The organism is Sorangium sp. So ce834 (genome assembly GCF_051521425.1).
Classification (GTDB): Bacteria; Myxococcota_A; Polyangia; order Polyangiales; family Polyangiaceae; genus Sorangium; species Sorangium cellulosum_D.
In genome coordinates this window covers 6,096,241-6,153,012 of record NZ_CP150351.1, presented here as the reverse complement: position 1 = coordinate 6,153,012, position 56,772 = coordinate 6,096,241, and the positions used below count along the sequence as shown (strand labels likewise).

Genomic DNA, 56,772 nt, shown 5'->3' with positions numbered 1-56,772 from the left:
CGCGCACGACGGCGGCCGGCGCGAGGCGGGATCGGAGCGGGCGGATCCCGAGGCGCGAGCCTAGTGCCGCGCGGCGCCGCCGCGAAGCGGCAATCCGCGGGCGCGCCGGGAGCGCTGACGCGCGGCACAAGCGCGGCCTTCCCGGAGGCGAGCCGCCCAGCGACCGGCGGACGCCGCCTCGGCCGCGGCGGGCGCGCGTGCTTCGCGCGCTGGGCGGCGAGCGCGCACGCGCTATCCTCGCGAACGATGTCATCTCTGCGCCCGAAGCTTCGAGCTCTGGAGGTCGTCGTCATCCAGGATGAGCGCCACGGCCGCGCGCTGATGCTGCGCGACACCGAGGGCATCGCGCCGTCCGCCGTCGTCGTGCCCGCCGGGAGCTCCGCGGTGCTCGCGCGCTTCGACGGGCGGCGATCGATCGACGAGATCGCGCGCGACGCCTCCCGGTCGACCGGCCAGCGCGTGGACGCCGCCTACGTGGCGCAGCTGGCCGACGAGCTGGAGGACGCGTGGATGCTGGACAGCCCGCGGTTCCACGCGCGCCGGCGGACCGTCGTGCGGTCGTTCGACGCGGCGCCGATCCGGACGGCCGCCCACGCGGGCGGCGCGTACCACGGCGATCGGCTGAAGCTCGCCGAGTTCATCGAGCGCCAGTGCCTCGGGGTCGCGCGGCCGCAGGGCGGAGCGGCGCGCGCCGCGGCCCAGGGCGCGCCGGAGCGCATGGTCGGGCTCTGCGCGCCGCACATGGACCTCTGGCGCGCCGCGGCCGGCTACGGGCACGCCTACGCCGCGCTCGAGCAGGCGCTGGCCGCGCCGGGGCTGGAGAAGGTCGACACCTTCGTTCTGCTCGGGACGTCGCACGCGCCGATGCGTCGACCGTACGCGGTCTGCGAGAAGACGTTCGCGACGCCGCTCGGCCCGCTCGATCCGGATCGCGAGATGATCGCCGAGCTCGAGGCGGCGAGCCGCTTCGACGTGCACGAGGATCAGTACCTGCACAAGAACGAGCACTCGATCGAGTTCCAGGCCGTGTTCGTGCGGCACCTCCTCGGCGGCCGCGCGGCGTCGATCGTGCCCATCCTCTGCGGCCTCTCGGAGTGCCAGGCGCGGCGCCACGACCCCGCGCAGGACGACGGCGCCGAGTCGTTCCTGACGGCGCTCCGCGGCGCGCTGGCGAGGCGCCCCGGCCGCGTGCTCGTGATCGCTGGGGCGGACCTCGCCCACGTCGGGCCGCGCTTCGGCGACCCCGCGCCGCTCGACGAGCGCCAGCGGATGGCGCTGCGCGATCGCGATCTCGCGTCGATCGAGCGCGCGACGTCGGTCGATCCGCCGGGCTTCTTCGCCGATGTCGCCCAGGACCTCGGCACCCGCCGCGTCTGCGGCCTAGGCCCCATCTACACGCTGCTCCGCGCCCTCCCGCCGTCGTCGCGCGGAGAGCTGCTGAACTACGAGCAGTGCGTCGACCCCGAGGAGGGATCGATCGTCAGCCACACGTCGCTCGGATTCTACGGGTGAAGGTGCGCGCCTGCTCGGCGCGTCGCGCGTCATCACGGGCGAAGCGCGCTCGTCCGACGCGCGTCGTCGTGGGGCGCGCCGGGAGCCCCTTCCGGCGCTGTCGCGCCGCGAGGCTCCCTGGCGTACGGCGGTGGTCGGCTCAGCCGCGCGGAACCCTGCGGCGCGCGATGTCGAGGCCGAGCCGGTCGGCCTCGCGGTAGATCGCCTGCCGCGACATGCCGAGGGCCCGCGCCGCCGACGCGACGGAGCCGTTGGCGCGGGCGAGCGCGTCCTCGAGGCGGGCGCGCGCGAGCGACGGATCCGTCGCCGGCGGGAGGTTCGGCTTCACCCGCGGGCCGCGCGCGAGCGAGCCCGCGATCGGCGTGACGGAGAGCGGGCCGTCCGGCGAGGCCTGCGCCGCCGTCACGATGGCGTTCTCGAGCTGCGGCACGCCGCCCGGCCAGCCGGCGCGGACGAGCGCCTCCAGGAGCTGCGGGGTGAAGCGATCGAGGCCGATCGCGTTGCGCTCCGCGATGTCGCGCACGATGAGCGGCACGTCCTCGCGCCGCATCTCGAGCGTCGGGATCGTGATCCGCTTGCCGGAGAAGAGCGACGCGAACCACGGCGCCACGCGCCCGTCGCCGGCCGCCCGATCGAGAGGCTGCCCGGTCGTCGCGATGATGCTGACGCCGTTCGAGCGGCCGACCGAGTGCGCGATCTCCAGCTGCTGCGGCCGCGGCAGGCGATCGGCGTCGAGGACCAGCCAGGTCATCGGCCGCGCGCCCGGCGGGATGACCGGCTTCGTCTCGGCGCCGCCGTCGACGACCAGGGTCTCGCCCAGGCCCTCGCGCACCGCGGCGGCGAGGCGGGCGAGCGTGCGCTTGCCGACCCCGGGCGCGCCCTCGATGCAGACGCTGGAGCCCGACTGCACGAGCTTCATCACCGGATCGATCCAGTCCTTGCGCTGCTTCGAGCCGAACACGAGCGGCCCGAGGCGCGACGGCGCGCCGTCGTACAGCGCGAGGTGCCGCTCGACGAAGACGGCGAGCTGCTGGCCGAGCCGCACCACGTCGCCGTGCATCACGCCGATGCGGCGGGCGCGGACGCCGTTCACCCACGTCCCGTCGTGGGTGTCCATGTCCTCGATGTAACAACCGTCGGAGCGGACGCTGATCTTGGCGTGCTCCGGCGCGACCCCGCTCCCCTCGATGCGCCCGTCGCGCGCGGCGCTGCCGATCACGGCGCCGTCCATGAGGCTCACGATCCGCGGCGGACCATCGAGCCCGATCAGGACGAGCCCCCACCCGCCGTCGTCATCCTGTCGCTTGGCGTGGACTCCGGACCGGTACTCCTTCTGAAGGACCGGCGCCGCTGTCTCCGCAACGTCCACTCGCAAAGCAGTCTGTTCGTTCATGCTCCCCCCAAGTCCAAAGGACCTGCCTGGTCGACCCAGGCCAACCAAGAGCGCGCCGAGCGGCGGGCACCCTTATGATGTAAGAGCGCGCCACACGGTGCCGCTGTCGCGAACGCGAAGGCTTTTGTGAGCGGCACCTTGCGCGGTGCTGCTTGGCGAGCCCCCTCGCTCGCAATGGCCACACAATACTCGACCAGAGCGGCCGTGCAACCTGCCGGCGACGGAAGTTTTAAGGTTTTGTTCTTCAGAGCTTGACTCTGGTCACGCCGATTGGTACTCATCCGCCACGCATCGACGGAGGCGCCCTCCGGTGATGACCCGGCGCGAATCAGGAAATCTCTGACGAGCGCTTTCAGAGGTTCAGTCGGCTGTCCCGAGAATGAATTTCTGAATTGGATGATTGACATCTGCGGGAGTAACTCAGTGGTAGAGTGCAACCTTGCCAAGGTTGACGTCGCGGGTTCAAATCCCGTCTCCCGCTCCACGACATAGGCTCTGCAACAGCGAGCAGACCAGCGAGGCCGGTGCGACCCACCGGCCTCTGTGTTTTGTTCCATGGCCCGGCGCGCGGGCGCCGGCGGGGGAAGCACGGGGCGCGACGGGGCTCGAAGCGCTGACCGATGTGCGCGATCGATGCGCCGATCGATGCGCCGGGCGGCGGGCCTGTGATACGAGGAGTCGCCTCATGTCCGCTCCGCTCCACGAGCGCCTGCGCCTCCTTGCCCACAGCCTCGAGCGGCAGTTCCTGGGCAAGGACGAGATCATCCGCCTGCTCATGATCGCGGTCGTCGGGGGGGAGCATTGCGTGCTCCTCGGCCCGCCCGGGACCGCGAAGAGCGCGCTCATCCGCACGCTCGCCGAGCTGATGCAGGCCCAGTACTTCGAGTACCTGCTCACGCGCTTCACCGAGCCGAACGAGATCTTCGGCCCCGTCGACATCGGCGCTTTCCGCGAGGGCGTCTACCGCCGGAACACGTCGGGGATGCTCCCCGAGGCCGAGATCGTCTTCCTCGACGAGGTCTTCAAGTCGAACAGCGCGATCCTGAACGCGCTGCTCACGCTGCTGAACGAGCGCAAGTTCTCGAGCGGCGGCCAGGTGATCCGCTGCCCGCTCATCAGCGTGTTCGCGGCCTCGAACGAGGTGCCGGGCGACGAGACGCTGACGGCGATCTTCGACCGCTTCCTCCTGCGCGTGCAGTCCGACAACCTCGACGCCTACCACTTCAGCGAGCTGCTCCAGCGCGGCATCCAGCAGGAGATCCGGCACATGGCCGGCGAGCCGCTCCGCCCCCTCGTCGCCGCGCGCGAGCTCGCCGAGCTCGGCCGGGGGTTCGGCGCGCGGATGAACTTCGGCGACGCGTTCCTGTCGGCCTACAAGGGGCTGGTGTTCCAGATCCGCGCCGAGGGGATATCGCTCTCGGACCGCCGCGTCGTGAAGATGCTCAAGCTCTTCGCCGCGAGCGCCTACCTCGACGGCCGTCAGACCACGGACGCGAGCGATTTCTTCGTGCTCAAGCACATCTGGAACAACCAGGATCAGGCGGCGATCCTCGAGGGCATCGTGCAGCCGGTGCTGGAGGCGTTCTTCCGCGAGCACCCGGAACGCCGCCGCGTCGGCGCGCTCGGGGTCGGGGTGGAGGCGCTCGCCGCGGAGATCGACCGCATCCGGCAGATCCTCACGGGGGGCGCCGCGCTCGGCGATGTGCAGCTGTTCAGTCAGCTGAAGGCGCTCGGCGAGATCAAGCAGGCGCTCGCCGGCATCAACGACGCCCGCGCCCGCGAGCTCGAGGCGCGCGTGTCTCAGCTGCTCGAGGCGTCGTTTCGGAGCGGGCGTTTCGCGCAGATCTAGCGGGGCCAGCGCCGGGCGCCGGCGGCGAGCCGACCGTGGCCCTGGAGCGGGCCCTCGGCGCGGCCGGGCCCGCGCCGGGCGCCGGCGGCGAGCCGACGGTGGCCCTGGAGCGGGCCCTCGGCGCGGCCGGGCCGAAGCCGGGCGCGCTCGGGGCGTCGGCGGTGGCCCTGGAGCGGGCCCTGGGCGCAGCCGGGCCGAAGCCGGGCGCGCTCGGGGCGTCGGCGCCGGACCGCGCGCGAGCCCGCGGCGCCGCGGGCCCACGGCCGCGCGCGGACGGGCCGGCGGCCTCGGGCGCGACTCGAGGCGACGCCTTCGCGCTCGACCGGGCCAGGCCGGCGGCGCGGCGATGGTCGACCGGTCCAGACGACGCGCCCATCACCGCGCCACGGATGCGCTTGGGCACGCCGAACGCCTCTCGGATGTGAAGGAGCTCGTCGACCGTCAAGGCGCGCCACTCTCCCGGCCGGAGCCCTTCCGAGGTCACGCCCGCGAACGTCGTCCGGGCCAGGCGCATCACGGGCCAGCCGGTCGCCTCGCCCATGCGCCGGATCTGCTGGTTGCGGCCCTCGCGGAGCGTCACCTCGAGCCACGTCTTGTCGCCCTCGTGGCGGAGCAGCCGCGCCTCGGCCGGCAGCGTGACGCCGTCCTCCAGGCGGATCCCCTCGCGCCACGGCTTGAGGTCGTCGTCGCTCATGACGCCCTGGACCTTCAGCACGTACGTCTTCGGCACACCGCCGCGCGGATGGAGCAGCGCGTTGGCGAAGTCGCCGTCGTTCGTCATCAGCAGGATCCCGCTGGTCGCGAAGTCGAGCCGACCCACGGGGTAGAGGCGCGCGCCCGTGCCGCGCACGTAGTCGGCGACCGTCGGGCGCCCCTCGGGATCGCGCAAGGTCGAGACGACGTTCCGCGGCTTGTGCAGGGCCACGTAGACCGGCGCCTCGGAGACCAGGCGCTTGCCGTCCACCTCGATCCGGTCCTTCTGCCGGTCCGCCTTGAGGCCGAGCTCAGTGACGACGCGGCCGTTCACGCGCACCCGCCCGGCGAGGATGAGCTCCTCGGCCGACCTGCGCGACGCCACGCCGGCGCGCGCGATGATCTTCTGCAGACGTTCTTCCATGGTGTGCTCGAGACCTGCGCCGACGCTGCGATGCCGGCGGGCGGCTCTGATAAGCACGCCCCTCGCGCCGCGTCGACCAACGTTGGTTCCGCGCGCTCCTCACGCCCGAGCCCGGCGTCGACGCCGGCGCGCCCAGACGGCGCCGGCGGCGAGCGCCCGCGGCCCAGCTGCGCCGGGCGCGCGAGCCGCAGGCGAGGCCAGGCGGGCGGGATCGGCCTCCAGGCCGGCCGGAGGAGGCGCGCGCTATTTCTTGTCCTTGGCGGGCTCCGCGCTCCCGCTGCCGCCCGCGGCCTCGTCGGCCTTGTCCGCGGCGGATTGATCCTCCGCGGCCTTCTTCGCGGCCGCCGCGGCGGCCTCCTCTTCCTTCTTGCGCTCGTCTTCCTCGACGCGGCGCTTCACCTCGTTGTCGTGGTCCCACCGATCGACCCGCTCGTCGGCGTCGATGTCCACGCCCATCCGCTCGAGCCGGCCCATGCGGTAGATCTCCCACACGTCCGGCTTGCCGTCGCGGTTCGTGTCCCGCTTGATGCGCGCGAGCTTGCCGCCGCTGTAGTACTTCCACTCGTCGGGGTTGCCGTCGCGATCGGAGTCGACCCTCACCTCGGCCAGCCGCCCGTTGGCGAACGTGAGCCAGGTGTCGATCCGGCCGTCGTAGTTCGCGTCGGACTCCTCGTGCAGGCTCTCGCCCTTGTCGTTGTACCTGCGGACGACGTCCTTCACCCCGTCGAAGTTTGTGTCGATCTCGCGGCAGACGAGCGCCCGGTGGCGATCCTCGCCGGTGCCCACGATCTGATAAACGCGCCGCACGTTGGGCTGGATCGCGCCCGGCCCCGCGGTCTCGCTCACCTCGCGATCCGGTCTGCCCTTCCAGTCGCACATCGAGCGATCGTCGATGCTGCCGTCGGCCCTGCGAGCCGCCTCGACCTTCGGCGCCTTCGCGCCCTCGAACCCCGGATCCGACCCGCACGCCGCGCCGAGCAGGCCGAGCGCGGCGTGCGCGATGAGCGCTTGTCTCCTCATGTCACGGTCCCTTCTTGTCGGCCGGCTGGCTCGCTGCGTTGGCAGGAGGAGGCGCGGAGCCCGCGGGCGCGGCGCCAGCCGCCGGGGCCGCGCCCGCTGCGCCCGGAGCGCTCGCCGCCGGGGCCGCGCCGGCCGGGACCGCCGCGCCCGCCGGCGCACCGGCCGCCCCCGGCTGCCCCGGCGCGGCGCTCGCGTCGCCCGCGAGGGGCGCCGCGCTGCTCGGCGGAGGCGCGGCCGCCTTCGGCGCGCCGTATGACTCGGCGCAGAGGTCCACCACGCTGTTGGGATCCGGCTTGCCGTCGGCGTTCTGATCGCTCGCCACGACCGCGCACTTCGCGTCGTTCGGGTTGTTGAACTGCCACCACTGGTCGATGATTCCATCGCCATCGGAGTCGCGCTCGCGGCGCACGAGGCGCGGCCCCTCGTAGTAGTCCCAGGTGTCGAGCTTGTCGTCGAAGTTTGTCTCGCGCTCCTTCAGCACGACGACGCCGCGCTCGTAATGCGCGATCTCGTCGGCGCGCCCGTCGCGGTCGAAGTCCGATTCGCGCCGGCGCTCGAGCCCCTGGCCGTCGTAGTAGATGAAGGCGTCGATCGCGCCGTCCAGGTTCAGGTCGACGACCCGGCAGACCTCCCGGCCGTCCTTGCTCACGTGGATGATGTCGGGCGTCCCGTCGCCGTTCACATCGACCTTCTGCGCAGCGGCGGAGTCCTTCTCGCAGGGCTCGTGGACGATCGCCGTGTCCCGCTCGCCGTTCGCGCTCTTCGCGCTCTTTGGCTCCGGCGTCGAGGACGCGCAGGAGGCGACGGCAGCGGTCATCAGGGCCACGAGCAAGCACCTGGACGACGGCCAGGTGAGCGGGAATCGCGTCATCGAGAGATTCCTCCGGCGGGCCCGGGACCTTCGGGACAAAGCTCGACGCGCCGGGCGAGCCGTCCCGACGCGGACCAGCTTCGGCGGCAGTCTAGACCGCCGTCCGTGCGCACATCAAGAAGCCCACAGGAGGCGACCCGCCGGCCAGCGCGCGCGATCCCGAGCCCTCGCCGAGCGCCAGCGCCATTCCGATTGACATCATACGTACCGGCATCTAGGGTAACGTCTTGTCAGTCGTACCCATCGAGACTGGCGGGTTTACCCTCCCGGGCGTGACATGTCGCGGAAGAAAGTCTCGACGACCATCTACATCACGCCCGAGCAGGCCGAGCGGCTGAAGATCCTGCACGAACGCACCAAGGTCCCGATCGCCGTCTACATCCGCGAAGGGATCGACATGGTCCTCAAGCACTACGAGCACGTGCTGCCAGGGCAGATGTCCCTGGAGAGCACGCCGGTCCCCCCGCCGCCGATCCCCAAGAAATGACCCGGACCGGGGGCTGGCGCGCCCTCCCGGCCCGGAAGCCTGCCTCCTCGGCCTCGCAAGCCTGCCTCGCCGGCCTCGGAAGGGGCCGGAGGCGGCCGGGCAGGGCGGGCGCCCGGACGCAGCGTGCCGTCCGGGCGGATAGCTTCGCGGCGCGGGTCGCGCTAGGAGCAGGCGCGCCGTGGTCCACCATTTCCCTCGGCGCTCGCAGCGCGACGTGCTGCGGTTCGTTTCTCGGAGGCGCACGGACCTCGGGTCCGCTCCTCCGCATCCCGGTCGAGGCCGCGCGCCGCGGCCGCTAACGCTGGTCAGGTCGCCGCGCCCTGAAGCTCGCCATGCCCGTTGACGCCAAGCTCATCCGCAACTTCTCCATCATCGCCCACATCGACCACGGCAAGTCCACGCTCGCCGACCGCATCCTCGACGCGACCGGGGCGCTCACCGCCCGCGAGCAGAAGGAGCAGTTCCTCGACAAGATGGAACTCGAGCGCGAGCGGGGCATCACGATCAAGGCCCAGACCGTTCGGCTCGACTACACCGCGAAGGACGGGCAGACCTACCGGCTCCACCTCATCGATACGCCCGGGCACGTCGACTTCAACTACGAGGTCTCGCGTAGCCTCCAGGCGTGCGAGGGCGCGCTGCTCGTCGTCGACGCCAGCCAGGGCGTCGAGGCGCAGACCCTCGCGAACGTCTTCCTCGCGCTCGACAACAACCTCTCGATCATCCCGGTCCTCAACAAGATCGACCTCCCGTCCGCCGACACCGAGCGGACGACCCGCGAGATCGAGGACGTGATCGGCCTCGACTGCTCCGGCGCCATCCCCGCCAGCGCCAAGACGGGGATCGGCATCTCGGAGATCCTCGAGGCCGTGGTCGCGCGCGTCCCCGCGCCCAAGGGCGATCTTAGCGCGGCGCCCCGCGCCCTCATCTTCGACAGCTGGTACGACAGCTACCGCGGCGCGGTGGTCATGGTGCGCGTCGTCGACGGCGTCCTCCGCAAGGGGCAGAAGGTCCGCTTCATGGCGACCGGCCGCGACTACGAGGTCACCGAGATGGGCGTGTTTACGCCCCACGCGACCGCCATCACCGAGCTCGGGCCCGGGGAGGTCGGCTTCCTCGTCGGCAACATCAAGAGCGTGGTCGACACGAAGATCGGCGACACGGTGACCGACGCCGTCCACCCCGCGACGACGCCGCTGCCCGGCTTCAAGGAGGTCAAGCCGATGGTCTTCGCCGGGATCTTCCCGACCGACTCGGCCCAGTACGAGGACCTCCGCGACGCCCTGTCGAAGCTCCACATGAACGACGCGGCGTTCGTCTTCGAGCCCGACACGTCCGAGGCGCTCGGGTTCGGCTTCCGGTGCGGCTTCCTCGGCCTGCTCCACATGGAGATCATCCAGGAGCGGCTCGAGCGCGAGTACAACCTCGACCTCATCACGACCGCGCCGAGCGTCGTCTACCACTGCTTCCTGACCGACGGCTCGATGAAGTCGATCGAGAACCCGGCGAAGCTCCCGCCGCCGAACCTCATCGATCGCATCGAGGAGCCGATCTTCCGGATGACCGTCCACGTGCCGTCGGCGTACGTCGGCGCGGTCCTCGCCCTGTGCCAGGAGCGGCGCGGGGAGCAGAAGTCGATCCAGTACGCCTCGTCCGACCGCGTGATCATCACGTACGACATGCCCCTCAGCGAGGTGCTCTTCGACTTCCACGACAAGCTGAAGAGCGTGTCGCGCGGCTACGCGTCGATGGATTACGAGCTCGTCGGCTACCGCGCCGACGACCTCATCAAGCTGGACATGCTGGTGAACGGCGACCCGCTCGACGCCCTCAGCGTCATCGTGCACCGGGAAAAGGCCTACGCCCGCGGCCGGGACCTCGCCGTGAAGCTCAAGGACATCGTGCCGCGCCAGCAGTACGAGGTCGCCATCCAGGCGGCGATCGGGACGAAGGTCATCGCGCGGACGACCGTGAAGGCGATGCGCAAGGACGTGACCGCCAAGTGCTACGGCGGCGACATCAGCCGCAAGCGCAAGCTCCTCGAGAAGCAGAAAGAGGGCAAGAAGCGGATGAAGATGGTCGGGAGCGTCGAGATCCCGCAGGAGGCGTTCCTCGCCATCCTGAAGATCGACTGAGGCGCGGGGCGCCGCTCCGCCCACGTGCCGCGCCGGCGCGGCACGCGGGCGTGGCGGCGCGCGGCCCCCGCCCGTATAAGCCGCCCATGCAGCCCGCCCCCGCCCGCCCGCGCGCTCGCCGCGCGGCGCCCCCCGCCTTCGCCCTCGCCCTCGGCCTCGCCGTCCTCGCGTGCGACGAGCCGCGCGCCCCGGCGCCGGGGGCGTCCGCCTCCGCCCCCGCTGCTCCCGCGCCGGAGGCCGCGGCGAGCGCCGCGCCGGCGCCGAGCGCCGCGCCGGCCCCCGCGACGGCGCAGGCCGCGAAGCGGGAGATGCCGCCGCGGCCGGTCCCGATCGGCTCGAGCGGGCCGATCCAGCCGAGCGCGCCGGCCGAGCAGCAGATGATGGCGATCCAGTACACGCTCGCCATGGTGTCGCCGCAGCCGACCGATCCGCTCGTGGACAAGGCCTACCTCGAGGGTATCCTGCCGAAGCTCGCCGCCGCGGCGCGCACCGCGGACAAGGGCAAGACGCCGCCCGATCCGGTGAAGGCGACCAAGGGGAATCGGAAGATCGAGGTCGACATGGGCAAGGGGTGCACCGAGCGCACCCCGTCGAACCTGCTCGCGCAGCGGGCAGGCTCGTCTCTCCAGGCGGCGTACGACGCGGGGATCCTCGTCGTCTCCTGCCACGATTCGCTGTGGGAGTGCCACCAGTCGACGCGGGATCCGGACGACGTCCTGTGCCACGCAGCGCCGCGGCGCTGAGCGTGGTATGGGCTGCGTCTGCCATGCAGGAGACGCTTGCCTACTCGGTCCCCGGCGCCAACGCGCTCCCTCGACCGGATCCGCTCGCCGAGATGCTCGCCGAGCTGAACCAGAACCGGCCGCCGCTCGCCCGGCTGCGCCACGACGCCACCATCGCCTTCGGCCCCGCCATGCGCGTCGAGCGCTTCTTCCTCGGCAACGGGCTCAAGGTGCTCGTGCTCGTCGACGCCTCGGCGCCCGTGGTCTGCCTGCAGACCTGGTTCGGCGTCGGCTCGCGCCACGAGCGCGTGGGCAAGACCGGCATCGCCCACCTGTTCGAGCACCTCATGTTCGGCGAGACGGAGAGCGTCGCCCACGGCGCGTTCGACCGGATGCTCGAGGAGGCCGGCGCCGAGACGAACGCGGCGACGTTCCTCGACTGGACCTACTACCACACGAACCTGCCGAAGGACGCGCTCGAGCTCACCCTCCGCCTCGAGGCGGAGCGCATGGCGCGGCTCGTCCTCCGCGACCCCCAGGTGTCGAGCGAGAAGGAGGTCGTCGCCAACGAGCGGCGGCAGCGGGTCGACGACGACGTCGACGGCGCGGTGAGCGAGCTGCTCTACAAGGAGGCGTTCACCAAGCACGCCTACGGGTGGCCCACCATCGGCTGGATGGAGGACATCAAGGGCTTCACGACCGACGACTGCGTCGAGTTCTACCGGACGTACTACGCCCCCAACAACGCGGCGCTGGTGATCGTGGGCGACGTGGCGCTCGATCGGGCGCTCAGCGCGGTGCAGGACCACTACGGCGCGCAGGAGCCCTCGAAGCTCCCGGTGGAGGACGTGTGCCCCGAGCCGCCGCAGGTCGCCGAGCGCCGCGCCGAGGTGGCGAAGCCGACCGCGACGCACAAGGTCGCGATCGGCTACCGCTCGCCGGCGCTCGGCGATTTCGACCACGCGCCCCTCGTGCTGCTGAACGAGATCCTCTTCGCCGGGCGGTCGTCGCGCGTGCACCGCGCGCTCGTGCAGGAGCAGGAGATCGCGAGCGAGATCCGCGGCTGGGTCGGCTCGTTCCGCGACCCCGCGCTGTACGACATCTACCTCTCGGCCCGCGGCGCCCACACCGGCGACGAGCTGCTCGCGGCCCTCGACCCGATCCTCGAGGAGGCGCGCCGCACCCCGGTCGCCGAGGCGGAGCTCGACCGGGCGAAGGCGCGCATCGAGCTGTCGGTCCTGCAGGGGCTCGAGACCGTCGCCGGCAAGGCCGAGCAGATCGGCTTCTACGAGACGGTGCTCGGCGATCCCGCGGCCCTGTTCGAGCGGCTCGCGGCCTACCGGCGGGCGACGGTGGGGGATCTCCTGCGCGTGGCGCGGCGCTACCTCGTGACCTCGGCGCGGACCGTGATCCACGTGATCCCGGACGGGTCGGGCGACGAGGGCGACGAGGGCGACGCGGACGCGGAGAGCGAGGAGGCATCGTGACCCAGAGCGTGAAGGGCGCCGTCGCGTGGGGCGCCGAGGGGCAGGGCAGGGGAGCGCCGGGCGCACGCGTCGCGCCGCGCGACGGCGCGGTGCTCGTGGAGACGAGCCACGCGCTCCCCATCGTCAGCATCGTGGTCGCGTTCCGCTCCGGCTCGGCGCACGACCCGGTCGGGCGCGAGGGGCTCGCCCGGATCACGGCGCGCATGCTCCGCCGCGGGGCGGAGGGCTACAGCGCGAACGAGATCGAGGAGACGATCGACGCGCTCGGCGGGGAGTTCGGCGCGGACGTGGCGACGAGCGCGACGACGGTGCACTTCGAGGTGATCAAGCGCTCGCTCGACAAGTTCATCGAGCTCGGGGCCACGCTCCTCGCGCGCCCGACGTTCTCGCAGCCCGAGCTCGCGCGGCTCCTGCGCGAGGCCGAGGCCGAGCTCATCGAGGCGCGCGACAGCGATCGCGCGCTCTGCAGCCGCGCCTTCCGGCGGACCCTGTTCGCGGGGCACCCCTACGGCCGGCGCATCGCGGGCACCATCCCGACGCTGCGGGAGATCACGCGCGACGACGTCGCGGCCTTCTACGCGCGGCACTACACGCGGCGCAACGCGCTCGTGGCCATCTCGGGCGACATCGAGCCCGGCGAGGCGCACCGGGTCGCCGAGCGCCTCCTGTCCGGCCTGCCCGAGGGCGAGGCGATCCCCGACCCGGTGACGGACCCCCCGGCCAGGCCGGGGCGGTGCCTCGTGTTCGTCGACAAACCCGAGCGGACGCAGACGCAGATGGTCATCGGCGGGCTCGGCACCGACGCGCACGACCCGGATCACATGGCGCTCCTGGTCGCGAACACCGCCTTCGGGGGCACCTTCTCGTCGCGGCTGATGCAGGAGGTGCGGGCGAAGCGCGGCTGGTCCTACGGGGCCTCGTCGCGGGCGGGCTTCGACCGGCACCGCGACGCCTTCACCATGTGGACCGCGCCCGCGGCGCAGGACGCGGCCGCGTGCCTCTCCCTGGAGCTCGGCCTGCTCGAGGCGCTCCGGCGCGACGGGATCACCGAGGACGAGCTCACGTTCGTGAAGCGCTACCTCGTCCGCTCCCACGCGTTCGAGATCGACACCGCGAGGAAGCGCGTGCACCAGAAGCTCGAGGAGATCCTGTACGACCTGCCCGAGGGGTACCACGAGACCTACTTGAAGCGGGTCGAGGAGGTCACCCTCGAGGACGCGAACGCCGCCGTGCGGCGCCGGATCTCCGAGGACGATCTCGTGATCGGCGTCGTCGGGACCCACGGGGAGATCGGCGAGGCGATCGCCTCGGCCGTCCCGAAGCTGGCCGAGGTGAAGGTCGAGCCGTTCGACCTGGAGTAGCGGGGCGCCGGCGATCGCCGACGGGACCGCCCGCGCATCGGATCGGGGTGCGCCCGCTCGAGGCGCACCCCCGCGCGCCGGGCGCGCGCCCGTCGCGGACGCTCGGCCCGCGGCGGCGCCGCGCAGGCGACGCCGCGTGATCGGCCACGGCGAAGGCGGAACGAACGCGAGCGCGACCGGCGGGTGACCTCCGGCATCGAAGGCGCTGCTCCTTCGCGAGACAGGGCAGAGCTCGCCGCGCCTGAGGATTTCCGGCCCCCCAGGCCGCGCTCGTTCCGCGCGACGTGCGACGTGCGCCCCGGCGCTCCCTGGCGCCGGCTCGCGAGGGCGGACGACGGGAGCTCGCGATGAAGGCACGAACGATCAACGCGCTGGTCCTCGCGGCGGCGACCGCGCTCTCCGGGCCCGCCGCCGCGGCGGTCCCGATCACGATGACCCATCAGGGGCGCCTGTTCGACGCGGCAGGACGGCCCATCGACGACACGCTCGAGGTGGTGTTCGCGTTCTACGACGCGCTCGACGCCGCCGTGCCCATCTGGAGCGAGGTCCACACCGTCACGTTCGACCACGGGTACTTCTCGGTCGACCTCGGCGAGCTCACGCCCGTGGGCAAGCCGGTGTTCGAGGGCGCGGCGCGCTACCTGGGGATCCGGGTGGGGGAGGATCCCGAGATGATCCCGCGCGCCAGGATCGCGAGCGTCCCGTACGCGCTCCTGGCCAGCAACGTCGCCGGCGACATCACGCCGAGCTCCATCTCCGTCGGCGGCCGCCTCGTCATCGACAGCGGCGGCACGTGGGTCGGCGCCCCGGTCGGCCTGCAGGGCCCGCCCGGCCCTGCCGGTCCGAGCGGGCCCGCGGGGCCGCCGGGCGGGCCGGGCGAGCCGGGGCCGCCGGGGGAGCCGGGCGAGCCGGGGCCGCCGGGCGAGCCGGGCGAGCCGGGGCCGCCGGGTATACCAGGGCCGGCAGGGCCGCCGGGGCCCGCTGGCGTGGTCTCGAGCACCTCCGTTTCCGGCATGGGCGCCGACCCGCGGGCCACGCTGCAGTTCCTCGCTGCGCCTGCCACCGTGAGCGTGACCGACCCGGGGCAGCGCGTCTTCGTCGTGTCCAACAAGGCGCTCGGCGCCGCGGCGTCCCCTGCGGACCGGCTCTTTCTCTGGATCTGCTCCCAGCCGATCGAGCCGGTCGGCGACATCCATCCGACCGGGACCGGCGTGTACGCGCTCCGGGTCCCGGCGAACACGAGCGTCAGCATGGGGCTGAGCGCGGTGCTCTCGCTGCCGCCCGGCCAGTACAACGTGGGCCTCTGCGGGAGCTCCGAGAGCCCGTTCTGGACCAACAACGACTATTCCTACACCTCCGCCGTCGTCGCCCTGGAGTAAGGTCGGGCGGCGCGGCCAGCCCCGCGCCGCGCCGCCCGCGCGGCGCGTGGACGGCGATCTCCACCATGCAGAAGGAGCTCTTGACCCCCGCGGCGATCCTGGTCGGCAGCCTCGCCATCGCGACGGGTCTCTACCTGGGGCTCCAGCGCCCGGCGCCCTCCTCCGGGCCGCCGCCCGCGGGCGCGGAGGCCGCGGCCGCCTCCGTGAAGGCGCCGCCGGCGCCGGCGGACGCGCAGCCTCCGTCGCAACCTCTCCGGGCGCCGGCCGCGGCCCCGCCGGCGCGGCCGCGCGAGCTCTACGAGCGCGTCGAGGCGGACGCCGTGAAGGCGCTCGAAGCGCGGCGGGCGCTCTTCGTGAAGCAGTGCTGGGAGCCCTCGGTCAGGAAGAACCCAGCGCCGCCGCGCGCCAAGTACCTCTTCAACATGACCTTCGACGAGTCCGGGAGGGAGATCGCCCGCGGCATCAGCGAGGTGCGAGGGATGGAGCGCCCCGACGCCGCGCAGTGCCTCCGGATGATCCCGCTCGGGATCGGCGTGCCGCCGCCCGGGACGCGCGTCGCCGTCGAGATCGAGATGATCCTGCCGTGAGCGCGCCGCCTCCGCGGAGCGCTGGCCGCCGCGCCGCGCGGGCGCCGTTTGGTCCGCGGGGGGCCCTGGGCTAAGGTCACGCCGTGCCCTGGCTCGCCGAGCTCGCCCTGCACCTGAGCCGCGCACTGCACCTCGCGGTCCTCGCGATCGCGCCCACGTGGCTCTCGCCCGAGCCGCTGCCGCCGTCCGCGCTCGCGCTCTCCGGCGCGCTCTCGGCGGCCGCGCTCGCGGCGGCGCTCGGCCTGTCGGCGTGGTTCGCCGCGCGGCTGGACACGCGGCTCGCCAGGAACGGCGCGGCGCTCCTCTGGCTCGCGCTCGCGGCGGCGCTCGCGGCCCCGCTCTATTACCGCGGGCCTCGCGCGCCGCTCGCGCAGGGCGCCGTGCTCGTCGCCGTGCCGCTGTGGGTGGCGCTCGCGACGCTCGCCGCGGCCGCGGCGGAGCAGTGGCTCGGCTCGGCCTTCAAGCACCGGCGGATGGGCGCCGCCATCGTCGTGATCGGCCTCGGCGCCGTCCAGCTGGTCGGCGCGGCGCCCCTGCTCGGGTCGCGTGAGCGGATGTGGTGGGCGGCGCTGCGCCGCGACGGCGCGCACCTGCGCGCGGTCGACGAGCTCGCGAGGCCGCTCCTCGAGCGGCGCAAGCTCGACGAGCTCGACGCGGTCGCGGCGCGCTGCCTGAAGATGCACCCCGCCGCGGCCGCGCCCGCGGCGCCGGCCACGTGCGCCTGCCTCTCGCTCCGCGCCGAGGCGAGGCTGCATTCCAGGAACGCCGTCGCCGCGCTCCGCGACGCCGAGGCGGCGCGCGAGCGATGCCCGGAGCAGAAGAGCGCGCGCGCCGTCCTGGCCGAGGCGCTCGCCGTCGCCGGCCGCCCCGAGCGCGCGCGCGCCGAGGCGCAGGCCGCGCTGGAGGACGGCGGCGATCCGTCGCGGCTCCGCTACGCGCTCGCCCTCGCGCTCCAGCGCGAGGGGCGCCTCTCGGAGGCCAGGGCCGAGGTGGAGCGCGCGATCGAGGCCGGCGCCGGCCGGAAGGCGCAGCTGCTCGCGGGCGCGCTCGCGATCCTCGCCGGGGATCTCGACGGAGCCAGGGCGCGCCTCGCGCCGCTCGCCGAGCAGGATCCCTCGGACGCCGAGGCGCTCTACAACCTCGCGCTCGTCGCCGACAAGCGCGGCGACTACAACGGCGCGCGCCAGGGCTACCTCGCCGCCCTGAAGGCCGATCCGAGGAACGCCGACGCGCGCTACAACCTCGCGCTCCTGACGTTCCGCGCGGGCATCCTCGAGGAGTCGCGCCACCACGTGCGCAAGTTCATCGACGCGTTCCCGGACGATCCGCGGGGCCGACAGCTCGCGCAGACGACGGGCACGCCGCTCGACGCCGCGGGCGGGGGCAGCGCGCCGCCGGCCCGGTCCGGCGCGCGGCGGCCTCCGCAGGAGCCCGCGGCGAGCTCGGGCTCGCGCTAGGCTCGCGTTAAGCGCGCGCTATGACAGCGCGCTTCGTGACGCGCGGCACAAGCCGCGCCCGCGGCGACGTCGTCCAGATGCGGTTTTTCACGGCGCAAACGTGACCCTGGACGGCCATTTGTGATATCCGAGAAGGTCTGGGAGGCTCCGTGACACCCGCCGCGGGGAACACCGTTGCCGATCGCTTTCGCCTGGTGCGTCCGCTCAGGCAAGGCGGGATGGGCTCGGTGTGGCTCGCTCAGCACATCGGCCTCGACATCCCGTGCGCGATCAAGTTCATGCACGCGCAGGGGGTGTCGAAGGAGGTGCGGCTCCGCTTCGAGCGGGAGGCGAAGGTCGCAGCGCAGATCCGGAGCCCCCACGTGGTACAGATCCTGGACCACGGTGTGTGGCAAGGGGCGCCGTACATCGCCATGGAGTACCTCGAGGGCGAGGACCTCGACGCCCGCATCCAGCGGGTGGGGCGGCTCGACCCGTACGACACGATGGCGATCACGGCGCAGGTGGCGCGCGCGCTCACCCGGGCGCACGCGGCCGGCCTGGTCCACCGCGATCTCAAGCCGGCCAACATCTTCCTCGTCCGGGACGACGACCGCGAGATCGCCAAGGTGCTCGACTTCGGCATCGCGAAGGACAGCACGCCCCGGGTCACCTCCACGACGAAGACCGGCTCGCTGCTCGGGACCCCCGCGTACATGAGCCCGGAGCAGGCGCAGGGGACCAAGAGCATCGATCACCGCTCGGACCTCTGGTCGCTCGCCGTCGTCGTGTTCGAGTGCCTGACCGGCAAGCTCCCGTTCAACAGCGAGGCGTTCGGCGATCTGCTCCTCAAGATCATGGTGAAGCCGCTGCCCGTGCCGTCGCAGCTCGCCCCGGTGCCGCCCGGCTTCGACGCCTGGTGGGCCCGCGCCGCGTCGCGCGAGCCCGAGGCCCGCTTCCAGAGCGCGAAGGAGTTCTGCGACGCGCTCGCGGTCGCCCTCGACGTCGCGAGCGACAGCTTCGAGTCGAGGACGAGCCTCGTCGGCCCGTTCCGGCCGTCCGGCGAGCGCATCTCGGTGGAGCTCGGGTTCTCCCCGCGCTCGAAGGAGAGCGCCACGCTGGTCGACCCGGGGCCCGACAGCGCCGCGCCGTCGTTCGGCGACGCGGCCACGCTGGTCGCGTCGTCGGAGGCCGAGGCCCAGCGGATCTCGTCGAGCGCCGGCATGACGGTGGCCTCGCCGGGGGAGGCGGAGACGGCGGGCCGCCAGATGCGGTCGCACACCGCCAGCGCGCTGGTCTCGGTGGTGTCTCCCCCGATCCGGCGGCCCATCGTCGGGCGGGTGCTCGCCGCCTCGGGGGCCTGCGCGGTCGTGCTCGTCGCCGTCGGGTTCTTCGCCCTGCGCGGCGCGGGCCCCAGCGCCCCGGCCCAGCCGCTCGCGCAGCCGGCCCCGCCGTCGTCGACGCCGTCGGCGTCCGACGCGCCGCCGGGGCCCGACGCCGTGGCGTCGGCCGCCGCGCCGGCGAAGGAGCCCGAGCCGCCCGCCTCGGCGGCCGGCTCTGCCGCGCCGGCGCCGCCGGCGTCGACGAGGGCGGCGCCGCGCGGCCCGCGCGCGCCCGCGGCGCAGCCCGCTCCGGCGAGGCCGCGCGCCCCGGCGCCGGCGGGCAGCGCGCGCCGCAAGCCGAAGCCGACCGACTTCGGCATCTGAAGTTCACCGCAGCACCTCGCACAGACCTCGCTCGTATGGCTCGTCGACTAGGGATCGCTTCCTTGCTGCTCGCGCTGACCTGCGCGCCCGCCGCGCTGGCGCAGGTCTCGGACGCCGATCGCGCGACGGCGCGCTCGCTCGCCGTGGAAGGCCAGGAGGCCCTCGACCGGAAGGACTTCTCCGCCGCGCTCGATCGGTTCCGCCGCGCCGACGCCATCATCCACGCCCCGACGCTGCTGCTCGGCGTCGCGCGCGCCCAGGTGGGACTGGGCGCGTGGATCGCGGCCCAGGAGTCGTACAGCCGCATCGTCCGCGAGGGGGCGCCGGAGAAATCGCCCGAGCAGTTCTTCGAGGCGATCGCGGCGGCCCAGCGCGAGCTCGACGCGCTCGCGCCCCGGATCCCGCAGGTGCTCATCTCGGTGCGCGGGCCGGAGACCGCCGCCGTCACGATCGACGGTGAGCCCGTGCCGCGCGCCGCGCTCGGGGTCAAGCGGCCGGTCGATCCCGGCGATCGCACCGTGCGCGCCGAGGCGGCGGGGTTCGCGCCGGTCGAGGCGAAGGTGACCCTGGCGGAGGGCGCGAGCGAGACCGTCGCGCTCGAGCTCAAGCCGCTCGCGCCGCCGCCCCCGCCCGCGCCGCCCCGGCCGGTCGCGCCGGCGCCCGACGCGGGCCCTGGCGCTGCTTCGGGGGGCAGCGCCCGCACCGTGCTGGGGATCGCCGCGCTGGGGCTCGGCGGCGTCGGCCTCGCGGCCGGCGCGGTGGGCGGCGTGCTCGCGATCGGCAAGCACCGCGACCTCTCGGACCGCTGCCCTGCCGACCGGTGCGACCGGTCGCTCCAGGGCGACGTCGACAGCTACCATGCGATGGGCACCCTCTCGACGGTCGGGTTCGCGATCGGCGCCGCGGGCGTCGGCGTCGGGACGTTTCTTCTCCTCACGGCGCCGAGATCGCCGCAGCGCGCCGGGATATCGATCACGCCCGTGATCGGGCTCGGCTCCGCGGGAGCGAAGGGGAGTTTCTGATGCGCCACGCGTTCGGGGTCGGCTTGATGCTCACCGTTGCCGTCGCGACCGCTCCCGCGTGCACGAGCTTGCTCGGGGACTTCGCGGTGGGGGAGGGGGCCGGCGCGAGCTCGTCTGGCGGGTCCTCCGGCGGGTCCTCCGGCGGGTCCTCCGGGTGCGCGGCCGGCATGGCGGACTGCGACGGCGACGGCGAATGCGAGATGAGCGTGGACGCCGACCCCCTGAACTGCGGCGCCTGCGGCGCGGAGTGCCTGAACGGCGGGACGTGCCGCGACGGCAGCTGCAGCGGGGTCACGGAGATCGCGCGCGGGTACCCGACCCCGCAGAGCGCGAACGGGAAACACCTCTTCATCTACCGGGACGAGGTCTACTGGACGGCCGGCGAGAGCGCGAACGGCAGCGTGCAGAAGGTGCCGGTCAACGGCGGGCCGGTCACGCTCCTCGCCGATGGGCAGAATGCGCCGTACGGGATCGCCGTCAACGAGCACGGCGTCTTCTGGGCCAACCTCAACGCCAAGAACATCATGTGGGTGGATCGCGAGGGGAGCGAGGACCCGAAGGAGATCGTCGACTCGAACTACGCGACCCTCGGCGTGGCGGCGGACGATCGCGAGGTGTTCTGGACGCAGCGCGCGGCCGGCATCGGCATGCCCGGGAAGGGGAGCCTCATCGGTCAGATCGAGATGCCCGACGGCTGGCCGGACGACCGGTTCCACGGGGACGAGCGCGCGTCCCCGCACCTCATCGCGCTCGACGATGAGTTCGTGTACTGGGTCGATCGGAGCGCGCGCGGCACGGTGAACCGGACGCGTCGAGGCACCGGCCAGACGGACAAGCTGGCGGACAACCAGCCGTTCCCGTACGCCATCGCCGTCGACGACGCCTACGTCTACTGGACCAACAGCCCGCGCAGCGGCAACGGCGGCGACGCGGAAGCCGCCGTGATGCGGGCGCGGAAGGACCGCTCGGGGGCGCCGGAGGCGCTCTGGACGCCCGCCGACGACGACGTGGCGCACCCGTCCCCCGACTGCATCGCCGCCGACGATGAGCAGAACGGCTTCGTCTACTGGACCGATCAGGGGACCCCCCGCGTCCTACGCAAGCGCAAGGACGGCACGGGGCGGCAACAGGTGCTGCACGAGGGCGGCAGCCCGCGCGGGATCGCGCTCCACGGCGGGTTCGTGTTCTGGGTGGAGGAGAAGGGCTCCGGCGGGGTGCGCAAGCGGCCCCTCTGAGGAGGGGCGCGCCCGGCGCGGCCTCGCCCGGGCGCCGGGCGCGCGGGCTCAACCCGCCGCGTCGCGCAGCCGGTCGACGTCGACGCCCAGCCGGCCCGACGTGTCGTCGGCCGCCGAGACGACCCGCGCGCCCTGGAGGATGTCGCGCGCAATGAGCTGCGTGGAGAGGATCGCGCAGAACGCCATGTCGTCGGTGTTGCTCATCGACTTGCCGCCGGTCTTGCGGCACTTCGCGACGAGCGACGCGACCGGCTGCGGCTGCCAGATGCCCGCGTCCTTGATGGCGTCCGGCGACAGGCACGCCTCGACGTAATCCGGCGACCCGCCCCCGAAGAACGGCTGCACCACCGGCGCGCGGTACGGCTGCTTCTTCCGCGCGAGGACGCCGGGCGGCAAGAGGTCGCCCATCGCGCGCTTGAGCACGTGCTTCTCGTCGAGGGTGCGGAGCTTGAGCGCGTCGGGCAGCGCGTCCGCCACGTCCATCACGTTTGGATCGAGGAACGGGAAGCGACCCTCGACCGAGTTCGCCATCATCATGCGCTCGCCCTGCGAGGAGAGCAGGTAGCCGGAGAGCAGGGTGGCGATCTCCAGGTACTGCGCGCGCGCGAGCGGCGTCCAGCGCATGAAGTCCGCGGGCAGCTGCTCCCTCAGGCGATCGGCGGCCGCGGTCTGGGCGACGCCCTCGCGCATCGCGGGGTCGAGCATCAGCTTGATGCGGCTCGTGGCGTCCCACCGCGGGCGGTGGGAATAGAACGGGTCGTCCGTCTGCGCGAGGTTCCGCCCGAAGAACGCCTTCGCCATCTCGACCTGCGCGACCGGCGACCGCTGCAGGTAGGGGTAGAGCCGGAGGAGGAGCTGGGGCCGGAGCTTGCTGTCCGGGTGGCGCGCCCAGAAGCGGCGGACGCGGTCCTCGCGGAAGATGTCGTAGCCGGCGAAGAACTCGTCGGCGCCTTCGCCGGTCAGCACCACGCGGTAGCCGCTCTGCCGGACGAGGCGCGCCAGGATGAACAGCGGCGCCGGGGCGGTGCGCAGGAGCGGGGCCTCGGCGTGGTAGACGACGTCCGGGAAGACGCGGGCGATGTCGGCGTCGCCGCACTGGATCGAGGCGTGGGACGTGCCGAGGTGCGCGACGGCGTCGCGCTGGTGCTCGGCCTCGTCGAACTCGCGCTCGGCGAACTCGACCGAGAACGTGCGCAGCGGCACCTCGCGGTTCGAGGCGATCAGCGCCGCGACGATCGTCGAGTCGAGGCCGCCGCTCAGGTAGCTGCCGACGGGGACGTCGGCGCGCAGGCGGATCGTCGAGCCGCCGCGGACCGCCTCGCGCACGCTCGAGACGAGCGCCGCCTCGTCGTCGACCAACCCGCGCGCGCGCCCGACGGGGAACTCGGGCCGGAAGCGGATCGAGACGCGCGGCGCCACGTCGCGATCGAGATCGAGCGTCGCCACCGAGCCCGGCGGGATCTGCTGGATGCCCTCGTACGGGGTGAGCGGGGCGACCGGCGCCCAGAACGTCAGGGCCTCGTCGAGCCCGTCGCGGGAGATCGCGCGGGGGATGGTGGGGTCCTGGAAGAGCGACTTCACCTCGCTGGCGAAACGGAGGACGCCGCGGTGGACCGTCCAGAAGAGCGGGTTGATGCCGACGCGGTCGCGCGAGAAGAAGGCGCGCCTCCGCTTCACGTCCCAGAGGACGAACGCCCACTGGCCGTTCAGCCGATCGACCATGGTCTCGCCGTACTCGGCGTAGGCGTGGATCAGCGCCTCGGTGTCGCTCTTGGTCCGGAAGTGGTGGCCCTTCTGCGTCAGCTCCTCGCGGAGCTCGATGTAGTTGAAGATCTCGCCGTTGAAGCAGACCCAGAGCGTCTCCTCGGCGTTGGCCATCGGCTGCCAGCCGCCGTCGAGGTCGATGATCGACAGGCGGGCGTGGGCCAGCGCGACGTGGCGATCGCGGTAGATGCCGAACCCGTCGGGGCCGCGGTGGCGGAGCGCCCGCGCCATCCTGAGGGCCAGGTCGCGGTCGGGGTTCGGCGCGTCGGAGCGTAGGTTGATCAGGCCGGCGATACCGCACATATCAGATGAGCTCGCTCTTCTTGACTTTGCCGCTCGCCGTCTTGGGGAGCGCGTCCATGAACTCGACGAACTTGGGCACGGCGACCTCGTCGAGCTCGGACCGCACCTTCTTGCGGACGTCGTCGGCTGTCACCGCGGCGTCGGGGTCCTTCACGACGGCGGCCTTCACCGCGACGCCGAGCACCTGATCCGGCACGCCGACGACCGCCACCTCGACCACGCCCGGGACCTTGCAGATCACGGACTCGACCTCGAGGGGGCTCACCTTCTCGCCGCGGGTCTTGATGATGTCGTCCTTGCGCGCGACGAAGTAGAGGTACCGCTCCTCATCCATCTTGAAGAGGTCGCCGGTGTGGAGCACGACCTCGCCCGGGAGGGGCCCCGGCCGGAGCGCGCGCGCGGTCGCGTCGGGGTTCTTCCAGTAGCCGCGCATCACGTTGGGCCCGCGCACGACGAGCTCGCCCACCTCGCCCGGCTCCGCTCGCGTGCCGTCCTCCCGCTCGATCCAGAGCTCCTCGTTCGGCATCGCGATGCCCACGGAGGACGGCCGCTCCAGCGAGAGCGACGGCGGCAGGTAGCAGACGCGCGTACACTCGGTCTGGCCGTACATCGCGAAGAAGGAGGCGCGCGGGAGGAGCTCGCGGAGGCGCAGGAGCTGCGGCGCGGGGAGGCCGTACGCGGCGTTCGTCATGTAGCGGAGCGCCGAGAGGTCCGCCTTCGCGAAGTTCTTCAGCGACAGCATCGAGGCGAAGATCGTCGGCACGCCCGCGAAGCCGGTGGCGCGCTCGTCGGCCAGCTTCTGGACGATGGGCCACGGCATGGAGAAGCCCCTCTCGAGCACGATGGTCCCGCCGAACGCGTGCGTCACGAGCAGCTGGAAGAGGCCGTAGGTGTGCGACAGCGGGAGCACGCAGAGGATCACGTCGTCCGCCGTGTGCTCGAGGTACGCGCCGATGGCCGCGCTGCTGTTGCGCAGGTTCTGGTGCGTCAGCATGACCCCCTTCGACTCGCCCGTGCTGCCGCTCGTCCAGCAGAGCGTCGCGAGGTCGAGCTCGATCGCGCGGCGCTCGGGCGCCTCGCTCGGCGCGGCGGCCAGCGCCTCCTGGAAGTCGCGCCCCTCGGGCGAGGGGCCGGCCGCGGCGGCCGGGGGCGCGGCGCCGCTCAGGAACGTCGCCGCCGGCCGCGCGGCGGGCGGGAGCTCGGCCACGGCCGCGAGCCCCTCGCGCATGCTGCGCGCCGCCACGAGCGCGCGCGGCTCGGCGAGGGCCATGACCTGGCCGAGGCGCCGGGGCCGCATCGCGGTGCCGAGCAGCGACGGCACCCCGTCGGCCCGGAGCGCGCCGTAGTACGCGACGACCGCGTCAACGCCGTTGTCGAGCGCGATCATCACGCGATCGCCGCGCTGCACGCCGGACGCGCGGAAGAGGGCGCCGCAGCGGTCGGCGAGCGCGTCGAGCTCGCGGTACGTGAGCCGCCGCCCCTCGGAGACCAGCGCGACGTGGTCGGGGCGCGAATCGGCGAACGATCGCAGCGCGGAGTCGATGAGGAAGCGATCCGAGCGCGGATCGCGGCGAGCGGTGTGCTGCGTGCTCATGCGCCCCCCGTGGGTGTTCGGGCTAGTTGCTGCTCTTCTTCCCGCTGACGTAGGTCACGAGCCGGGCGATCGAGCCGAAATTCTCCGGCACCATCTCCTCGTCGGCGACCTGGATGCCGAGGTCCTGCTCGAGGAACTGGACGATCTCGAGGACGGCCGTCGAGTCGAGGATTCCTTGATCGAGCAAAGGGACCTCGGCCCCCAGATCGGCGGTAGCGCCCCTGTATCCGAACGAGGTGACCAGGAAGTTGCGAATCGTCGATTCGATGCTGGAAGTGCTCATGGAGTTAACTTCTACGTCTATCACCCCCCAGGCTTACCTGTCGAGGACACTCGGAGGAGCCGCGTCCGGGTTCCAGCGCGCAGATCGCCCGAGGGCGCTGTCCGTCTCTCGCCTCTGTCCGGCGCTGGTCGCCGCGGGACGGACGCTGCCGAGGTGAGAGTCGCGACTCGCGATCTCGTCGCGAGTCCGTCGTGGTCGTGGGGCGCTCTCTCGCCGAGGGGCGCGGATCGTCAGGCGTGGCCCTGGTCGCGGACGAGCAGCGGCTGCGCGTGGAGGTACTGCGCCACGCGGCGCTTCGCCTCGATGTCCTTGAACACGCGCTCGACCTGCTCCGGCGTGATGCCGACGGCGGGCGCCGCCTCCGCGGCCGGTACCTTGTTGTTGTAGGCGTAGAGGCAGAGGTCCATCTTGTCGTAGGGGAGCGCGAAGTAGAACTCGTCCTGTCCCTGCGGCAGCGAGAACGTGTCCGTGGTCGGCGCGCGCCTGCGGATGTCGGCGGGGACGCCGATGTACTCGGCGAGCGCGTAGACCTGGCTCTTGTACAGGTGCGCGATCGGCTTGAAATCCGCGGCGCCGTCGCCCTGCTTCACGAAGAAGCCCTGATCGTACTCGAGCAGGTTCGGCGTGCCGGCGACGGCGTAATTGAGCCTGTCCGCGTGGTAGTACTCCATCATCTTGCGGATGCGCTGCTTGAAGTTCGTCGCGGCGACGAGCTGCAGGTACGCGTTCAGCGGCATCCGCTTCACCCGCGGCTCCTCGCCGGGCGGCTGCGCCGTCAGCTGCGAGACGTTCAGCCGGTCGCTCTCGAGGATCGAGGGCAGGGTGATCTTGAACTTCCAGCTCTCGTTGTAGTCCGGGTAGACCATCCGGATCGCCTCGTCCTGCCGCTCGTAGCAGCGGAGGCCGGTGAGCGCGGGCTTGATGTTCTCGATGACCGACTCGATGCCGAGGTGCTCGGCGAGCAGCTTGCCGAGCCGTAGCGCGTCATCCGAGGTGTCGCGCTCGGGCATGAAGATGCCGAGCACCTTGTCCTTGCCGAGCGCGCGAGCGCACAGCGTCGAGACGACGGAGCTGTCGATCCCGCCCGAGATCCCGACCACGGCCCCGCGCCGCCGCAGCGTACCGAATACCTGATCCCGGATGGCCTGCTCGATCTCTTGCGCTACCGCCGGGGCATCGATCTTGAGGACGTCTCGCGAAAACATGGTTGGCATCCACCCTTTCAAAAAGATGGACCAGCCTATTAAAACGCGGCGCGGCAGGGAACCCCGTTCGCCGCGGGCCGCCGCAAGCCCGCGCGGCCACGAGGGAACAGCGCGTCCGGCCCCGGCGCGCTGCTCCCTCCCGTCCGCTCGTGATTGTTCGGGCTCGCGGCCCACTCGCCGCGCGCTGACGTTGACGCCGGCCGCGCGAGCGCGCGGCCGGCGTCAGACCGCGGGCCGCGGCTCGCCGGTCGCGGAGAACTCGTTGGCCTCCGCGGCCAGGACCCAGAGCACCGCCATCCTGACCGCGACGCCGGCCTCGACCTGGTCGAGGATGACGCTCTGCTGGCCATCGGCGACGCGCGGATCGATCTCCACGCCCCGGTTCATCGGCCCCGGGTGCATCACGATCGCGTCCGGCTTGGCGAGCGCGAGCCGGGCCGGGCTCAGCCCGAAGGTGCGGCTGTACTCGCGCGTGCTGGGCAGGAAGCTGCCGCTCAGCCGCTCGCGCTGCACCCGCAGCATCATCACCACGTCGGCGCCCTCGAGGGCGGGCTCGATCCGGTCGTAGAGCGTCGCGCCGAGCGACTCGCCCGCGACCGGGAGGAGCGTGCGCGGCCCGGCGAAGCGGACCCGCGCGCCCATCGTCGTGAGCAGGTGCGCGTTCGAGCGGGCCACGCGGCTGTGGACGATGTCGCCGCAGATGGCCACCTCCAGCCCCTCCAGCCGCCCCTTGGCGCGCCGGATCGTGAACGCGTCGAGCAGCGCCTGCGTCGGGTGCTCGTGCGTGCCGTCGCCCGCGTTGACGACCGCGGCGCGCGTGCGCGCGGCGATGTAGTGCGGCGCGCCCGACGCGCTGTGCCGGATGACGAGGACGTCGGGCTGCATCGCCTGGAGGTTCTGCACCGTGTCGAGCAGCGACTCCCCCTTGACGGCGCTCGAGGTGGAGACGCTGATGTTGATCACATCGGCGCTGAGCCGCTTGCCCGCGAGCTCGAACGACGTCCGCGTGCGCGTCGAGGGCTCGTAGAACAGGTTCACGACCGTCTTGCCGCGGAGCGTGGGCACCTTGCGGACGCTCCGCCGGGAGACGTCGAAGAGCGACTCGGCGGCGTCCAGGAGGGCCACGATCTCGGGGCGCGTCAGCCCCTCGATGCCGAGCAGGTGTCGGTGCGGGTAAATCCTCCTCATGCGCTGGCTTACGTTCCTTCCGGGGGAGAGGGGGGCTCCGAGATCTTGGCGCCGGCGGCGGTGACGAGAGCCCAGAGCTCGCCAGCGCGCTCCACCACATCGACGCGCTGCCCGGGGGCGAGCTCGACCGCGCGGACGACGTAGTCGGGGTGAATCGGCAGCTCCCGGCCGCCGCGATCGACGAGCGCGACGAGCTCGATCCGCTGCGGCCGCCCGTAGTCGAGCACCGCGTCGAGCGCCGCGCGGATGGTGCGGCCGGTGTAGATCACGTCGTCGATCAGCACGATGCGCCGGCCGTCGACGGGGAAGGTGATGTGGCTGGGGCCGATGCGCGGGTTCGGCAGGGCGGTCGCGGCGTCGTCGCGGTAGAGCGTGATGTCGACGGCGCCGACCGGCGGCGCCTGCCCCTCGGTCTCGAGGAGCAGCGCGGCGAGCCGCTTGGCGAGCGGCTCGCCGCCCCGCCGGATCCCGATGAGCGCCAGATCGTCCACGCCGCGGCCGCGCTCGGCGATCTGGAGCGCGATGCGCCGCAGGCCGCGCCCGATGGCGGCCGGGTCGAGCAGAGCTTCCATGGCGCGGCGAGGGCTAGCACAGCGAGCGCCCTGCACCCAAGGGCCGCGTGCGCCGCCCGCCGGATCGCCCGCTCGCCCGGGGGGGCGCGCCGCCTCCGGGCCCTCGCGCGGCGGCGGGACGGACGGCGCGGCGCCGCCGCGGCGCCGGCGCGGTCAATCCGGCTGGTGGAGGACGCGCTGGGTGCGCTCGAAGAAATAGAACCGCTCGAAGCCCGCGCGCTGGAACGTGAGCGCGCCGAACGCGTTCACGGCGATCGCGACCGCGCCGAGGGCGTAGAACGGCGCGCCGAAGCGGCGGCCCCCGACGGCGATCATGGCGAAGAGGAACGGGGCGAAGTCGTTGGAGAAGCGGTAGCCGAACTGGATCCAGCCACTGTTCTGGTAGAAGAGGCTCGGCAGCGCGACCGCGGCCGCCGTGGCGGCGAGCGCCCAGAATACGGGCGGCGTGCGCCGGGGCCAGAGCGCCCACGCGTAGATCGGCGTCGTCACCCAGAGCGCGAGGCCGTGCGCGTTGATCTGGAAGGGCGCGCCCTCTGCGTGCGTGTACGGCAAGCTCGTGAGCACCACCGCGAGGTTGCGCGGCAGGTAGTGGTACGAGAAGAGCCCCCACTTCTCGATCCGCGCGCGCCAGGCGATGTGGAGATACCGGTGCCCGAACTCGGCCGCGTCGCCGAACCGCGCGTGGTTGTGCCAGAGCAGCGCGGCGAGGACGAGCGCCGCCGGCGCGGCGAACAGGGCGAGCCGGCGGGCGAGGGTGCGCGGATCGGAGCGGCCGACGCGGAGCGCCTCGCAGAGGAACAGCGGCAGGGCGAAGCCGAGCGGCGTGCGGGTCGCGAAGCCGAGGCCCAGCGCGAGGCCCGCGGCGAGCGGGTGGGCGGCGTCGAGCGCGCAGTAGAGGTAGATGCACGCGAGCGCCACGCCGACGACGTGCGCCGCGAACCACACCGTCCCTTGCACGGCGCTGAACCAGTAGACGCTCCCGAACGCGAAGAGCAGCGCGAGCGCGGCGTTCTCGGCCTGCGTGCGGCGGCTGCGCCGCGACGCCGAGAGCCTCTCGAGCGCGAGGAAGAGGACGGCCGGGCCGACGCCGGCGAACGCCAGGAAGAACTGCCCGTCGCGCACGCGCTCGGCGCTGCCGGCGAGCTTCACGAGCGGCGCGATGAGCACGGCGGGGAAAGGGGGGAAGCTGACGTAGGTGCGATCGCCGAACACGGCGAAGTCGTTGCCGCCCGCGTACGCCGGCGGCGGACCGCCGAGGTCGAGGCGGCCGTGCAGCCACGCCTCCGCCAGCAGGGCGTAGTGGTTGAAGGGCGTGTGGACCGCGAAGAGCTCGCGCGAGGCGCTGGCGCCGTACACGAGCGTCACGAGCGCGTAGAGGGCGAGCGCGATCGCCGCGCGCCGGCTCGCCCGCGGGGCCTCCCCCGAAGGCTCCGGTCGCTCGCCGGCGGCGCCCGCGGCGGGGATCTCGGGCGTGGCGCTATGGTCCATGCGGGGGCGACGCTACCATGCGGCCCCGCCCCGGCGGCGGCTCGCGCTCGGTCTTGCGAGCCAACGCACCCCGCGCTAAACGCTCCGCTTTCACTGGCCCGGAACCCATGTCCCAGATCGCCGTCTCCGCCAACGACATCGACCTCTCCGGCCTCTCGCTGGACGTGCCGCTGCCCACCGACTGGCTGAGCGCAGAGCTCGCCGACGCCGACGTCGCCGGGCGCGCGCCCGGCCACCTCACCGCCCGCCTCTCCCGCACGGGGAACGAGATCGTCGTGCGCGGCCGCGTCAAGGCGCCGGTCGCCACGCCGTGCGCGCGGTGTCTGTCGCCGGCCGCGCTGGACATCGACGCCGAGCTCTCGCTCCTCTTGCGCCCGGCGCCGAAGGCCGAGCCCCACGGGCACGGCCACCGGCGGGACGACGCGGGCCGCAACGGGGCGGCGAAGGCGGGGGCCAAGGGCAAGGAGCCCGAGTACGAGTTCACGGCCGACGAGGCCGACGTCGACACGTACGACGGCGAGACGGTGGTGCTCGATCCGTTCATCCGGGAAGCCATTCTCCTCGAGATGCCGAACTTCCCCTTGTGCTCTGAGGCTTGCCCGGGTATCGGTCCTGCCGCGTCCCGAGAGGACCGCGACGGCGGCTCCTCGACCCTCGCCGGCGGGGCGGAGGAGGACGAGGCCGCTCCAGGCCTCGACCCGCGGCTCGCGCCGCTCAGCGCGCTCCGAGAGAAGCTTGGACAGAAGCCCGGCGGCTCTGACCGGCGCGCGCAATCTGCCTCGACCTCCCCGGCCAAGGCCGGGACACCGAAGAAGAAGACCAAGAAGGAGTAGCTCCGTGGCCGTCCCCAAGAGGAAAACCACCCCCAGCAAGCGCGACATGCGGCGCGCCAACCACGACAAGGTGACCCCCGTCCAGCTCGTCTCTTGCGAGAACTGCGGGGAAGCCCGGCTCCCGCACCGCGCCTGTGGCGCCTGCGGGCACTACAACGGGCGCAAGGCGAAGGCGACCAAGGCGACCGCGGCCACATGACCGGGGCGGGTGCGCGGACGCCGGGGCGCGCGATCGCAGCGCCCGCGCACCCGGGCGCGGCGAAGGCCCAGGCGGACGCGGCGAAGATCCGCGCGGGCGCGCGAGGAGGCCTCGCGTGAGCGCCGCGCGGCCGAACAGCCGCATCCTCGGGACGGGCAGCTACGCGCCGGCCCGGGTCCTGCACAACACCGATCTCGAGAAGATCGTCGACACCTCCGACAGCTGGATCAGCGAGCGGACCGGGATCCGCCGGCGCCACATCGCCGCCGAGGGCGAGCTCACGAGCGACATGGCCGCCGCCGCCGGGCGCTCGGCGCTGGCAGCGGCCGGGCTCTCCGCCGCCGACCTCGACATGATCATCGTCGGGACGATCAGCGGCGACTCCCCGCTGCCCGCCTGCGCCGTGCACGTGCAGCAGAAGCTCGGCGCCCAGGAGATCCCCTCGTTCGACATCTCGGCGGCCTGCGCGGGCTTCGTCTACGGGCTCACCATCGCCGATCAGTTCATCTCCAACGGCGTGGCCCGGAACATCCTCGTGGTCGGCGTCGAGCTGCTCTCGCGCATCCTGAACTGGAAGGATCGCACGACGTGCGTCCTGTTCGGCGACGGCGCCGGCGCGGTCGTGCTCGGGCCTGCGTCCGGCGACGGCAGGGGCATCGTCTCGACGCGGATCTTCAGCGACGGCGGGCTCGCGAGCTCGCTGGTCATCCCGGGCGGCGGCACGGCCGAGCCGCTCACCGCCGAGGGCATCGAGCAGAACCGCAACAAGGTCCACATGGTGGGGCAGGACATCTTCAAGGTCGCCGTGAAGAACCTCTCCAGCGCCTCGCTGATCGCGCTCGAGACGGCGGGCATGACGGCCACCGACGTCGACTGGGTCGTCGCGCACCAGGCGAACCTGCGGATCATCAGCCAGGTCGCCGCGCGGCTCAGCCTCCCGCTGGAGCGGTTCGTGCTGAACATCGAGGAGTACGGCAACACCTCGAGCGCCTCGATCCCGATCGCCCTCGACGAGGCGGTCCGCGACGGGCGCATCAAGCCAGGTCACAACGTCCTGTTCTGCGCGCTCGGCGCTGGCATCTCCTGGGGCGCGTCCGTCGTCCGGATGTGATGGGGCCATGCGCGCGCGCCGGCGTCGGGGTCGAGATCTGCGCGTCCGGGCGGCTGAGCTGGCCCGGCGCGCCGGCATGAGCGGAGATGTGAGCGGCGCGCGCGCGCCTGCCTCATGACGTGGTTCGGGGACGGGCCGCGGCGTCCGCCTCCCCCGCTTGGAAGTGAGGGCAAACGTGAAAATCGCTTGGCTGTTTCCAGGGCAAGGGGCCCAAGAGGTGGGGATGGGCAAGGCCCTCGCCGAGGCCTCGGCGGCGGCGCGCGGCGCGTTCGCGCGCGCGGACGCCGCGCTCGGCGAGCCGATCTCGCGGCTCTGCTTCGAGGGGCCGATGGAGGAGCTGACGAAGACGAGCAACACCCAGCCCGCCATCGTCGCCACGAGCTGCGCCGTGGCCGCCGCGCTCATCGAGCACCTGCCCGACCTCGAGCCGCCGCTCTACGCGGCCGGCCACTCGCTCGGCGAGTACAGCGCGCTGGTCGCCGCCGGCGCGCTCGAGATCGAGGAGGCGGTGCGGCTCTGCCGGGTCCGCGGCGCCGCGATGCAGGAGGCCGTGCCGGAGGGCGAGGGGGCCATGGCCGCGATCATGGGGCTCGACCAGCCCGCGGTGCTCGCGATCTGCGAGGAGGCGGCGCAAGGCGAGGTGGTCGCGCCGGCGAACTACAACGGGCCGGGGCAGATCGTGATCGCCGGCCACAGCCCCGCGGTGGCGCGGGCGCGCGAGATGGCCGCCGCCCGCGGCGGCAAGGCGGTCGCGCTCAAGGTGAGCGCCCCCTTCCACTGCGCGCTGATGCGGCCCGCGGCCGAGCGCCTGCGCCCCGAGCTCGAGCGCACCCAGCTGAGGCCGCTCGCCTTCCCGGTGATCGCGAACGTCGACGCGGCGCCGAACGCCGATCCGGAGCGGGTGCCGTCGCTCCTCCTGCGCCAGGTCGACGGCACCGTGCAGTGGATGCGGACGATCGAGCGCATGGCCGAGGACGGCGTCACGCACGCCCTGGAGATCGGCCCTGGCAAGGTGCTCGCCGGGCTGGTGAAGCGGATCACGAAGCAGATCAAGGTGCTCAGCGTGAGCGACATGGCGGGGATTGAGCGCGTGAGCGCGTTCCTTTCGGAGGCATAGGCATCGATGTTCGACCTTACGGGCAAAGTTGCGATCGTCACGGGTGGATCGCGGGGGATCGGGCGGGCTGCGTCGGAGGCGCTGGCGGCGCAGGGGGCGCACGTGATCGTCAACTACGTGCGCGGGGAGGCCGAGGCGCGCGCGCTCGTCGAGGCGATCACCGCGCGCGGCGGCAAGGCCGAGGCGCTCGGCTTCGACGTCGCGAACCTGCAGGCGACCGAGGCCGCCATCGCCGACGCGGCGAAGCGCCTCGGCCGGCTCGACATCCTCGTCGCGAACGCGGGGATCTCGATCGACGGGCTGCTCCTGCGGATCAAGGAGGAGGACCTGGATCGCCTCTTCGCCGTCAACGTCAAGGGCTCGATCGCGTGCGCCCGGGCCGCGACAAAGGTGATGATGCGCGCGCGCACGGGGCGCATCGTCTTCCTCTCCAGCGTCGTGGCCGAGATGGGCAACGTGGGCCAGGCGGCGTACGCCGCGACGAAGGCGGCCCTGCTGGGCGTGACGAAGTCGCTCGCCCGCGAGTACGCTGGGCGCGGCATCACCGTCAACGCGGTGGCGCCCGGGTTCATCGACACCGACATGACGACGACGATCAGCGCTGAGATGAAAGAGGGGCTGACGAAGATGGTCCCGCTCGGGCGTACGGGCCGGCCGGAGGAGGTCGCCGCGGCGATCACATTCCTGTGCTCCGACGAGGCCAGCTACGTGACGGGCGAGACGCTGCGCGTCAACGGCGGCATGTACGTCTGAGCGCGCTCGTCGGGGGGACGTCGGCAGCCGGGCGTCCGCTCGGCGGCAAACCAGGCGCACACGAAAAAGACGGTCGCAGGTAATTCGATGGTGCAACGCCCATGGCGATGGGCTACTAGGGGGTCCGTTTTCCCGGGAGGAATACCATGGCTGAAGGTCGCGACATCACGGCCGAAGTAAAGCGAATCATCAAGGAACAGCTCGACGTCGACGAGAAGGACATCAAGCCTGAAGCGAGTTTCATCGACGATCTGGGCGCCGATTCGCTGGGCCTGGTGGAGCTTGTCCTCGCGTTCGAGGAGGCGTTCGAGATCGACATTCCGGACGAGGACACGGAGAAGATCCGGACTGTCCAGGATGCGGTCGACTACATCGAAAGGAATGCCAAGAAGTAGCGTCCCCACCGCCCTACCGGACGCGGCGTCACCATGGAGGTGTGATGGCGCGTGAACCGGCGAAGGGTCCGCCCTTCGTCGATGCACGCGTCCTCACCTCTGTGGTGGCGCTAGGGCAAAAAGAGCCATGGAACGCGTTGTCATCACCGGCATCGGGCTCGTTACGCCCAACGGCATCGGGACGCAGGCCACCTGGCAATCTTTGCTGGCTGGCCAGTCCGGTATCGGACCCATCACCCTCTTCGACGCGAGCGCCTTTCCGACGCGCTTCGCCGGCGAGGTGAAGGGGTTCGTCCCGGAGGAGTACATCCCCAAGAAGAAGGTGAAGGAGATGGGCCGCTTCGCCCAGCTCTCCATCGCCGCCTCGCAGATGTGCATGAAGGACGCGGGGATCGAGCTCACCGAGGAGGACCGCGACCAGTGCGGCACCTTCATCGGCGTCGGCCTGGGCGGCCTCGAGTACCTGTTCCAGCACTCGATCACGCTGCACGAGAAGGGCCCCCAGAAGGTCAGCCCCTATTTCATCCCGACGGTCATCGCCAACCTCGCCGCGGGGCAGGTGGCGCTGGCGCTCGACCTGCGGGGCGCGAGCTACTGCAACACGAGCGCGTGCTCGTCGAGCGCGCACTCGCTCGGCGAGGCGTTCGAGTGGATCCGCCGCGGGCGCTCGCACATCATGCTCACGGGCGGCGCCGAGGCGACGATCACCGGCCTCGGCATCGGCGGGTTCTGCGCGATGTTCGCGCTCTCGCGGCGCAACGAGGAGCCGCAGCGGGCGAGCCGCCCGTGGGACAAGGGGCGCGACGGCTTCGTCTGCTCCGAGGGCGCCGGGTCGCTCCTGCTCGAGTCGCTCTCCCACGCGAAGAAGCGCGGCGCGAAGATCTACGCGGAGGTCGTGGGGTACGGCGCCTCGTGCGACGCGTACCACATCACGAAGCCGGCGCCCGAGGGCGCCGGGGCGCAGCGCGCGATGAAGATGGCGCTCGAAGACGCCAGGCTCGCGCCGGACGCGATCGACTACATCAACGCCCACGGCACCTCGACGCCCCAGGGCGACATCGAGGAGACCCGGGCGATCCTGAAGCTCTTTGGCGAACACGCGGCGTCGAAGCGCCTCTGGGTGAGCTCGACGAAGTCGGCGATGGGCCACCTGCTCGGGGGCGCCGGCGGCGTCGAGGCGGCGGTCTGCGCCCTCGCGCTGCATCACGGCGCGGTGCCGCCGACGCTCAACCTGGACGACCCCGAGCCCGAGTGCACCCTGGACTACGTGCCGTTCACCTCCCGCGAGCGCCGCCTGAAGCACGTGATGTCGAACTCCTTCGGCTTCGGCGGGACGAACGTGTCCCTCGTGCTCTCCCAGTTCGACGGCTGATCGCGCGCCGCGCCGGATGGCTCGATGAAGTGCCCATTTTGCGGCCACCTCGAGGACCGGGTCATCGACTCCCGCGCCGGCGGCGCGGGCGACGTGATCCGCCGGAGGCGCGAGTGCGCCTCGTGCGAGCGCAGGTTCACGACCTACGAGCGCGTCGAGGACATCCTGCCGACGGTCGTCAAGAAGGACGGCCGGCGAGAGCCCTTCGACCGGCAGAAGCTCGTGCGGGGGCTCCGCATCGCCTGCAACAAGCGGCCCGTGTCCACCGACCAGATCGAGGCCATCGCCGACGCGATCGAGCGCGAGGCGCAGGAATCCGAGCGGCGGGAGATCCTGTCGACCGAGCTCGGCGAGCGGGTGATGAACCACCTGCGGGCGCTCGATGAGGTCGCCTACGTCCGGTTCGCCAGCGTCTATCGTTCCTTTCGGGACATCGACCAGTTCATGGTCGAGCTTGGCAAGCTTGTGAAGGCCAAGGCGCCCTAGTAGATCCGGCACTTCGATGTCTGCGAAGCTCCCCACCCCCGATCCCGAGTTCGACGCCGCGATGATGCGCCTCGCCATCGAGGAGGCGCACAAGGCGATGCCGTCGCCGAACCCCCCGGTCGGCGCGGTGGTGGTGAACACCGCGGGGGACGTCCTCGCCGTCGCGCACCACACGCGCGCCGGCGAGGAGCACGCCGAGGGGCTCGCGCTCGCGATGGCCGGGGACGCGGCGCGCGGCGGGACGCTCTACGTGACGCTGGAGCCCTGCAACCACGAGGGTCGCACGCCGCCCTGCGTGGACGCGGTGCTGAGCGCCGGCATCAAGCGCGTCGTCATCGGCGCGCCCGATCCGAACCCCGGGGTGGTCGGCGGCGGGGCGCAGCGGCTCAGCGACGCCGGGCTCGCCGTCGAGCTCGGCGTGGCCAGCGCCGATGCCCGCGCGCTGATCGCGCCCTGGACCAAGTTCATCACGACCGGCATCCCCCACATCGCGCTCAAGCTCGCCCTGTCGCTGGACGGCCGCATCGCGACCCGCACGGGGGCCTCCAAGTGGGTCACCGGCCCGGAGGCGCGCGCCAAGGTGCAGGAGCTCCGCTCGCGCCACGACGCGGTGGCGATCGGGATCGGCACCGCGCTGGCCGACGACCCTCGCCTCACCCTGCGCGAGGCGGGGCTCCCGCCGGGCGGGCGGAGCCCCATCCGGCTCGTCTTCGACACGCGGCTCCGGCTGCCGCTCCACACGCGCCTGGCGCAGACGGCGCGGGATGTGCCGACGTGGGTGCTCACGGGCGCCGACGCGCCCGAGGCGGCCGAGCAGGTCCTCGTGGACGCGGGCTGCGTCGTCCTGCGCGCGCCGACCTCGGCGGAGGGCCGGGTCGACGTGACCGCCGCGATGCGCCTCTGCGCCTCGCAGGGGATCGTCTCCATCCTCGTGGAGGGCGGGGCCGAGCTCGCCGGCAGCCTGCTCGCGTCGCGCCTGCCGGACGAGCTCCACGCCTTCGTCGCGCCCATCCTGCTCGGCCCCCGCGGCCGGCCGGGCGCGGTCGACTGGGCCGGCCCGGACACGCCGGGGGACGCGCCCCGGATCGTCGATCCGCGCTGGGAGCTCTGCGGCCGCGACGCGTACGTCAGCGGCCCTCTGGCCTTCCCGGCGCGCAGCTGACCGGGGCGCGGGCGCGGCTCAGCCCGTCGCCTCGGCGCCGCGCTTCTGCATCTTCCGCTGGACGATGCGCTTCTTGAGCGTGCCCATCCGGTCGATCATCAGCATGCCGTCGAGGTGATCGAGCTCGTGCTGGATGGCCACGGCGAGCAGGCCGTCGGCCGCGATCTCGAACGTCGCGCCGTCGCGCCCGCGGGCGCGGACGCTGACGCGCTCGGCGCGCTTGATGTCCTCGCTGATGCCGGGGAACGACAGGCAGCCTTCGGGGCCGACCTGCTGTCCGTCCTGCCGGACGATCTCCGGGTTGATGAACACGAGGAGGTTGCTCGGCTCGTTGTCGGAGGCGACGTCGACGAGGAAGATGCGGTGTGGCTCCCCGATCTGCGTGGCCGCGAGGCCGACGCCGGGCGCGGCGTACATGGTCTCGGCCATGTCGTCGATAAGCTTGGTGATCTCGGGGGTGATGTCCCCGACCGGCTGCGCCTTCTGTCGCAGGCGCGGGTCGGGATAGTGGAGGATGGTGCGGATGGCCATGGCTGTTCAACAGCATAACCTCCGTTTCTCGCCGGCGCCCGTCAAGACGTTCTCACCGCGCGCCGGAGATTCGTGCGCTTCTGGTCTCTGTTTGCTCGTGCTTGCTCGTGCTTGCTCGTGTTTGACCGTGCTTGCCCGTGACGGCGCTGGCCGGCGGGGCTAGCGGTTGCGCCGGAACGAGGTCGACGTGTCGACGCTGAGCCCGCGCGACTGGAGATCTTCCACGATGTCCGGCACCAGCCCGGAGGGGTGGAACGTCCCCTCCAGCGCGCCGCCGGCGGCCGTCCGCTCGACCACGAACGTGAAGACGTCGCGGATGGCGATCTGCCCGTTCTCGAGCGCGAGCTCGGCCATGCGGAGCACGCGGTGGCGGCCGTCGCGGAGCAGGGCGATCTCGATCGCCAGGTCGAACGACGACGCCAGCCACTCGCGCGCCGCCTCCGGCGTGATCCCCGGGCGGGTCGCGGCGATGTCCGCGGGGAGCCGCGTCACCGCCTGGCGCAGCGTGGGCGCCCGGGCGGCCGCGAGCACGCCGTCCATGCCGCCGCCGATCGCGTCGACGATCTCGGCCGCCACGTGGCCCGAGAACGAGCTCACCACGACCCGCTCCGGCCGGAGGCGCACGGCCGCCTGCACCGCACGCGCCCGCTCGGCCGCCGTGCTGCCGAGCGCGATGGACAGGGTGTTGGGCTGATCGAGGGCGAGCTCGTCCTCGTCCTGGAGCACGACGAACCGATCGTCGGGCTGCGCCGCGGCCGCGAGCGCGCCGAGCAGCCAGCCCGTGCCGGCGTCCCGCGTCCCCGTGACGAGGAGGTTGCCGCGCCCGATCACGCACTGGGAGAGCAGGACGGCCATCGCGCGCGAGATCGTCCCGTTGCGCACCAGGTCCTCGAGCGTGACGTCGGGGCGCTGCGGCTTCCGGATCACCAGCGTGGAGGTCGCCGCCGGCGGGAGCACGGCGAAGAGCCGCCGCCCCTGCGGCAGCGTCCGCTCGACGAAGCGCGCGTCCGGCTCGAGCGGCTGCCCGGCCATCGCGCAGAGCCGATGGATGACGCGGTCGACCGCGCGATCGCTGCTGAACCCGACCTCCGTGATGACGCGCCGGCGCCCGTGCATCGCGATCACGTGGTCGTGGCGGAACACCTGGATCTCGCCGACCTCGGCGTCGTCGAGCAGGCGATCGAGCGGGCCGAGCGTGAGCAGCTCCCGCTGCGCGTCGGCCATGAGCGCCTCGGCGTCGACCTCGGCGGGGAGCTCGCCCGCCGCGCGCATCGCCTCCGCGCCCGCGGCGATGGCCTGCTCGATCCGCTGGGCGAGCGCGCCGTCCGGCGGCGCCCCGCCGTCGAGCGGCGCGAGGTCGACCAGGTCGGCGAGCCGCTCCACGAGGCGCGCGAGCGCCCTGCGGTGCGCCACGGCCTGCGCCGAGTCGCCTTGCCCCCGGTCGACCCGGTCCGAGACGGGCGGGATGGCGCGCCGGCTGGGGATGGGGACCACGCTGGGGTGGACGGCGACGTTCGCGGCGCCCTGCGGCGGCGCGACGGTCGCGCCGCCCTGTCCCGGCAGCGGGGTCGCGGTCGGGTAGGGGCGCGGCATCTGCGTGGTCGGGTGGACGGGGGGCGCCACGGCGCGGCCGTCGCGCGCGCCCGGGGCGTTCGGCGTCGCCGGAGGGATCGGCAGGGGCGGAGGACCGGACGCGCCGCCCTGCGCGCCCGGCGCGATGGGCGGGCGAGGCGAGGGGATGCGCGGCGGGCCGGGGACGGGCATCGCGGCGTCGGCCGACTCGTCCGGATCGTGCTCGAGCGGGAAGTGGCTGATCACGCCCTGGCTGGTGCGCGATGGCTCGCCCTTCTCGTTGATCAGCGGCAGGGGCGCCGACCGGTGCAGCCCCTTCTCGGCGGACGGCGGCGCGCGGTCGGCGAGGTGGGAGGGATCGCCGGTGCCCGTCTCCTCCGGCACGCGCGCCGGGGGCGCGGTGCTGTCCGGGGGCGCCGTTCCGGCCGCCGCCGTCTCGATCCGCAGCACGAAGTCGCCGATGTAGATCTTGTCGCCCTCGCGGACGATCGTCGCCTGGGCGATCTTCCGGCCGTTGACGTACGTGCCGTTCGTGCTCTTGAGATCGGTGACGATGAAGCGCCCGTCGCGGAAGAGCAGGCGGGCGTGCCGCTTCGACACGTTGCCCTTCGGCAGCATCAGGTCGTTACCCTGCACGCGGCCGACGTTGATCTCTGTCCGGTCGAAGGTTTCGCGGCGCTCCGCGCCCCCTTTCTCGCTGATGATCACCGAGAACATCTCGTCGCCTCGCGGGGCCAGGGCGGAGGTGAGACCCGATGCCCTCGCCACGCCATACGAGCAAGCTCGAACAGACATGTCAACGAGATGCCTTCGGATCGTGCTCACGGGCGGCGAGCGGGCGCGCGGGCGGGCGCGCGGGCGTCGGCTCGCGCGCCCGCGCCGGCCGCGCTCAGCGGGGCGCAGCGCAGGTGGCGCGCGCAGGCGCCGCTCGAGGGAGCCGCACCGCGCCACGCGCGCAGGGGGGCACGCCGGCGGCGCGTCGCCGGACAGGCTGAGCCATCGCCGGCCAGCGGCGCGACGTCGGCGGGCCGTCGCCGGGCATGCGACATCTCGATGGCCGCGTCGAGGGGCGCGAGGCCATCGCGGCCGCGTCGAGGGGAGCGAGGCCATCTCGCGAGCCGCGTCGAGGGCCGCTAGGCCATCTCGCGAGCCGCGTCGAGGGCCGCTAGGCCATCTCGCGAGCCGCGTCGAGGGGCGCTAGGCCATCTCGCGAGCCGCGTCGAGGGGCGCGACGCCATGCGCGGGTCGACGCACAAGGCTCTTCGATAAGAGCGCAAATCTTGACAGCCGCGCGAATCCTGCTTCGCACCGCGAGGCAACCCCGTGATTGATCGTGCTTCCGTACTCGCGGTCAGGATCTGCTGTACGGCGGGGCATTCCCGTCGGAAGCTGCTGCAAGGAGCGACTGCCGGTGAGGCGGTGCGGCCTCGCGCGAGCGCGGGTCGAACCATCATCGCTGCTTGACCTTGGCGCATCGGGCCGTTTACGTTGGCGCCCGCTCGGACCGGGGAGAATCGTCGAAGTCGCCGCGCATGCACATCAACCAGCGGCTGGGCAGCCGCCCTGCGCAAGCTGGATTTGTCTACGAGGGGGGTTTTGCTGCAAGCAGCCAAGCCCGCATCGGAATCATAGGAGGCCACAGCCGCGGCCGCGGCCTCCTCCCGACTCCCAGCCTGCGCGCCTCGGGTATCGACGAGCTCTGAAGTGGAGGAAATATGGCAGTTGGCAAGGTAAAGTGGTTCAACGACGAGAAGGGCTGGGGATTCATCAAGCAGGAGACTGGCCCCGACGTCTTCGTTCACTATTCGCAGATCAACGGGGAGGGGCGCCGCCGTCTGTTCGAGGACGAGACCGTCGAATTTGAGATCAAGGAAGGTCCCAAAGGTCTCCAGGCGGTCAACGTGATCCGCGCCACCGCCTGAATTTCCTCCTGACCAGCGCCCCACCGGACTGCCAGCGCAGCGCCCCCGCTGCGATCGAACCACCCCACCTCCGAGCCCGATCATCGCGCGCCCGCACGGCGGGTGCTTCGCGTTGCGGATGATCTGCGCGCGGCGTCCGGTGGGGCGCCCGGCAGAGCGCCGCGTCGCGCCGGGCGCTCCGCCGAGCGCGGGACGCGCTCAGCGCTCGGGGACCGGGACCTCGCGAAACGCCTCTTGACCCGGGACGAAGCGGTGGGAGGTGATGCCCCTGATCGCCCCCGCGTCGTCGACCTCGTAGACGTTGAACCCGGCCATCCGCTCGTCGCTCTCGTGGAGCAGCGAGGCGCTGGCGGCGCCCACGGCGTCGATGTGACCCCGCTCGGTGTGCAGCTTCCGGTGAATGCGGCGGTGCAGGTGCCCGTGCAGCAGCAGGCCGCGGCTGACGTGCCGGAGCAATCGCCCCTCGGCCGCGGCGTCTCCCAGGCCCTCCAGCAAGGTCTTCGCCCGGCTCGCCGGGTTGTGGAAGGGGTGGTGCTGGAGCACGATCGGCGTCCGCCGCCGCACCTCCGGGTGCGACAGCACGCGCTCCAGCGCGCGCAGCTGGACCGGGCCGAGCCGCCCCGAGGCGACCAGCGGCGGACGGGGCCAGGCGGTCGACAGGCCGATGAACGCCACCGGCCCGCGCAGGTGGACGAAGGGGAACGCCGAGCCACCGCCGTCGCCGCGGGGCGCGCCGTCATCGCGCTCGTCCGCGTCGTCGAGCGGGAGGTCGGACCGCAGGTACGGCGCGAAGTACTGGGAGAACCGCTGCGAGCGGTGCGCGCCCTTCGTGTACGCGTCGTGGTTCCCCGGGACGAGGCTCACCCGCTCCGGAGGGAGCCCGAGATCGCGCTGCAGAAAGCTGCGGACGAGGACGAACTCCCGCTCGAGCGCGAGGTTCGACACGTCGCCCGTGATGACGACGTGGTCGACGCCGAGCCGCCGGATCTCCTTCGCCGCCGCGTGCACCGCGTGCGGCTTGTGGATGGCGCGGCGCCGGAAACGGAGGTTGATGTAGCCCGTGAGCCGCTTGTTCAGCAGCCGGAACGGGATGGCCCCCTCGAGGGACAGGAGGTGGAGATCAGAGAGGTGCGCGATCCTCACGGGCGCAGTATGGGCCCTTCCGGCGCGGCGGCCAACCGCGGCGCGGGCTCATCGCCGTCCGCGCGCGAGCGGCGCCGCGCGCGTCGGCTCGTTCATGCGTCGCACGCGTCGGCTCGTTCAGGCGTCGCGCGCGCAGCGGAAGCCGCGCCACGCGCGGCGGCTGGTCGGCAGATCGTGCCCCCGCGCGGCGCCGCGCAGCCACGGCCGACCCAGGATGTAGCTGCCGCCCCGCAGCACGCGCTCCTCCCCCATGTCGGGCCCCCGCGGATCCTTCGCGCTGCCGCTTGGATACTCGGGATGGTAGTAATCGGCGACCCACTCCTCGACGTTGCCGGCGAGATCGTCGATGCCGTCGGGGGTCCGCCCGGCGACGAACGAGCCGACGGGAGCGAGCTCGAGGAAGCCGTCGCCGTCGTCGAGCTCGTCGAACGAGAGCCGCCCGTGGTTCGCGTGGAACGGGTTGTAGACATGGCCCCACGGGTAACGACGCCCGACCGCGCCGCGCGCGGCGCGCTCCCACTCGGCCTCGGTCGGCAGGCGGCCGCCGGCCCAGGCGCAGTAGCGCTGCGCGTCGCTCCACGAAACGAGCACCACCGGATACCCCGGCCGATCGAACCGCTGCCCGCCGGACGCATAGGGAGGCTCGGTGCAGAGTCCGGCCGAGACGCACCGGCGGTAGCTGGCGACGGTGACCTCGGTGCGATCGATCCAGAAGTCCGACAGGTACACCTCGTGCGGCACGAGCTCGTTCGCGAAGCTCGCCTCGGTCTCGTCGACGCACAGATCGCCGCCCGGCTCGAGCTTGCAGAGCGTCACCGCGTGCGCGATCTCGACCTCGCTCGAGCCCATCGTGAAGCTGCCCGCGCGCACGAGGACCGCGGGCGGCCCGGGCGCGCGCAGCGCGACGACGCTCGCGGGCGAGCGCGCGCCCTGGCCGCCGGCGCTCGCCGGGAGCGCGGCCTGCGCGCTCGCCGGCAGGCGCGGGGCGCGCCGCGCGCGGGGGGGAGGAGGAGCAGGAGCGGCCACGCCGACCATGGAGACTGCGAAAATCGAGGCCAGCGCGGCCAGCACGAGCAGAGCCGCCGGACGCATGTCGCAGGCGTAGCATGCTCCAGGCTCGCGGACTGTTTCGGCCTGTTCCGACCGAGCCTGACCGAGCCCCGGGCGGCGCGGCCCTGTCGTCTGGGACATCGTGGGCGCGGGCCCGCCGCGCCGCGCGGGGCCCGGCGTCGCGCCTCCGCGCCTCCGCGCGTCACGCGCGGAGGCGCGCGCGACGCGCCGCAAAAGTGCGCCGGACGCCGAGGAGCGATAGACTCGAGGGGCTCGATGTCAACCCTTATGGACAACGGGAACACGGTGAGCGCGGAGCTCGACGCCGCGGTGATCGAAGAGCTGCGCGAGGCGTTCGAGAGCGGAGAGCTCGTGCTCTTCGTGGGGGGAGGCATCTCGGCCGCGGCCGGGCTGCCGACGTGGCGCCAGCTCGTCGATCTGCTCGTCGAGAGGGTGCGCGAGCAGGTCGGGGACGAGGTGATGACCGCCGAGGTCGCGGCGCTCGCGAGAGCGCAGCGCTACAGCGAGGCGCTCGCCGCGGCGGAGCACGCGCTCGGCGCGGCGGAGTTCAACGCGTTCGTCGAGGACGCGCTCGACGACGAGGGGCTCGAGCCGCCGCGCATCGCGCTCGCGATCGCCGCGCTGCGAGACAGGCTGCGCGCGGTGCTCACCACGAACCTCAACCACCTGCTCGAGCGCGCCTTCGGCCACGAGTGGGACACCATGTGGCGCGTCACCGACGAGGTCGCGTGGCGGCGGCGCTTCATCCTCAAGCTGCACGGCACGCTGAAGGATCCGGGCAGCTGGGTGTTCGAGCGCGACCGCTTCCTCGCGTCGATCGCGGACCCGGACGTGCGCCGGTCGCTCACGGCCGTGCTCTCGAAGTGCCCCGTGCTCTTCATCGGCTTCGGGCGCGCCGACGGCAACTTCGACGAGATGCTGTCGGACATCCACGCGCTCTCGGGCAGCTCGCCGCCGCCGCGCTTCGTCGTCGTCCCGAGCGCGAGCCTGACGCCGCTCCGCCGCGCGACGCTCGTCGACATGGGGTTCTCGCTCCTGCCCTACGACACCGCCGACGGCAGCCACGACAAGGCGCTCGCGATCCTCGAGCGCATGAGCGCGCCCCGCGCGCGTGGGGCATCGCACCGCTCCCGCTCGATCGTCCCGCCGCCGATCCCCGACCTGGAGCTGCCGCCGTCGTCGTCGCCGCTCGGCTTCCCGTCGTACGATCTCCCGCCCGGCTCGGCGGTGTACGACGACACGGTCACGATGCCGGGGGCGCTCGACTCGCCGCGGCGCGAGCGGGTGTCCGAGCCTCCGGCGAGCCCCATCGAGGTGTTCTTCTCGTACTCGGAGAGCAACCGCGAGCTGCGCGACAAGCTCGAGACGCACCTCGCGATCCTCAAGCGCAAGGGCGTCATCCGCGGCTGGCACGACGGCGAGATCGGCGCCGGCGAGGAGCGCGACCGCGCGCTCGCCGAGCACCTCGAGACCGCGAAGGTCATCCTCCTGCTCATCAGCGCCGATTTCCTCGCGTCGGACTTCTGTTACGACGTCGAGATGCAGCAGGCGATCGAGCGCCACGAGCGGGGGGAGGCGCGCGTCATCCCGGTCATCCTCGACGCCTGCGACTGGGAGGGCGCGCCCTTCGGCAAGCTGGCCAGCCTGCCGCGGGGCGGGCGCCCGGTGACGAGCTGGGTCAACCAGAGCGAGGCGTTCACCGACATCGCCAAGGGCATCCGAAAGCAGGTCGAGCAGCTCACCCAAAACCCCCCGTAGGCTCACCGACCCCCGGCGCCCAGCCGGTGAGCCAATCAGAGGTGCCACCGCCCCCCGGGCTCTGGAGCGTCCCCGCGTGGAGCGGCCGGAACCTGGCCGCGCGCGAGGATCTGCTCGCCGAGATCGGCGCCACGCTCGCGCGGCGCGGCATGGCGCCGCTCTGCGGGCTCGGCGGCACCGGCAAGACGAAGCTCGCGATCGAGTACGCGTACCGCAACGCCAGCGCCTACGACACGGTCTTCCTCATCGACGGCCAGAGCGCGGCGACGATGGACGCCGGCTTCATGGCGCTCGCCGCCGAGATGCGGCTGCCCGATCACGAGCAGCTGGATCCCGCGCGCGCGGTCGCGGCGGTGCGCAACCGGCTCGGGCGCCGCGGGCGCTGGCTCCTCCTCTTCGACGGCGTGCGCGACCCGAGCGAGGTCGAGCCCTACGTTCCGAGCGTCTCGCACGGCGGCCACATCATCACGACGTCGCAGAACCCGATCTGGCGCGGGCTGACGACGGTGACCGTCCGCGGCATCGAGCGCAGCGAGTCGGTGGCCTTCCTGCTCCGGCGCACCGGCGAGACCGACGCGGAGTCGGCCGACGCGCTCGCCGAGGAGCTCGGCGACCTGCCGCTCGCCCTGGCGCAGGCCGGCGCGTACATCGAGGAGACCGGGCGCCCGCTCGCCGAGTACCTCGCGCTGTTCCGCCAGCGCCCGGCCGCGCTCCTGGAGCGCCCGGTCAGCTTCCCGGTCACGGTCGCGACCGCGTGGGAGAGCGCGCTCGCCGCCGTGTTCACCCACCAGGCCGCGGCGGAGCTCCTCAGCCTCTGCTCGTTCCTGCCGATGGATCAGATCCCGCGGCGGGCGCTGAGCGAGTACGACCCGCTCGCGCTCGACGACGCGATCGCGATGCTGCGGCTGCACTCGCTCATCGAGGTGCGGCCGCACGCGCTCAGCGTCCACCGCCTCGTGAAGATCGTCGTCCGCAACCAGCTGCGGCGGGACGATCGGCGGCAATGGATGGAAGCGGCGCGCCGCATCGTGCAGGCTTCCGGCAGGTTCCTCCCCGGCACGGAAGAGGAACGCGAAGGTAGGACGGAGCCGGATTCTGGGTAAGGCAAGCCCCCCGAGAAGCCATGGAGGTTCGACCCGCATGTATCCGCCGAGAGCGTCACAACCCGTCCCTTCCTGGGCCTTTCCCGAGCGCGTATTCTCGTTGCGCTCCAGGTCCGTCGTGAGACCTTAAGGCCCGCGAGAGGAACTATGGTTGCCTTGGCGACGAGCCCCGCCGATCTGTTCTTCTCCTACTCCCCGAGGGACGAGGACCTGCGGCCCAAGCTCGAGACCCACCTCGACGCGCTGAAGCGGCAAGGGGTCATCCGGACGTACCAGGGCTTCGCCCTCGGCGGCGGGAGAGAGCGGAGAGAGGCGTTCGCGGCGAGGCTGCGCGAAGCGCGGGTCGTGCTGCTGCTCGTGAGCGCGGACTTCCTCAACACCGACGCGTGGCTCTCCCCGGAGCTCCGGGAGGCGATCGCCCGGCACGAGGCGGGGGAGTGCCGGGTCATCCCGGTCATCCTGCGGCCCTGCGCCTGGGAGAAGACGGCGCTCGGCGAGCTGCAGCCGCTGCCGAGCCGCGCGCGGCCGGTGACGAGCTACCCCAACCAGAGCGAGGCGTTCACCGAGATCGCGAAGGGGATCCGGAGCGCCGTCCGCGAGACGGAGCCGCCGACCCAGCGGCCGGCCCCCCGGCGGCAGTCGAGCTCGCCCGACGCAGAGCCGCACATCAAGAAGCTGCCGCCGCGCAACCCGAGCTTCACCGGGCGCGACCAGCTCCTCAACGAGCTGCGGAGCGCGCTCACGACGGGCGGGCCCGCGGCGCTCACGCAGGCGATCAGCGGCCTCGGCGGGATCGGCAAGACGCAGCTCGCCGCGGAGTACGCGCACCGGTACGCGAGCCAGTACAACGTCGTCTGGTGGGTCCGCGCCGAGGAGCCGGCGACGACCGCCGAGGACTTCGCGCGCCTCGCCGCGGCGCTCGACCTGCCGGAGCAGAACGAGGCCGACCAGCGGATCGCGATCGAGGCGGTCCGGTCGTGGCTGTCGCGCAACGACAAGTGGCTCCTCGTCTTCGACAACGTGAACGATCCGCGGGACGTCGCCCCGTACCTCCCGCACCCGCGCACCGGGCACATCCTCATCACCTCGCGCAACCCGAGCTTCCGCGGCATCGCCACGCCGCTCACCGTGCCGGCGCTCGATCGCGCCGACTCGGTGAAGTTCCTGCTCGAGAAGACCGGGCAGAGCGACGAGCGCGCCGCGGAGCGGCTCGCCGAGACGCTCGGCGACCTGCCGCTCGCGCTGGTGCAGGCGGCGGCGACCATCAAGGAGACGGGGTCGTCGATCGCGACCTACCACGCGGTCTTCGGCGACCACCAGCGCGAGCTCTTGCTCCGCGGCGTGCCGATGGATTACCCGACGCCGGTCGCCACCACCTGGGGCCTCGCCTTCCAGGAGGCGCAGCGCTTCTCGCCCGTCGCGGTCGATCTCCTGAGCCTGTGCGCGTTCCTCGCGCCCGACGACATCCCGCGCGAGGGCCTCGCCGACGCCGCGCCTCACCTGCCGCCGGCGCTCGCGGAAGCGCTGAGCGATCCGCTGATGCTCGACGAGGCGGTCGCCGCGCTGCGCCGTTACTCGTTCATCGACGTGCACGAGGGCGCGCTCTCGGTGCACCGGCTCGTCCAGGCGGTGGTGCGCGATCGCCTCTCGCCCCAGGACCGGCGGATGTGGGCCGAGGCGGCGGTGCGCCTCGTCGACCACGCGTTCCCCGAGAGCAGCGACGACGTGGAGACGTGGCCCTTCTGCGCCCGGTGGCTGCCGCACGCGCTCGCCGCGGCGAGCCAGGCCGAGGCCTACGACGTCGCGAAGGAGGTGCGCGGGCGCCTCCTCGCGCGGTTCGCCGTCTACCTGCAGGGGCGCGCGGCGTTCGCGGAGGCGAAGGGGTACCTGGAGCGCGCGCTCGCGCTGCACGAGGCGGTGTACGGCCACGACGATCCGAAGGTCGCCACGGTGCTGCGCAGCCTCGGCAGCGTCCTGCACGATCTCGGCGACCTCGGCGGCGCGCGGGCCCACCTGGAGCGCGCGCTCGCGATCGACATCGCGCGCTTCGGCCCCGACCACCCGGAGGTCGCGCGCGACGTGAACGACCTCGGCAGCGTGCTCATGGATCAGGGCGACCTGCCCGGCGCGCGCAAGCACCTGGAGCGCGCGCTCGCCATCGACGAGGCGACGTACGGCCCCGACGACCCGAGCGTCGCGATACGGCTCAACAACCTGGGCGCGCTCTTCCGCGACCTCGGCGACTTCGCGGGCGCGCGCGTGCACCTCGAGCGGGCGCTCGCCATCGACATCCGCGCCTACGGGCCGGATCACCCGACCGTCGCGATCGGCCGCACCAACCTCGGCCGGCTGCTCCACGATCTCGGCGACCTGAAGGGCGCGCGCGAGCAGTTCGAGGAGGCGCTCAAGATCGACGAGCACAGCTACGGCCAGTACCACCCGCGCTTCGCGCTCGCGCTGAACAACCGCGGGCGCGTGCTGCGCGACCTCGGCGACCTCGCCGGGGCGCGCGCCGACTTCGAGCGGGCGCTCGCGATCGTCGAGGACACGTACGGGCCGGATCACCCCGACGTGGCGCGGGACATCAACAACCTCGGCAGCGTGCTGCGCGATCTCGGCGACCTCGAGGGCGCGCGGGCGAACTTCGCGCGCGTGCTGAGGATCGCCGAGGCGACCTACGGGCCGGATCACCCGGCCGTGGCGATCGGCTGCAACAACCTCGGCAGCGTGCTGCAGGCGCTCGGCGAGCTGCCTGGGGCGCGCGAGCAGCTGGAGCGGGCGCTCGGCATCGCGCAGGCGACCTACGGGCCGGACCACCCGGTCGTGGCGAGCATCGTCAACAACCTCGGCCGCGTGCTGCAGGCGCTCGGCGACTTATCGGGCGCCTGGCAGCAGATCGAGCGCGCCGTGGCGATCGCCACGAAGGCGCTCGGGCCGTCGCACCCGTCCGTGCAGATCTTCTCGCGGAACCTGGCGCGCCTCGGCGACGCGCTAGGTGGCGGCGCCGAGGCGACCTGAGCGCAAGCGCGGCGCCGGCGCGTCGTGGCGGCGGGTGAGCTCGGCGGCTGGTGAGGTCGGAAGGCGCCGCGCAAGAGGACGCCGGGGGAGAGCCCCGGCGTCCTCTGCGTCCTGACTGAGCGCTGGTCGTGGCGGGGAGGATCAGCCGAGCAGGATCTGCGTCGGGTGCTCCAGCAGCTGGCGCAGGACCTTGAGGAAGGTCGCGCCGACCGCGCCGTCGACGACGCGGTGATCGCAGGAGAGCGTCATGGCCATGCGGCGGCCCGGCACGACCTGCTCGCCGCGCACGACGGGCTCGCGGCGGACCTGGCCCACGGCGAGGATCGCGCCCTCGGGGGGGTTGATGACGGCCCCGAAGTTGTCGATCCCGTACATGCCGAGGTTCGAGATCGAGAACGTCCCGTTCGCCATCTCCTCGGGCCGCAGCTTCTTCGACTTGGCCTTCCCGGCGAGCTCGCGCACCTCGGTGGCGATCTCGAGCACCTGCTTGCGATCGGCGTCGCGCACCACGGGCGTGACGAGGCCCTCGGGGACGGCGACCGCCACCGAGATGTCGACGCGCCGGTGGACGAGGATCGCGTCCGAGGTGAACTGCGCGTTGCACTCCGGCACGCGCACGAGCGCGATGGCACATGCCTTCACCAGGAGATCGTTGAAGCTGACCTTGGCCGGCTTCTCGCCCTCGGCGGCGGTCGCCGCGAGATCCGCGTTGATCTGCTCGCGCAGCGCGTTCAGCGGATCGGCGTCGACGTCGATCGAGAGGTAGAAGTGCGGGACCGTCTGCTTCGACTCGGTGAGGCGCCGCGCGATCGCCTTGCGCATCATGCTGAGCGGACGCACGTCCGGCGCGGCGAGCTCGCCGGGGGCGGTCGGCGCCGCCGCCGCGGCGGCCGGCGCCGGCTTCAGCCCCTCGAGGTCGCGCGCGACGATGCGCCCGCGCGGGCCCGATCCGGCGACGCTGGTGAGGTCGAGCCCGCGCTCGCGGCCGAGCTTGCGCACGTACGGCGAGGCCCGCACGCGCCCGTCGGACGCCGGCTGCGGCGCGGCCGGCTGCGTGGGCGGCGAGACCGCCTCGCCGCGCGCCGCGGGCGGCGCGGCCGTGCCGGGCGCCTCGCCGCTCGGCGCGGCGCCGCCGGCCGGCTGCGCGGCGGGAGCCCCCTTGGGCTCCGCCGCCGCCGCCGGCTTCTGCGCCGGAGCGCCGCCGCCGCTCCCCCCGACGAGGGCGCTTACGTCCTCGCCCGGGTTGCCGATGATCGCGACAGGCTGGCCGAGCTGAACCACGCTGCCCGCAGGCACGAGGATCTTGAGCAGCGTCCCTCGATCGAAGGACTTGTACTCCATGGTCGCCTTGTCGGTCTCGACCTCTGCGAGCAGATCGTCGATGTCGATCGCGTCGCCTTCCTTCTTGTGCCAGGCACTGATCTGCCCCTCCTCCATGGTCGGGGACAGCTTCGGCAGTTCCAGAACCTTCGCCATGGGTCTATCAACCTTGATCGGGGATGTGCGTCCGCTCAGTCAGCTTTTGTAGAGAACGCGGTGAACGTTTTCGATGATCCGCGCCGCCTGCGGGATCACGTACTGCTCCAGCCGTGCGTTGTAGGGCATCGGGACGTCGAGCGTCGTCGCGCGCAGGACGGGCGCGTCCAGCTCGTCGAACGCGAGCCGCTGGATGCGATCGGCGACCTCGGCGCCGACGCCGCCGTACGGCCAGCCCTCGTGCGCCACGACCGCGCGGTGGGTCTTCGTGACGCTCTTCACGATCGCCTCCTCGTCGAGCGGGCGCAGCGATCGCAGGTCCACGATCTCCGCGCTGATGCCCTCCTTCTCGAGCTCCGCGGCCGCCTCGAGCGCCACGTGCACCATCCGGCTCCACGAGACGATCGTGACGTCGGTCCCCTCGCGCGCGATCGAGGCGACCCCGAGCGGCACGGTGAAGTCCGGGTCGTCGGGCACCTCGCCCTTCACGCCGTAGAGCGTCTCGCTCTCCATGAAGAGCACCGGGTTGTCGTCCCGGATCGCCGACTTGAGGAGCCCCTTCGCGTCGGCCGGCGTCGCGGGCGCGAGCACCTTGAGGCCGGGGACGTGCGCGTAGAAGTGCTCCATCGCGTGCGAGTGCTGCGAGCCGACCTGCCGCGCCGAGCCGTTCGGCGCCCGCAGCACGAGCGGGATGCTGAGCTGCCCGCCGGACATCTGCCGGAGCTTCGCCGCGTTGTTGAGGATCTGATCGAACGCGACGGCGGAGAAGTTCCACGTCATATACTCGACGATCGGCCGCAGCCCGACCATCGCGGCGCCGATCGAGATGCCCGTGAACCCGCTCTCGGTGATCGGCGCGTCGATCACGCGCCTCGCGCCGAACTTGTCGAGCATCCCCTCGGTCACCTTATAGGCGCCCTGGTAGTGCCCGACCTCCTCGCCGACGAGGTACACCCGCTCGTCGCGCTCCATTTCCTCGATCATGGCGGCGCGAACCGCCTCCCGGTATCTTAGGACGGTCATCGCGCAAAAGGTCCTGCATAGGTTGTGGGCTCGAGCACCTCGGGCCCGGGTTCGGGGCTCTCCTCGGCGAAGCGGACCGCGTCGGCGATCTCCTCTTCGACCTCCTTCTCGATCGCCTCGAGGGCGTCCTTGTGCCCCTTCTCCTCGAGCTCGACGCGCGAGCGCAGGAGCACGTCCTTCTTCTTGCGCTCCTCGAGCTCCTCCTTCGTCCGGTACTTGCCCGGATCGCTCATCGAGTGGCCCCGGAAGCGGTACGTCCTGATCTCGACCAGCGTCGGCTCCGAGTGCTTGCGCGCCCGCTCGACGGCCTCGGCGAGGCGATCGCGCACCTGGAGGACGTGCTCGGAGTTGAAGCGATCGCGCTCCATCCCGTAGGCGAGCGCCTTCAGCGAGACGTCCTCGACCGAGAGCGTGCGGGAGAGCGGCGTCCCCATCGCGTACTCGTTGTTCTCGCAGACGAACACGATCGGCAGCTTCCAGAGCGCCGCGAGGGACATGCCCTCGTGGAAGTCGCCGATGCTCACCGCCCCCTCGCCGAAGAACACCATCGAGACCCGGTCCTCGCCGCGGTACTTCGACGCGAACGCGGTCCCGACGGCGATGGGGATGTGGCCGCCGACGATGCCGTAGCCGCCGAGCATGTTGTGCTCTTTGTCGAAGAAGTGCATCGAGCCGCCGAGCCCCTTCGAGCACCCGGTGACCTTGCCGTAGAGCTCCGCCATCGCGGCGCGCGCGGTCATCCCGCGGGCGAGGGCGAGGCCGTGATCGCGGTAGGTCGTCATCACGTAGTCGTCAGGGCGGAGCGCCGCGCAGGCGCCGACGGCGATGGGCTCCTGACCGATGTACAGGTGGAGGAACCCGCCGATCTTGCTCTGCGCGTACGCGCGAGCCGCTTCTTCCTCGAAGCGGCGTATCTGAAACATCTTTCGGTAGAGCGACAGATGGAGATCGTCGCCGTTTGTCAGGGTAGTCATCGCGGGGATCTCAAGGGGCAGAACAGCGTTCCAGACGGTCGCCAGCGCGGCGGTCGGCGTGAGCATGAGCGACCTGCCGGGGCCCGCGAGGGACCCGACGAGGCGCTCGACGTCGAGCCGTTCCGGACAGCGACGCCGCTTACCCGGGCTCCTTTAGGTGAGTTTTTTCCTCGTGACAACGCCACCGCGATCTCTGCCGTTCAACGCGCAGCAGCATCGGCCGCTCCAGCGTCGGGCGCGTCGGGTGGGTCCGGCGCGGTGTTGGTGGTCTCCGGCGCGTCGAGGTCGTCGACCTCGGGCTCCGGCGTCCCTGCGTCCGCGCCGTCCTCGTCCTCGGGGACGGTGACCGACGCGGGCCGGCTCGGGTCGCTGCCCGGCGGGCTCGCGCTGGGCTCCGCGCTGCCCGCCGCGCGCGGCGTGGAGGATGACGCGGCGGGCAGAGCGGCCTCCGCGGTCCCGTGCTTCGGGCGCGCAGGCCGCGCCGTGGGGACGGCGCTCGGCCGAGGCGCCGCGGGCGCGGACGACGCGATCGGCGCTGCGGCTGCGGGGGGCTCCTCGACCGGCGCGTCCGTCGATCGCATCGCCGTGCGGGCGAGCAGGACGGCCGTGGCCACGACCACGGCCGCGCCGAGGACGACCTGACCCGTCTTCCGCTCGCGGGGCGGGAAGTCGTCGCCGATCGGATCCGCGCGCACCGCGCCCGGCTCCGTGGACAGCGCCGCCGTCGCGCCGATGGGGGCCTCCAGCATGCGCCTCGGCAGCTGGCTCGAGGCCGCCCACTCCAGGCTGTCGGCGAACGCGGCGCCGAACGCGTCGCAGCTCGGGTATCTGTCCTCGGGCCGCTTCGACAGGCCGCGCGCGAGCACCTGATCGAGCGACGGCGGCACGCCGATCCCCTGCGCGATCGGCGGCGGATCGTCGCTCGCGATCTTCGACGCGACCGAGACCGCGTCGTCGCCCGGGAACGCGCGCTTGCCGGAGATCGCCTCGTACATCACGGCCGCGAGCGAGAACTGATCGCTCTCGGGCGAGAACTTCCCGGCGCGGAACGTCTCCGGCGCGCTGTACGCGGGCGTGCCCATGAGCCCTCCCTGGTGCGTCAGCGTCGAGTCCGGGATCCTGGCGATCCCGAAGTCGGCGATCTTGCCGCCGTTCGCGGAGAGGATGATGTTCTCCGGCTTGATGTCGCGGTGGACGATGCCCGCGCGGTGCGCGATCGTGAGCGCCTCGCCGAGCTCGCGCGCCAGCCGCGCCGCCTGCGCGGCCGAGAGCGGGCGCTCGAGGAGGTGCTGCTTCAGCGTCGGCCCCTCGACGTACTCGAAGACGAGGTAGAGCCCGAAATCCGGGTCCTCGCCGACGTCGTGGAGGGTGACCAGGTTCGGGTGCGTCACGCGGGCGGCGGCGCGCGCCTCGTGGCGCATCCTCACGACGAGCTGCTCGCGGACGTCGCGCGGGATGCGGAGATCGTCCCGCAGGTGCTTCAGCGCGACGTCGCGATCGAGCACCGGATCGTGCGCGAGCAAGACGCGCCCCATCGCCCCCTCGCCGAGGAGGCGCTGCACGTTGTAGCGGCCGAGGGCGGCGGGCAGCGCGGCGCCGTCGCTCGGCTGTGCGAGCGCGCCGTGGCCGCCACCGGGGGACGAGGATCGAGGCACGTCGCGTCGTTTCTATCCGTCCAGCGGCCCCGGCGGAAGGCCTGGCCGGCGTCCCGCTTCCGGTTATGCTCTGCCGCGGCGCGCTCCAGGTCGACGGGCGGCGCTCGAGGCGCTTGCGGCGGCGGTTCCCGCAGGGCCCGGCGGCACGCGGTATCCAGCGAGGGCGCAGCGAGTACAGATGAGCACCGAGAGCGCGTCGAAGCCGGCCCGAGCCGCCGGAGCACCCAAGAAGCGAGGCAAGGCCAAGTACATCGTGCTCCTCGCCCTCGTGTTCGCCGTCGTCCTCGCCCAGCAGACCGGTCTCCTCGGCTTCGGGCTGGCGCACCTCCGCGCGGCCACGTTCCCGAAGGACGAGTCGCTGCTCGAGTATGTCCACGGCAGCGCTCCCGGCGTGGTGATCGTCGACCCTCACCAGCTCGATCTGAAGGCGCTCGGCGCGGAGGGCGGCGCGGTGCGGCAGCACATCGAGCGCACCCGCGACGACATCAAGAAGGCGACGGGCATCGATCTCGGGTTCGACGTCGACAAGCTGGTCCTCTCCCCGTCGCTCGTCGTCGCGCGCGGGCGCTTCGACGAGCGGAAGCTCGCGGCGCGCCTCGCGGAGCACAGCTACGTCCAGGCGGAGTACAAGGGCGTGAAGTACCTGCTCCGCGCCGGCGAGGACGCGATCGCCGTGCGCGACGGCTCGATCCTGCTGTACGGCGCCGAGCCCGACCTCCGCGCGAGCATCGACGCCGAGGAGGCCGACGCGTCGCTGGCGAGCCGGGACGAGGTCACCTCGCGCCTCGCGCACATCGGGTGGGATCGCCCCCTCCTGGGCGTCGCCCTGCTCGCCGAGAGCAAGCCGAGCCTCCGGGCGATCCTCACCGGCGCGACCGGCCCGCGCGCCGTCACCGTCGGCGTCTCGACGAAGGGGGGCCTCTCGGCGACCGTCGCGATCGACGCCGCGTCGGCCGAAGCGGCCGAGGAGCTCCGGAAGCTCCTGGAGGAGAAGCGCGCGAACGTGGACGCGCTGACGGCGCTCGTCGGCCCGGAGCCCGGCGCGGCGCTCGCCGAGGTCGCGAAGCGCGCGACGTTCGCGGTGGATCCGGCCGCGGCTCGGCTCACGGTGCAGGTGGACGTGCGGCCCGAGGAGCTCGATCGGCTGGCGAAGGCCGGCCAGGCGGCGGCGGGCTCGCTCGGGGAGATGTACAAGAACGTGCGGCTGCTCCAGCTCCTCGCGCCGGGGCCCTGACGCCGCTTCCGCGGACGGTCCGTACCGCGGCCGCGGGCGCGGACGCCGCGGAGCCCCGCCGCGCTAGGGCTCGGCGCAGCGCGGGCACCGCGCCTCGACGCGGTCGGTCGCGCTCCTGACGCGGGTGCGCGCGGCGTCGCACCGCGCGTCCGCGTCGCCGGCCAGCCCGCAGAGGTGCTGCGCGGCGCGGCTCATCGACGCGAGCGCGCGGCACGCGGTCTCGCACGGCGCCGCGGACACCGGCGCGGCCTCGGCCTTCTTGGCCGGGTGCCCGCCGGCCGTGGTCGTCGCCCGCGTGGACGGCGCGGGGGCGCTGCCGGAGGCCTCCGCCGTCGCCGCCGCGCGCGGCGGCGACGGCGCCGTTGCCGGCGGCGGCGGCGCTCCCGGCGGCGCTGCCTGCGCCGCGGCGCGGTCCTCCTCGTGAGCGGCCGGTCCGCCGAGGGCCTGGTCGAGCTCGCCTTCCGCGCGCTCGAGCGCCGCGAGCGCGTCGTCGGCCGTCTCGATGGAGCCCTCCTCGCGCGGCGTCGCGGAGGCGGCGGTGCCGGCCGGCTCCGGCGCCGCGGGCGCATGCGCGACGGAGGCGCCGCCGCACCCCGAGAGCGCGACGGCGCTGATCCACAGGGGGGCGGCGGCTGCAGACCAGGCTCGGATTCTGTTCATCGGTCCTCCTGCGCCTGACGCCCGGGCCGCGGCTTTCGGCTCATCGCGGCGCGCGAGCCGCGCCGCGCTGGGATCCTGCTCGCGCCGGAGCGCAGGTTGACGCCCGCTCCGTGCGCTATGCTCGCGGGCGATGAACCTGCTTCGATCGATCGGCGCCCTCGCTCTGGCTCTCGGCCTCGTCGCAGGCTGTCAGCGGAGCAGCTCGCGCCGGCCTCCGTCACAGCCTACGTACGGCCAGGGCTATCCTCCGTACGGCGCGCCCCCGCAGGGCTACCCGCAGCAGCAGCCCGGCTACCCGCAGCAGCAGCCCGGCTACCCGCAGCAGCAGCCCGGCTACCCGCAGCAGCCCGGCTACCCGCAGCAGCCCGGGTACCCGCCGGCGCAGACCGGGCCCGCGCCGGCGCCGACCTTCACCGTGCCCACGGTGCCCGGGCTGCCGGTGCTCGGCGATCCCATCAACGACATCAACGTCGGCTGGCTCCAGTCCG

The 56,772-nt window shown here is 72.7% G+C and carries 48 protein-coding genes and 1 tRNA gene (1 of these 49 only partly in view); 29 read left to right on the top strand and 20 right to left on the bottom strand.

Going from position 1 to position 56,772, the window contains the following annotated elements:
* Positions 1-246: 246 nt before the first annotated feature.
* A complete protein-coding gene (amrB, locus tag WMF20_RS22270; protein WP_437616594.1) occupies positions 247-1,512 on the top strand; it encodes an AmmeMemoRadiSam system protein B in 1,266 nt (421 codons plus the stop codon).
* Between the two features lie 139 nt (positions 1,513-1,651).
* Here the strand turns inward: amrB and WMF20_RS22265 are convergent, their stop codons facing one another.
* Positions 1,652-2,881, bottom strand: coding sequence for an FHA domain-containing protein (locus WMF20_RS22265; RefSeq protein ID WP_237245550.1), 1,230 nt, complete (start codon positions 2,879-2,881; stop codon positions 1,652-1,654).
* Positions 2,882-3,314: 433 nt separating this feature from the next.
* Between WMF20_RS22265 and WMF20_RS22260 the strand changes: the two genes are divergently transcribed.
* Positions 3,315-3,389 (top strand) — tRNA-Gly (locus WMF20_RS22260).
* Positions 3,390-3,590: 201 nt separating this feature from the next.
* On the top strand, positions 3,591-4,754 hold the full coding sequence (locus WMF20_RS22255) for an AAA family ATPase (protein WP_129576245.1): 1,164 nt from the start codon (positions 3,591-3,593) through the stop codon (positions 4,752-4,754).
* Here the strand turns inward: WMF20_RS22255 and WMF20_RS22250 are convergent.
* The 3 genes from WMF20_RS22250 to WMF20_RS22240 all read right to left on the bottom strand — a co-directional run bounded on the left by WMF20_RS22250 (position 4,666) and on the right by WMF20_RS22240 (position 7,762).
* The gene (locus WMF20_RS22250; protein WP_437616591.1) at positions 4,666-5,871 is read right to left on the bottom strand and encodes a pseudouridine synthase; all 1,206 of its coding nucleotides are present in this window, start codon (positions 5,869-5,871) and stop codon (positions 4,666-4,668) included. The genes WMF20_RS22255 and WMF20_RS22250 overlap by 89 nt on opposite strands.
* Positions 5,872-6,114: 243 nt before the next feature.
* A complete protein-coding gene (locus WMF20_RS22245; protein WP_437616589.1) occupies positions 6,115-6,891 on the bottom strand; it encodes a hypothetical protein in 777 nt (258 codons plus the stop codon).
* Position 6,892: 1 nt separating this feature from the next.
* A complete protein-coding gene (locus WMF20_RS22240; protein ID WP_437616587.1) occupies positions 6,893-7,762 on the bottom strand; it encodes a hypothetical protein in 870 nt (289 codons plus the stop codon).
* 277 nt (positions 7,763-8,039) lie between these two features.
* Between WMF20_RS22240 and WMF20_RS22235 the strand changes: the two genes are divergently transcribed.
* From WMF20_RS22235 to WMF20_RS22185, 11 genes are all read left to right on the top strand, one after another.
* Entirely contained in the window at positions 8,040-8,249 is a 210-nt protein-coding gene (locus tag WMF20_RS22235; RefSeq protein WP_020736532.1) for a ribbon-helix-helix domain-containing protein, read from the top strand.
* Positions 8,250-8,581: 332 nt separating this feature from the next.
* Positions 8,582-10,384: a translation elongation factor 4 gene (lepA, locus tag WMF20_RS22230; RefSeq protein WP_129576241.1), complete on the top strand. Its 1,803-nt coding sequence runs from the start codon at positions 8,582-8,584 to the stop codon at positions 10,382-10,384.
* A gap of 86 nt (positions 10,385-10,470) precedes the next feature.
* On the top strand, positions 10,471-11,127 hold the full coding sequence (locus WMF20_RS22225; RefSeq protein WP_165374122.1) for a hypothetical protein: 657 nt from the start codon (positions 10,471-10,473) through the stop codon (positions 11,125-11,127).
* 23 nt (positions 11,128-11,150) lie between these two features.
* Positions 11,151-12,593, top strand: a complete 1,443-nt coding sequence (locus WMF20_RS22220; RefSeq protein WP_437616584.1) for a M16 family metallopeptidase — start codon at positions 11,151-11,153, stop codon at positions 12,591-12,593.
* Positions 12,590-13,954 (top strand): M16 family metallopeptidase, encoded by a 1,365-nt coding sequence (locus tag WMF20_RS22215; RefSeq protein ID WP_437616582.1) that lies wholly within the window; start codon positions 12,590-12,592, stop codon positions 13,952-13,954. Before WMF20_RS22220 ends, WMF20_RS22215 begins: the two co-directional genes overlap by 4 nt.
* Positions 13,955-14,301: 347 nt before the next feature.
* The gene (locus tag WMF20_RS22210) at positions 14,302-15,333 is read left to right on the top strand and encodes a collagen-like protein (RefSeq protein ID WP_437616580.1); all 1,032 of its coding nucleotides are present in this window, start codon (positions 14,302-14,304) and stop codon (positions 15,331-15,333) included.
* Between the two features lie 65 nt (positions 15,334-15,398).
* Positions 15,399-15,920 (top strand): hypothetical protein, encoded by a 522-nt coding sequence (locus WMF20_RS22205; RefSeq protein ID WP_437616578.1) that lies wholly within the window; start codon positions 15,399-15,401, stop codon positions 15,918-15,920.
* Between the two features lie 83 nt (positions 15,921-16,003).
* Positions 16,004-17,377, top strand: coding sequence for a tetratricopeptide repeat protein (locus WMF20_RS22200; RefSeq protein WP_437616576.1), 1,374 nt, complete (start codon positions 16,004-16,006; stop codon positions 17,375-17,377).
* 149 nt (positions 17,378-17,526) lie between these two features.
* On the top strand, positions 17,527-19,062 hold the full coding sequence (locus tag WMF20_RS22195) for a serine/threonine-protein kinase (protein WP_437616574.1): 1,536 nt from the start codon (positions 17,527-17,529) through the stop codon (positions 19,060-19,062).
* A gap of 62 nt (positions 19,063-19,124) precedes the next feature.
* Positions 19,125-20,084, top strand: a complete 960-nt coding sequence (locus WMF20_RS22190) for a PEGA domain-containing protein (RefSeq protein WP_129576233.1) — start codon at positions 19,125-19,127, stop codon at positions 20,082-20,084.
* Positions 20,084-21,319 (top strand): lipoprotein receptor, encoded by a 1,236-nt coding sequence (locus WMF20_RS22185; protein WP_437616572.1) that lies wholly within the window; start codon positions 20,084-20,086, stop codon positions 21,317-21,319. Before WMF20_RS22190 ends, WMF20_RS22185 begins: the two co-directional genes overlap by 1 nt.
* A gap of 48 nt (positions 21,320-21,367) precedes the next feature.
* Here WMF20_RS22185 and asnB read toward each other — a convergent pair whose 3' ends face one another.
* The 7 genes from asnB to WMF20_RS22150 all read right to left on the bottom strand — a co-directional run bounded on the left by asnB (position 21,368) and on the right by WMF20_RS22150 (position 29,716).
* Positions 21,368-23,386 (bottom strand): asparagine synthase (glutamine-hydrolyzing), encoded by a 2,019-nt coding sequence (gene asnB / locus WMF20_RS22180; RefSeq protein ID WP_437616570.1) that lies wholly within the window; start codon positions 23,384-23,386, stop codon positions 21,368-21,370.
* A gap of 1 nt (position 23,387) precedes the next feature.
* Positions 23,388-24,980: a class I adenylate-forming enzyme family protein gene (locus WMF20_RS22175; RefSeq protein ID WP_437616568.1), complete on the bottom strand. Its 1,593-nt coding sequence runs from the start codon at positions 24,978-24,980 to the stop codon at positions 23,388-23,390.
* A gap of 22 nt (positions 24,981-25,002) precedes the next feature.
* The gene (locus tag WMF20_RS22170; protein WP_437616566.1) at positions 25,003-25,263 is read right to left on the bottom strand and encodes an acyl carrier protein; all 261 of its coding nucleotides are present in this window, start codon (positions 25,261-25,263) and stop codon (positions 25,003-25,005) included.
* 230 nt (positions 25,264-25,493) lie between these two features.
* A complete protein-coding gene (gene nadE, locus WMF20_RS22165) occupies positions 25,494-26,468 on the bottom strand; it encodes an NAD(+) synthase (RefSeq protein WP_437616564.1) in 975 nt (324 codons plus the stop codon).
* A gap of 222 nt (positions 26,469-26,690) precedes the next feature.
* The gene (locus tag WMF20_RS22160) at positions 26,691-27,656 is read right to left on the bottom strand and encodes an aspartate carbamoyltransferase catalytic subunit (protein WP_129576227.1); all 966 of its coding nucleotides are present in this window, start codon (positions 27,654-27,656) and stop codon (positions 26,691-26,693) included.
* Positions 27,657-27,664: 8 nt separating this feature from the next.
* Positions 27,665-28,228, bottom strand: a complete 564-nt coding sequence (gene pyrR / locus WMF20_RS22155; protein ID WP_437616562.1) for a bifunctional pyr operon transcriptional regulator/uracil phosphoribosyltransferase PyrR — start codon at positions 28,226-28,228, stop codon at positions 27,665-27,667.
* Positions 28,229-28,381: 153 nt separating this feature from the next.
* On the bottom strand, positions 28,382-29,716 hold the full coding sequence (locus WMF20_RS22150; RefSeq protein ID WP_437616560.1) for a hypothetical protein: 1,335 nt from the start codon (positions 29,714-29,716) through the stop codon (positions 28,382-28,384).
* A 107-nt stretch (positions 29,717-29,823) separates the two neighbouring features.
* Between WMF20_RS22150 and WMF20_RS22145 the strand changes: the two genes are divergently transcribed.
* From WMF20_RS22145 to ribD, 9 genes are all read left to right on the top strand, one after another.
* Positions 29,824-30,549 (top strand): YceD family protein, encoded by a 726-nt coding sequence (locus WMF20_RS22145; RefSeq protein ID WP_437616558.1) that lies wholly within the window; start codon positions 29,824-29,826, stop codon positions 30,547-30,549.
* Positions 30,550-30,553: 4 nt separating this feature from the next.
* A complete protein-coding gene (rpmF, locus tag WMF20_RS22140; RefSeq protein ID WP_020736516.1) occupies positions 30,554-30,748 on the top strand; it encodes a 50S ribosomal protein L32 in 195 nt (64 codons plus the stop codon).
* A gap of 115 nt (positions 30,749-30,863) precedes the next feature.
* Complete coding sequence (locus WMF20_RS22135; RefSeq protein WP_437616556.1) at positions 30,864-31,859, top strand: beta-ketoacyl-ACP synthase III; 996 nt, start codon at positions 30,864-30,866, stop codon at positions 31,857-31,859.
* A gap of 175 nt (positions 31,860-32,034) precedes the next feature.
* On the top strand, positions 32,035-32,976 hold the full coding sequence (fabD, locus tag WMF20_RS22130) for an ACP S-malonyltransferase (protein WP_437616554.1): 942 nt from the start codon (positions 32,035-32,037) through the stop codon (positions 32,974-32,976).
* A 6-nt stretch (positions 32,977-32,982) separates the two neighbouring features.
* Positions 32,983-33,729 (top strand): 3-oxoacyl-ACP reductase FabG, encoded by a 747-nt coding sequence (fabG, locus tag WMF20_RS22125; protein ID WP_437616552.1) that lies wholly within the window; start codon positions 32,983-32,985, stop codon positions 33,727-33,729.
* A 146-nt stretch (positions 33,730-33,875) separates the two neighbouring features.
* The gene (acpP, locus tag WMF20_RS22120) at positions 33,876-34,124 is read left to right on the top strand and encodes an acyl carrier protein (protein WP_020736512.1); all 249 of its coding nucleotides are present in this window, start codon (positions 33,876-33,878) and stop codon (positions 34,122-34,124) included.
* A 127-nt stretch (positions 34,125-34,251) separates the two neighbouring features.
* Positions 34,252-35,496, top strand: coding sequence for a beta-ketoacyl-ACP synthase II (gene fabF / locus WMF20_RS22115; protein WP_129576220.1), 1,245 nt, complete (start codon positions 34,252-34,254; stop codon positions 35,494-35,496).
* A 24-nt stretch (positions 35,497-35,520) separates the two neighbouring features.
* Positions 35,521-35,982, top strand: coding sequence for a transcriptional regulator NrdR (gene nrdR / locus WMF20_RS22110; RefSeq protein ID WP_020736510.1), 462 nt, complete (start codon positions 35,521-35,523; stop codon positions 35,980-35,982).
* A 16-nt stretch (positions 35,983-35,998) separates the two neighbouring features.
* Positions 35,999-37,144: a bifunctional diaminohydroxyphosphoribosylaminopyrimidine deaminase/5-amino-6-(5-phosphoribosylamino)uracil reductase RibD gene (gene ribD / locus WMF20_RS22105; protein ID WP_437616550.1), complete on the top strand. Its 1,146-nt coding sequence runs from the start codon at positions 35,999-36,001 to the stop codon at positions 37,142-37,144.
* An 18-nt stretch (positions 37,145-37,162) separates the two neighbouring features.
* Here ribD and def read toward each other — a convergent pair whose 3' ends face one another.
* Both def and WMF20_RS22095 read right to left on the bottom strand, forming a co-directional pair.
* Positions 37,163-37,675: a peptide deformylase gene (gene def, locus WMF20_RS22100; protein WP_437616548.1), complete on the bottom strand. Its 513-nt coding sequence runs from the start codon at positions 37,673-37,675 to the stop codon at positions 37,163-37,165.
* Positions 37,676-37,834: 159 nt separating this feature from the next.
* On the bottom strand, positions 37,835-39,964 hold the full coding sequence (locus WMF20_RS22095) for an ATPase, T2SS/T4P/T4SS family (protein ID WP_437616546.1): 2,130 nt from the start codon (positions 39,962-39,964) through the stop codon (positions 37,835-37,837).
* A gap of 998 nt (positions 39,965-40,962) precedes the next feature.
* On the opposite strand from WMF20_RS22095, the gene WMF20_RS22090 reads away from it, so the two are divergent.
* Entirely contained in the window at positions 40,963-41,169 is a 207-nt protein-coding gene (locus WMF20_RS22090; protein WP_012236438.1) for a cold-shock protein, read from the top strand.
* Positions 41,170-41,367: 198 nt separating this feature from the next.
* Here WMF20_RS22090 and WMF20_RS22085 read toward each other — a convergent pair whose 3' ends face one another.
* A complete protein-coding gene (locus WMF20_RS22085) occupies positions 41,368-42,312 on the bottom strand; it encodes a metallophosphoesterase family protein (protein WP_437616544.1) in 945 nt (314 codons plus the stop codon).
* 117 nt (positions 42,313-42,429) lie between these two features.
* The gene (locus WMF20_RS22080; protein ID WP_129576215.1) at positions 42,430-43,404 is read right to left on the bottom strand and encodes a formylglycine-generating enzyme family protein; all 975 of its coding nucleotides are present in this window, start codon (positions 43,402-43,404) and stop codon (positions 42,430-42,432) included.
* A gap of 234 nt (positions 43,405-43,638) precedes the next feature.
* Between WMF20_RS22080 and WMF20_RS22075 the strand changes: the two genes are divergently transcribed.
* From WMF20_RS22075 to fxsT, 3 genes are all read left to right on the top strand, one after another.
* Positions 43,639-45,141, top strand: a complete 1,503-nt coding sequence (locus WMF20_RS22075; RefSeq protein WP_237245548.1) for an SIR2 family protein — start codon at positions 43,639-43,641, stop codon at positions 45,139-45,141.
* Between the two features lie 41 nt (positions 45,142-45,182).
* Positions 45,183-46,244 (top strand): ATP/GTP-binding protein, encoded by a 1,062-nt coding sequence (locus WMF20_RS22070; protein WP_437616541.1) that lies wholly within the window; start codon positions 45,183-45,185, stop codon positions 46,242-46,244.
* A 147-nt stretch (positions 46,245-46,391) separates the two neighbouring features.
* Positions 46,392-49,262, top strand: coding sequence for an FxSxx-COOH system tetratricopeptide repeat protein (fxsT, locus tag WMF20_RS22065; protein ID WP_437616539.1), 2,871 nt, complete (start codon positions 46,392-46,394; stop codon positions 49,260-49,262).
* Between the two features lie 141 nt (positions 49,263-49,403).
* On the opposite strand, the gene WMF20_RS22060 is transcribed toward fxsT, so the two are convergent.
* The 4 genes from WMF20_RS22060 to WMF20_RS22045 all read right to left on the bottom strand — a co-directional run bounded on the left by WMF20_RS22060 (position 49,404) and on the right by WMF20_RS22045 (position 54,390).
* A complete protein-coding gene (locus WMF20_RS22060; RefSeq protein WP_437616537.1) occupies positions 49,404-50,738 on the bottom strand; it encodes a pyruvate dehydrogenase complex dihydrolipoamide acetyltransferase in 1,335 nt (444 codons plus the stop codon).
* A gap of 39 nt (positions 50,739-50,777) precedes the next feature.
* Entirely contained in the window at positions 50,778-51,761 is a 984-nt protein-coding gene (locus WMF20_RS22055) for a pyruvate dehydrogenase complex E1 component subunit beta (protein ID WP_437616535.1), read from the bottom strand.
* Positions 51,758-52,735 (bottom strand): pyruvate dehydrogenase (acetyl-transferring) E1 component subunit alpha, encoded by a 978-nt coding sequence (pdhA, locus tag WMF20_RS22050; protein ID WP_437616533.1) that lies wholly within the window; start codon positions 52,733-52,735, stop codon positions 51,758-51,760. The genes WMF20_RS22055 and pdhA overlap by 4 nt, the downstream gene beginning before the upstream one ends.
* A gap of 200 nt (positions 52,736-52,935) precedes the next feature.
* Positions 52,936-54,390, bottom strand: a complete 1,455-nt coding sequence (locus tag WMF20_RS22045; protein ID WP_437616531.1) for a serine/threonine-protein kinase — start codon at positions 54,388-54,390, stop codon at positions 52,936-52,938.
* A gap of 178 nt (positions 54,391-54,568) precedes the next feature.
* On the opposite strand from WMF20_RS22045, the gene WMF20_RS22040 reads away from it, so the two are divergent.
* Positions 54,569-55,624, top strand: a complete 1,056-nt coding sequence (locus tag WMF20_RS22040; protein ID WP_437616529.1) for a hypothetical protein — start codon at positions 54,569-54,571, stop codon at positions 55,622-55,624.
* Between the two features lie 63 nt (positions 55,625-55,687).
* Here the strand turns inward: WMF20_RS22040 and WMF20_RS22035 are convergent, their stop codons facing one another.
* Complete coding sequence (locus WMF20_RS22035; RefSeq protein WP_437616527.1) at positions 55,688-56,284, bottom strand: hypothetical protein; 597 nt, start codon at positions 56,282-56,284, stop codon at positions 55,688-55,690.
* A 130-nt stretch (positions 56,285-56,414) separates the two neighbouring features.
* On the opposite strand from WMF20_RS22035, the gene WMF20_RS22030 reads away from it, so the two are divergent.
* Positions 56,415-56,772, top strand: partial view of a M48 family metalloprotease gene (locus WMF20_RS22030; protein ID WP_437616525.1) — the 5' portion only. It continues 782 nt past the right edge of the window; the window shows 358 of its 1,140 coding nt (coding positions 1-358); it begins with the start codon at positions 56,415-56,417; its stop codon lies off the right edge, out of view.

Excerpts from the sequence above, each read along its gene's own strand:
- WMF20_RS22040 (WP_437616529.1), top strand. The coding sequence starts at position 54,569 with ATGAGCACCGAGAGCGCGTCGAAGCCGGCCCGAGCCGCCGGAGCACCC.
- WMF20_RS22145 (WP_437616558.1), top strand. The coding sequence starts at position 29,824 with ATGTCCCAGATCGCCGTCTCCGCCAACGACATCGACCTCTCCGGCCTC.
- WMF20_RS22240 (WP_437616587.1), bottom strand. The coding sequence starts at position 7,762 with ATGACGCGATTCCCGCTCACCTGGCCGTCGTCCAGGTGCTTGCTCGTG.
- WMF20_RS22055 (WP_437616535.1), bottom strand. The coding sequence starts at position 51,761 with ATGACCGTCCTAAGATACCGGGAGGCGGTTCGCGCCGCCATGATCGAG.
- fxsT (WP_437616539.1), top strand. The coding sequence starts at position 46,392 with ATGGTTGCCTTGGCGACGAGCCCCGCCGATCTGTTCTTCTCCTACTCC.
- asnB (WP_437616570.1), bottom strand. The coding sequence starts at position 23,386 with ATGTGCGGTATCGCCGGCCTGATCAACCTACGCTCCGACGCGCCGAAC.
- WMF20_RS22210 (WP_437616580.1), top strand. The coding sequence starts at position 14,302 with ATGAAGGCACGAACGATCAACGCGCTGGTCCTCGCGGCGGCGACCGCG.
- ribD (WP_437616550.1), top strand. The coding sequence starts at position 35,999 with ATGTCTGCGAAGCTCCCCACCCCCGATCCCGAGTTCGACGCCGCGATG.
- WMF20_RS22175 (WP_437616568.1), bottom strand. The coding sequence starts at position 24,980 with ATGAGCACGCAGCACACCGCTCGCCGCGATCCGCGCTCGGATCGCTTC.
- fabF (WP_129576220.1), top strand. The coding sequence starts at position 34,252 with ATGGAACGCGTTGTCATCACCGGCATCGGGCTCGTTACGCCCAACGGC.
- WMF20_RS22220 (WP_437616584.1), top strand. The coding sequence starts at position 11,151 with ATGCAGGAGACGCTTGCCTACTCGGTCCCCGGCGCCAACGCGCTCCCT.
- WMF20_RS22035 (WP_437616527.1), bottom strand. The coding sequence starts at position 56,284 with ATGAACAGAATCCGAGCCTGGTCTGCAGCCGCCGCCCCCCTGTGGATC.
- WMF20_RS22160 (WP_129576227.1), bottom strand. The coding sequence starts at position 27,656 with ATGAGGAGGATTTACCCGCACCGACACCTGCTCGGCATCGAGGGGCTG.
- WMF20_RS22075 (WP_237245548.1), top strand. The coding sequence starts at position 43,639 with ATGTCAACCCTTATGGACAACGGGAACACGGTGAGCGCGGAGCTCGAC.
- WMF20_RS22090 (WP_012236438.1), top strand. The coding sequence starts at position 40,963 with ATGGCAGTTGGCAAGGTAAAGTGGTTCAACGACGAGAAGGGCTGGGGA.
- WMF20_RS22150 (WP_437616560.1), bottom strand. The coding sequence starts at position 29,716 with ATGGACCATAGCGCCACGCCCGAGATCCCCGCCGCGGGCGCCGCCGGC.
- nadE (WP_437616564.1), bottom strand. The coding sequence starts at position 26,468 with ATGTTTTCGCGAGACGTCCTCAAGATCGATGCCCCGGCGGTAGCGCAA.
- WMF20_RS22095 (WP_437616546.1), bottom strand. The coding sequence starts at position 39,964 with ATGTTCTCGGTGATCATCAGCGAGAAAGGGGGCGCGGAGCGCCGCGAA.
- fabG (WP_437616552.1), top strand. The coding sequence starts at position 32,983 with ATGTTCGACCTTACGGGCAAAGTTGCGATCGTCACGGGTGGATCGCGG.
- WMF20_RS22170 (WP_437616566.1), bottom strand. The coding sequence starts at position 25,263 with ATGAGCACTTCCAGCATCGAATCGACGATTCGCAACTTCCTGGTCACC.
- nrdR (WP_020736510.1), top strand. The coding sequence starts at position 35,521 with ATGAAGTGCCCATTTTGCGGCCACCTCGAGGACCGGGTCATCGACTCC.
- lepA (WP_129576241.1), top strand. The coding sequence starts at position 8,582 with ATGCCCGTTGACGCCAAGCTCATCCGCAACTTCTCCATCATCGCCCAC.
- WMF20_RS22245 (WP_437616589.1), bottom strand. The coding sequence starts at position 6,891 with ATGAGGAGACAAGCGCTCATCGCGCACGCCGCGCTCGGCCTGCTCGGC.
- WMF20_RS22060 (WP_437616537.1), bottom strand. The coding sequence starts at position 50,738 with ATGGCGAAGGTTCTGGAACTGCCGAAGCTGTCCCCGACCATGGAGGAG.
- WMF20_RS22250 (WP_437616591.1), bottom strand. The coding sequence starts at position 5,871 with ATGGAAGAACGTCTGCAGAAGATCATCGCGCGCGCCGGCGTGGCGTCG.
- amrB (WP_437616594.1), top strand. The coding sequence starts at position 247 with ATGTCATCTCTGCGCCCGAAGCTTCGAGCTCTGGAGGTCGTCGTCATC.
- WMF20_RS22205 (WP_437616578.1), top strand. The coding sequence starts at position 15,399 with ATGCAGAAGGAGCTCTTGACCCCCGCGGCGATCCTGGTCGGCAGCCTC.
- WMF20_RS22255 (WP_129576245.1), top strand. The coding sequence starts at position 3,591 with ATGTCCGCTCCGCTCCACGAGCGCCTGCGCCTCCTTGCCCACAGCCTC.
- pyrR (WP_437616562.1), bottom strand. The coding sequence starts at position 28,228 with ATGGAAGCTCTGCTCGACCCGGCCGCCATCGGGCGCGGCCTGCGGCGC.
- WMF20_RS22225 (WP_165374122.1), top strand. The coding sequence starts at position 10,471 with ATGCAGCCCGCCCCCGCCCGCCCGCGCGCTCGCCGCGCGGCGCCCCCC.
- acpP (WP_020736512.1), top strand. The coding sequence starts at position 33,876 with ATGGCTGAAGGTCGCGACATCACGGCCGAAGTAAAGCGAATCATCAAG.
- WMF20_RS22185 (WP_437616572.1), top strand. The coding sequence starts at position 20,084 with ATGCGCCACGCGTTCGGGGTCGGCTTGATGCTCACCGTTGCCGTCGCG.
- WMF20_RS22235 (WP_020736532.1), top strand. The coding sequence starts at position 8,040 with ATGTCGCGGAAGAAAGTCTCGACGACCATCTACATCACGCCCGAGCAG.
- WMF20_RS22080 (WP_129576215.1), bottom strand. The coding sequence starts at position 43,404 with ATGCGTCCGGCGGCTCTGCTCGTGCTGGCCGCGCTGGCCTCGATTTTC.
- pdhA (WP_437616533.1), bottom strand. The coding sequence starts at position 52,735 with ATGACTACCCTGACAAACGGCGACGATCTCCATCTGTCGCTCTACCGA.
- def (WP_437616548.1), bottom strand. The coding sequence starts at position 37,675 with ATGGCCATCCGCACCATCCTCCACTATCCCGACCCGCGCCTGCGACAG.